A 57,360-nucleotide genomic window follows, 5' to 3' on the forward strand; every position below is an offset into this window, starting at 1 on the left:
TTTGTGGATATTGGCGTGCATCAGGACGGTTTGGTGCATATCTCCGCGCTTTCGGAGAAGTTCATCAAGGACCCGCGTGAAGCGGTCAAAGCCGGTGACGTGGTCAAGGTCAAGGTCATGGAAGTCGATATCCCGCGTAAACGCGTGGGCCTGTCGATGCGCATGAGCGATACCCCGGGCGAGAAGATCGACGGTGCTCGTGGCGCTCGCCCAGGTTCGGCACCGCGCCAGTCGCAGAACAACGCGCCGCGCAAGGAAACTACGACTGCCGCGCCGAGCAACAACGCCATGGCATCGCTGTTCGCCAATGCCAAACAGTTGAAGAAGCGTTGATGGAAATCCCGGCGGGTTTGACCCAGAGCGCGTTCAGCGAGCTGATCGGCTGCCGCCTGCAACGCCTGGATGAAGGCGTTGCCGAGGTGGCCCTGACCCTGGAGCCGCACCTGCGCAACCGTGCAGGCAAGCTCCATGGCGGGGCGATTTTCAGCCTGGTGGACATCACGATGGGCCTGGCCTGTTCCAGCGCCCATGGTTTCGACCAGCAGAGCGCCACCATCGAATGCAAGATCAATTATATTCGCGCCGTCGAAGACGGTGACGTGCTGTGCACCAGCCGGGTAATTCACGCCGGCCGGCGCACGTTGGTGGTCGAAGCCGACGTGTACCAGGGCGAAAGACTTGTCGCAAAAGCGCAGGGCACGTTCGCTGTCCTATAGCTCCCTACCCTCGATTTGAGTTAATTTCGGCGCTGCGATAACAGCGTCGGAATTTTCTCGCTGCGCTGTAGCCCAATTCATGGAGTGAAGTCGGCATTTTCAGAGCGGGTCAAATCGACTCAGAACCAGGCGATCACGCCAGTTTCCACTTCACCCTTGTAGACCGTCCTGCCCACCCCCATATTGGGGCGACTGACGCGTGAAGGAATCCAACTTGAGCGAACTTCTCAACCGCCGCCTGGCCCTGCTCGGCAAGCGCGAACACCTCTCCCTGCTAGAGCAGTGCTTGCACGGCATCGAGCGCGAATGCCTGCGCGTCACCAGCGAGGGTCGCCTGGCGCAAACGCCGCACCCTGAAGCCCTGGGCGCTGCGTTGACCAACGAACAGATCACCACTGACTATTCGGAATCGCTGCTGGAGTTCATCACCCCAGCCCTGCCCAACCCGGCCGAGACCCTGGGCAGCCTGGACAAGATCCATCGCTTTGCCTACTCCAAGCTGGGCAGCGAATACCTGTGGAGCCCCTCGATGCCGTGCCCGTTACCGGCCGAGGAAGATATTCCGATCGCCTACTACGGCACCTCCAATATCGGCCAGCTCAAGTACGTGTACCGCAAGGGCCTGGCCCTGCGCTACGGCAAGACCATGCAGTGCATTGCCGGCATCCATTACAACTTTTCGCTGCCGGAACAGCTGTGGCCGTTGCTCAAGGAAGCCGAAGGCTTTGTCGGTACCGACCGTGACTATCAGTCCACGGCCTATATCGCGCTGATCCGTAATTTCCGTCGCTACAGCTGGCTGTTGATGTACCTCTTTGGTGCCTCGCCAGCCCTGGACGCCGGTTTCCTGCGCGGCCGCTCGCACCAGCTTGAAGTCCTGGATGCCGACACCCTGTACCTGCCCTACGCCACGAGCCTGCGCATGAGCGACCTGGGTTACCAGAGCAACGCCCAGGCTGGCCTGACGCCTTGCTACAACGACCTGGCCAGCTACACCGACAGCCTGCGCGAAGCGGTGGCAACGCCCTACGCGCCGTATGTTGAAGTCGGCACGCACAAGGATGGCGAGTGGGTGCAGCTCAACACCAACATCCTGCAGATCGAAAACGAGTACTACTCCAACATCCGTCCCAAACGCGTGACCTACACCGGCGAGCGGCCGATCCAGGCGCTGATGGCCCGCGGTATCCAGTACATCGAAGTACGCTGCCTGGATATCAACCCGTTCCTGCCGATGGGGATCGACTTGCCGGAGTCGCGATTCCTCGACGCATTCCTGCTGTATTGCGCGCTGAACGACAGCCCGCTGTTCGCCAACAACGAGTGCGGCAACGCCACCTCCAACTTCCTCAGCGTGGTCAAGGAAGGTCGGCGTCCGGGCCTGCAATTGCAACGTGACGGCCAGCCGGTGGACATGAAGGAATGGGCTGCGCAGTTGCTGGAGAAGATTGCACCGTTGGCCGCCTTGCTCGACGAGAGCCAGGGCATGACCGAACACAGTGAAGCGCTGGATGCCCAACTGGCCAAGGTCAAGGACCCGTCCCTGACGCCGTCGGCCCAGGTGTTGGCGGCCATGGCTGAACGCAAGGAAAGCTTTGCGCAGTTCTCTCTGCATCAAAGCGAAGTACATGCCGAATACTTCCGCAAGGAGCCTTTGGCGCCTGAGGAACAAGCGCACTTTGAAGAATTGGCCCGTGCGTCGCTGGCGCAACAGGCGGAGCTTGAGCAGAACGAGGTGGGCGATTTCGATGTGTTTGTCGGGTCGTACCAGGCCAGCATCCTCGCCATCAGCAACTAACCGGAGCTCTACTCAGTTCCAATGTGGGAGGGGGCTTGCCCCCTCCCACATTTGGTCATCACCGGAACAAAGATTTGCTTCAACCTTTCTACTCATAAGCTAATTCGAAAAGGTTATTTATTTTCGAGTTCTTAGATCATTTAGTCTCCTCACACGCCGACTCTCGGCCGCCTGATTGAGGAGCTTCCCCTTGAAACTGCTGACCCCTCTGCGCTTGCTGGCCGCGTTGTCCCTGGCCGGTGCCAGTCTGTTTGCCCAGGCGGCGGACGTGACTATCGCTTACCAGACCACCGTCGACCCGGCCAAAGTCGCCCAGGCTGACGGGGCCTATGAAAAAGCTACCAACGCCAAAATCGACTGGCGCAAATTCGACAATGGCGCCGACATCATCGCCGCCATTGCCTCCGGCGACGTGCAGATCGGCTACCTCGGTTCCAGCCCGCTGACTGCCGCAGTAACCCGCAAAGTCCCAGTAGAAACCTTCCTCGTCGCCACCCAGATCGGCGGGGCCGAAGCCCTGGTGGCGCGCAACGGATCGGGGATCAACAGCCCGCAGGACCTGGTCGGCAAAAAGATCGCCGTGCCCTTCGTCTCCACCGGCCACTACAGCCTGCTGGCCGCGCTGAAACACTGGAACATCGACCCGGCCAAAGTCACCATTCTCAACCTGGCGCCTCCGGCCATCATCGCCGCGTGGAAGCGCGGTGATATCGACGCCACCTACGTGTGGGACCCGGCTCTGGGCGTAGCCAAGGAAAACGGCAAGGTGCTGATCACCTCCGGCGAACTGGCCAAGTTCGGCGCGCCAACATTCGATGCCTGGATCGTGCGCAAGGATTTTGCCGAGAAGCACCCGGACATCGTCACCGCCTTCGCCAAGGTCACCCTGGATGCCTACGCCGCCTACCGTAAAGACCCACAAGCCTGGCTGGCCGACACCGGCAACGTCGACAAGCTGGTGAAACTCACCGGCGCCAAGGCCAGTGACATTCCCTTGCTGCTGCAAGGCAACGTCTACCCGCTGGCCGCTGACCAGGTGACCCTGCTGGGCGCGCCGACCACCAAGGCAGTCACCGACACTGCTGTGTTCCTCAAGGAACAAGGCAAGGTCGATGCCGTACTGCCCGACTACGCCCCTTACGTCAGCGCCAAGTTCATTTCTAACTGATCCAAGGAGTTCATCGCGATGGCCTTGCTACAGCTGGAGCGCATCAGCGCACAGTACCCAGGCGCCCCGGAACCGGTACTGTCCGATATTTCCCTGGACCTTGGGCCCCAGCAATTGCTGGTTGCCCTGGGCCCGTCCGGCAGTGGCAAGACATCGCTGTTGAACCTGATTGCCGGTTTCGTCGAGCCTTCTGCCGGGCGTATCACCCTCGACGGTGTGCCGGTCAAAGGGCCCAGCGCCGAACGCGGTGTGGTGTTCCAGGACGACGCCCTGCTGCCCTGGCAGGACGTGCTGGCCAACGTCGCCTTCGGGCTGGAACTGGCCGGCGTGCCCAAGGCGCAGCGCGAATTACGCGCCCGCGAAATGCTCGCTCTGGTGGACCTGGCCGGTTTCGACAGCCGGCGCATCTGGCAACTCTCCGGCGGCCAGAAGCAACGCGTTGGCCTCGCCCGCGCCCTGGCGGCCGACCCTCGCGTATTACTGATGGACGAACCCTTCGGTGCGCTGGATGCCTTCACCCGCGAACAAATGCAGGAGTTGCTGCTGCAAGTGTGGCGGCGCACGGCCAAGCCGGTGTTCCTGATTACCCATGACATTGAAGAAGCGGTGTTCCTGGCCACGGACCTGATCCTGCTGGCGCCCAACCCCGGCCAGATCGTCGAACGCCTGCAGCTGGATTTCGGCCAACGTTACGCTGCCGGTGAATCAGCCCGCGCAATCAAGTCCGACCCGCGCTTTATCGAAACCCGCGAGCACGTGCTGGGCAAAGTGTTCTCCCAACGGCAGGTGTACGCATGAGCAGCTACGAACTTCCCGCCACCGTCAGCAAGCCGGTGGCACCCGCCGTTATCCCGTTACGCCGCAGCCTGAGCACACGCTGGATCAGCGCACTGACCCTGGTCGCTTTGCTTGCCCTGTGGTGGGGGGTGACCGCCACCGGTTTGATCGAACCTTTGTTCCTGCCGCCCCCGTCCGCCGTGTTGCAAAAAGGCTGGCTGCTGGCGACCACCGGCTACATGGATTCCACCTTGTGGCAGCACCTGGGCGCGAGCCTGAGCCGCATCGGCCTGGGCCTGGGTTTTGCAGTGCTGACCGCCGTGCCGGTGGGGATTGCCATCGGTGCCAACCGCATTGCCCGAGGCATTTTCGATCCGTTGATCGAGTTCTACCGGCCGATTCCGCCGCTGGCCTACCTGCCGCTGATCGTGATCTGGTGCGGCATTGGCGAGCTGTCCAAGGTGCTGCTGATTTACTTGGCGATTTTCGCCCCGATCGCCATCGCCACCGCAACCGGGGTGCGCACCGTCGACCCGGCCAAGCTGCGGGCTGCGCAGTCGTTGGGCGCCACCCGTGCGCAACTGATTCGCCATGTGATCCTACCCAGCGCCCTGCCCGATATCCTCACCGGTGTGCGTATCGGCCTGGGTGTGGGCTGGTCGACCCTGGTCGCCGCCGAGTTGATTGCCGCCACCAGCGGCCTGGGTTTCATGGTGCAGTCGGCGGCGCAGTTTCTGGTCACCGATGTGGTGGTGCTGGGGATCCTGGTGATCGCCCTGATCGCCTTCGCCATGGAAATGGGCCTGCGCGCCCTGCAGCGTAAATTAGTGCCCTGGCATGGCCAGGCACACTGAGTGAAGAATCTACAATGAGCAGCCTGACCGTTACCCCATTAAGTACCGCCCTGGGCGCCCAGATCAGTGGCGTCGACATCACTCAGCCGCTGGCCCCTGAACAGCGCGACGCCATTGAACAGGCGTTGCTCGACTATTCGGTGCTGTTCTTCCGTGATCAGCCAATCACCCCGCAACAACAGGCACGGTTCGCGGCCAATTTTGGCGACCTGCACATCCACCCGATCTACCCCAACGTGCCGGAACAGCCCGAAGTGCTGATCCTCGACACCGCGGTCACCGACGTGCGTGACAACGCCGTTTGGCACACCGACGTGACCTTTCTGCCCACGCCTGCCCTGGGCGCTGTGCTCAGCGCCAAGCTGCTGCCGGCGTTTGGCGGCGATACCTTGTGGGCCAGTGGGATTGCGGCTTATGAAGCACTGTCTGAACCGCTAAAGCGCTTGCTCGATGGCCTCACCGCCACACACGACTTCACCAAGTCGTTCCCGCTGGAGCGCTTTGGCAACACCGCCGAGGACCTGGTGCGCTGGGAGGCAACTCGCAAGAAAAACCCGCCGCTATCGCACCCAGTCGTGCGCACGCATCCGGTAAGTGGGCGCAAATCGCTGTTCGTCAGCGACGGTTTCACCACCCGAATCAATGAACTGGAAGCGGCCGAAAGCGAGGCCATTCTCAAGCTGCTGTTCGCCCACGCCACCCGCCCGGAATTCACCATCCGCTGGCGCTGGCAAGAGAATGACGTGGCGTTCTGGGATAACCGCGTGACCCAGCATTACGCCGTGGATGACTACCGGCCACAGCGGCGGGTGATGCACCGGGCTACGATTCTTGGGGATGTGCCGTTCTAGTCGCCACACCGAAAACCAAATGTGGGAGGGGCGGTGCGACGATTCGACTTGCTCCCGATGGCGGTGGTTCAGTCAGCTCATCCGTAGCTGACCCACTGCTATCGGGAGCAAGTCGAATCGTCGCACCGCCCCTCCCACATTTTTGACCCAGTTGTGTCAGTTATTCAGCGGTGGATGGCTTTTCCCACAGGTTGATCCCGCCTTCCTGCGCAAACCGATCAATCTGCGCCAGTTCCTCAGCACTGAAGCTCAAGTTCTGCAACGCCCCGACGTTCTCGATGATCTGCTCCGGCCGGCTCGCGCCGATCAGCGCGCTGGTCACCCGTGGATCACGCAGGGTCCAGGCCAGCGCCAATTGCGCGAGGCTCTGGCCGCGACGCTGGGCGATTTCATTCAGGCCGCGTACATGGGCAATGTTGGCCTCGGACAGGTGCTGGGCCTGCAACGAACCACCACCCGGACGATTGACCCGTGCATCGGCCGGTATGCCATTGAGGTACTTGTCGGTGAGCAAACCCTGGGCCAGCGGCGTGAAGGCGATCACCCCAGCGCCAAGTTCTTCGGTGGTGTCGAGCAGGTCCTTTTCCACCCAGCGGTTGAGCAGGTTGTAAGCCGGTTGGTGAATCAACAGCGGCACTTTCCACTCTTTGAGCAAGGCTGCGATTTCGCGGGTTTTCACCCCGGAATAGGACGATATACCGATGTACAACGCCTTGCCTTGTTGCACAGCGGTGGCAAGGGCGCTGGCGGTTTCTTCCAGGGGCGTGTCGGGGTCAAAACGGTGGGAGTAGAAAATATCCACGTAGTCGACGCCCAGGCGTTGCAGGCTCTGGTCCAGGCTCGCCAGGATGTATTTGCGCGAGCCACCGCCCTGGCCGTAGGGGCCGGGCCACATGTCCCAACCGGCTTTGCTGGAGATGATCAATTCGTCGCGGTAGTGCTTGAAGTCTTCACGCAGCAACCGGCCGAAGTTGATCTCGGCGCTGCCATAGGGCGGGCCGTAGTTGTTGGCCAGGTCGAAGTGGTTGATACCCAGGTCGAACGCCGTGCGCAGCAAAGCGCGCTGGGTGTCGATCGGGGTGCTGTCGCCAAAGTTGTGCCACAACCCCAGGGACAGTGCCGGCAGCACCAACCCACTGCGGCCTACGCGGCGATAGGGAATAGATTCATAGCGGTTTTCGGCAGCAATGTACGTCATCGAATCCTCTCTGGACTGAGGGTTGAAAGGCCCGGGAATAAGGTTATTCCCAAGCCTTTTAACCCGCTGAATCGCTTAAGTCTGCCTCTTCCTTTTACAGCAAAGACCTACTTGAGAGGAACGGTATCAGCGCACCAAATGCAGGAACTGCAGATGGCGCTCGTACTGGTCGAGGATGTCGTTGATGATCTGCTCCTTGGTATAGCCCACCAGGTCATAGTCCTGGCTGCCCTCACTCAAGTGCACCTCCGCACGATAGTAACGGCGGTTGTTGATCTCTTTGGAACCCATGCCACCGCGGGCAAACGACGGCGTGAAATAGCCGCGCATCTGCACCTGGTAGATGAACGGATGCTCCTCGCCATGGCCGATTTCCAGGCTGACGCTGTCGTTGGACGGGTCCGGCTGAGTGACTACATTCAGGCCCTTCTCGACAAACACCGCCGTCACTTCTTCGATCGCCGGGCGCACCGTCGATTCAAGGAAGCGGTACACCTCATCACGTGACGGGAAATGCACCGCCTGGCTCAAGCGCTGGCGCCAGCCGCCACGGCCTTTGCGTGAAGCCGATATTGGCGCCAGGGAATGCAACTGCGCGATCTGCTTTTGCGACTCCAGGTAAAACGCCTTGTGCAGCCCCCACATCATCAGCAGCAGAATCAGCGAGAACGGCAGCGAGGTCAGGACCACCGCAGATTTCAACGAATCGATACTGCCGGCGAACAGCAGGGCACTGGTCACCAGTGCTGTCATCGCACCCCAGAACACCCGCAGCCACTTCGGCCCGTCTTCATCAGCGTTGCCGCCTTTGGACGACAGGGTGGACAGCACCACCGTGCCTGAGTCCGCCGAGGTCACAAAGAACACAAAGCTGATAAACACCGTGACCGCAATCACCGTCTTGCTCCACGGGTAGGTTTCCAGCAGCAGGTAGAGGCTCATCGACGGGTCATCGATGGCCGACTGGCCCAGCGCGGCCATGCCATGGTTGAGCACTTGGTCGATGGCGCTGTTACCGAAGATCGACATCCACGCCAGGGTAAAGCCCAGCGGAATCAGCAGCACGCCAAACACGAATTCGCGGATGGTACGGCCACGGGAGATACGCGCAATAAACAGACCTACGAACGGCGACCATGCGATCCACCAGGCCCAGTAGAACACTGTCCAGCCGCCCAGCCAGTCGCTTGGCTTGTCGTAGGCGTACACATCGAAACTCTTGGTCGGCAGCGCGCCCAGGTAGTCCCCGATGTTCTGGATCAAGGTGTTGAGCAGGTGCTGGGTAGGCCCGGCGAATAACACAAACAGCAACAGCGCACAGGCCAGCAGCATGTTGATGTCGGACATCACCCGTACGCCCTTGTCGACGCCGGCTACCGCAACAATGATCGCCGCGCCCATCATCAACGTGATCAGGCCCACCTGGATCCACTGGGTGTGAGCAATGCCAAACAGGTAGTCCAGGCCGGAATTGAGGTGCAACACGCCAAAACCCATGTCAGCGCCCAGGCCGAACACCGTCGCGATGATACCGAAGCCATCCACCGCATAACCGATAGGGCCATTGATGCGCTTGCCGATCAGCGGGTACAGCGCCGAACGCAATGCCAGCGGCAGGTTATGCCGGTAGGCGAAATACGCCAGGGCCATGCCCACGAACGCGAACACACCCCAGCCATGCAGGCCCCAGTGCAGGAACAGCACCTGCATGGCCTGGCGCGCTGCATCAGCGTTCATCGCTTCGCCCTGGGGCGGCTGCACCAGGTGCGTCAACGGCTCCGAGACGCAGAAGAAAAACAGCGTGATGCTGATCCCGGCGGCGAACAACATGCCGGCCCAGGACAGGTAACTGAATTCGGGCTCGTCGTGGTCGGCACCGAGTTTTATCTTGCCGTAGCCCGATAGCGCGGTGACCACCACGAAGACCAGATACAGGGTCATCGCCAGCATGTAGTACCAGCCGACCGTATTGGCCGCCCAGTTTTGCGCCGCCAGCAGCCAGGCTCCGGCCTGTTGCGGGATAGCGATAACCGTGATGCCAAACAGCAGGATGAAGGTGGCGGCAAAGTAGAAAACGGGCGCATTCATGCGCACCATGCCGCTGGAAGGGGTGGACGATGCACTCATGAACGATGCACCTCAAGGTTGCGGGATATGGCTGTAAATAACGGACTCAGCAAAGGTAAGCCTCCTGTTGTGAGCGGGCAGCGAACCACCGGGTTTAACTTGAACGAACATTCAAGTTAAACATGAATAGGCGGTCTGGGACTAATCGCAGGGCTGAGTGGTAGATGATTCCTACACTAGCTCAAGGATTGGTATGACGGATGAAGAAGGCAAATCGTTCAGCGACCCCACGTTGAAATACATACGAAATGTGGGAGCTGGCTTGCCTGCTCCCACACGGGTCGGCGGTTGGCTCAGGTATTACTTCTGCGCCCCATCGTCATGCTGCAAGTTCGCCTGAGTGATATTCGCCCCCGCCGGCACGCTGCGGGTCAGCCACACATTGCCGCCAATGGTCGAACCCTGGCCGATGGTGATCCGCCCCAAAATCGTCGCCCCGGCGTAGATCACCACATCATTTTCAACAATGGGGTGCCGCGGATGGCCTTTTTGCAGCTGCCCATCCTCATCGGCTGGGAAGCGCTTGGCGCCCAGTGTCACCGCCTGGTAGATACGCACGCGCTCGCCGATGATCGCCGTTTCGCCAATCACTACGCCAGTCCCGTGATCGATGAAGAAACTCGGGCCAATCTGCGCGCCGGGGTGGATATCAATGCCAGTGGCCGAGTGGGCGATTTCTGCACTGATGCGCGCCAGCAGCGGCAAACCTGCGCGGTACAGGTGGTGGGCCAGGCGATGGTGAATCACCGCCAGGATGCCCGGGTAGCACAGCAGCACTTCATCCACACTGCGTGCAGCCGGGTCGCCGTGGTAGGCGGCCAGTACGTCGGTATCCAACAGGCTGCGCAGAGCCGGCAATGCCAGGGCAAAATCCTGGATCAGCCGAATGGCATGGGCATCCACATCGCTGTCGTCGCCGCCGCCCTGGCGTGCGGCGTAGCGCAACTCCAGGCGCGCCTGGGCGAGCAAGGCGTTGAGCGCCACGTCGAGGGTATGCCCCACGTAGAAGTCTTCGCTTTCTTCACGCAGGTCCACCGGGCCCAGGCGCATGGGAAATAGTGCGCCGCACAAGGCTTCGAGGATTTGCGCCACCGCCTCGCGGGACGGCAATTCACGGCCACCGTGCTCGCCGCTCAAGCGACCGTTGCGCGTTCGCCACTGGTCCCGCGCGCCGCGCAGCTGGCTGACGATGGTCTGCAATTGCCAATGACTGGAACGCTCACTCACGGTATTCACTCCTGACGAAATGGCCATCACTTTACGGTATGCACCCTGGCAGCTCTTAAGAACCAATGGTGTGATCGTAAGAACTATTGTTCATAAGCGATTGACGGTTGCCCGATGAAAAGTGCCTGCCTATAGTCCTCCCCATCATTCAGTCACCGTGCGTAGCCATGATCAAACAACAGCTCGAGCGCTTTAACCGTCTGGAACTACTGGGCGGTGCCACCGCTCTGGAAAAACTTGAACGGCTGTCGGCCTGGCTAGGCAGGGACATTTACGTCAAGCGCGATGACACCACGCCCCTGGCCATGGGTGGCAACAAGCTGCGCAAACTCGAATACCTGGCGGCCGACGCCATTGCCCAGGGCGCCGACACCTTGGTCACCGCCGGCGCGATCCAGTCCAACCACGTCCGCCAGACCGCCGCACTGGCCGCCAAACTCGGCCTGGGCTGCGTTGCTCTGCTGGAAAACCCTACTGGCACCGAAGACGCCAACTACCTGGCCAATGGCAACCGCCTGCTGCTGGAGCTGTTTGACGCCAAAGTGGAACTGGTGGAAAACCTCGACAACGCCGACGCCCAACTCGCCGCCCTCGCCGACCGCCTGCGCAGCAATGGCAAGAAGCCCTACCTGGTGCCTATCGGTGGCTCCAATGCACTCGGCGCTTTGGGTTACGTGCGCGCAGGGCTGGAACTGGCCGCGCAGATTGAAGACAGCGGGATTGAGTTTGCCGCCGTGGTGCTCGCCTCAGGCAGTGCCGGCACGCACAGCGGCCTGGCCCTGGCCTTGAGCGAAGCACTACCGCAGTTGCCGGTGATCGGCATCACCGTGTCGCGCACCGAGCAAGCGCAGTTGCCCAAAGTGCAAAGCCTGGCAGAACGCACTGCCGAGTTGCTCGGAGTGGCTATTCCCGACGCCTTCAAAGTGATCCTGTGGGACGAGTATTTCGGCCCCCGTTATGGCGAACCGAATGCCGGCACACTTTCCGCGATCAAACTTTTGGCCAGCCAGGAAGGTCTGCTGCTGGACCCGGTCTATACCGGCAAGGCCATGGCCGGTTTGCTGGACGGCATCGGGCGCCAGCGGTTTGAAGAGGGGCCGATCATTTTCCTGCATACCGGTGGGGCGCCGGCATTGTTTGCCTATGACTCAGTATTCAATTGATTGAATACGCATATATTCTCAAAAGAAATATGAAATTGTTTTTTTATTATTTTCAAGTCTTAAAAACCCGCTTTATCATCGCGCCGAAGGCGAAGACGCGCTTCGCGCTTTAAGGCAGGATACGACTACTGCGTCACCTGCTTCGCTCACCATAAAAACACAGGGGCTCTTCATGACTATTTCTGTATTGCGTCGCACGCTGCTGGTCAGCACTTTGGGCCTGGCGCTTGGCGCCGGTTGGTTGGGCCAGGCGGTTGCCGGCGAGCAGTTGAACACCATCAAGAAGGCCGGCGAGATCAAGATCGGTCTGGAAGGCACCTACCCACCGTTCAGCTTCGTCGACGAAAGCGGCAAGCTCAGCGGTTTCGAAGTGGAACTGTCCGAAGCACTGGCCAAGGAGCTGGGCGTCAAGGTCAAGCTGCAAGCTACACCGTGGGACGGCATTCTCGCCGCACTGGAATCCAAGCGCCTGGACGCAGTGGTCAACCAGGTGACCATCTCTGAAGAGCGTAAGAAAAAGTACGATTTCTCCAAGCCATACACCGTGTCCGGCATCCAGGCACTGGTGCTGAAAAAGAACGTCGACTCGATCACGAAAGCCGACGACCTGGCCGGTAAAAAGGTCGGCGTGGGCCTGGGCACCAACTACGAACAATGGCTCAAGGACAATCAACCCAAAGCCACTATCAAGACCTACAACGACGACCCAACCAAGTTCCAGGACCTGCGCATCGGCCGTATCGACGCGATCCTGATCGACCGCCTGGCCGCCCTCGAATACGCCAAGAAAGCCCCCGACACTGCCGCTGCCGGCGACGCCTTCTCCCGTCAGGAGTCCGGTATCGCCCTGCGCAAAGGCGAGCCTGAATTGCTCGATGCGGTCAACACGGCCCTCGACAAACTGCGCGCCGACGGCACCTTGAAGAAGCTGTCCGAGAAGTACTTCAACGCTGACGTCACTCAATAATGGAAGCAGGTCTTCAACTCGCGCTGGACTCCGCGCCCTTTCTGCTCAAGGGCGCGTACTACACGGTAATCCTCAGCCTGGGCGGGATGTTTTTCGGCTTGCTGCTGGGCTTCGGCCTGGCCTTGATGCGCCTGTCGCGCTTCAAGTTGCTGAGCTGGACGGCCCGAGTCTACGTGTCGTTCTTTCGCGGTACGCCGTTGCTGGTGCAGCTGTTCCTGATCTACTACGGCTTGCCGCAAGTGGGCATCGAGCTGGATCCGATCCCGGCGGCCATGATCGGCTTTTCGCTGAACATGGCCGCTTATGCGTGTGAAATCCTGCGGGCCGCCATCGCCTCCATCGAGCGTGGCCAGTGGGAAGCCGCCGCCAGTATTGGCATGACCCGCGCGCAAACCCTGCGCCGGGCCATTCTGCCGCAAGCGATGCGCACGGCATTGCCGCCCCTGGGCAACAGCTTCATTTCGCTGGTCAAGGACACTGCGCTGGCCGCCACCATCCAGGTACCCGAGCTGTTCCGTCAGGCCCAACTGGTATCGGCGCGGACCTTCGAAATTTTCACCATGTATCTGTCCGCAGCCCTGATCTACTGGATCCTGGCGAGCATCCTGGCGCATCTGCAAAATCGTCTGGAAGACCGGGTCAACCGGCATGACCTGGAGTCCTGAAGCATGATCGTGGTTGAAAAACTGACCAAACAATTCAACGGTCAAGTGGTGCTTGACGGCATCGACCTTGAGGTCAAGGAAGGCGAAGTGGTCGCCATCATCGGCCCCAGCGGTTCCGGCAAGACCACCTTCCTGCGCTGCCTGAATTTCCTCGAAGAACCCACCAGCGGCCGCATCAAGGTGGGGGATATCCAGATCGACGGCAGCAAGCCGCTCAACCAGCAACAGGGGCTGGTGCGTCGTCTGCGCCAGCACGTGGGCTTTGTGTTCCAGAACTTCAACCTGTTCCCCCACCGCACTGCGCTGGAAAACGTCATCGAAGGCCCGATTGTGGTCAAGAAGATGCCACGGGAAGCGGCCACCGAACTGGGGCGCAAGCTGTTGGCCAGGGTCGGCCTGGCGGGCAAGGAGGCGTCCTACCCAAGGCGGCTGTCCGGCGGCCAGCAACAGCGTGTGGCGATTGCCCGTGCGTTGGCCATGGAGCCGGAGGTGATTCTGTTCGACGAACCCACCTCGGCTCTCGACCCGGAACTGGTGGGCGAAGTGCTGGCGACCATTCGCAGCCTGGCCGAAGAAAACCGCACCATGGTCATCGTGACCCACGAAATGAGCTTTGCGCGGGACGTAGCCAACCGAGTGATCTTTTTCGACAAGGGCGTGATCGTTGAACAGGGTGAAGCCAAAGCGTTGTTCGCCAACCCCAGGGAAGAACGCACCCGGCAGTTTCTGAGCAAATTCCTCGCCCACTGACCCACCCTCTGTAGGAGCGAGCTTGCTCGCGAAAAACGCCCAGGCAACTCGGTCGATCTGAATCACCGCGTTACCGTTTACGTTCTTCGCGAGCAAGCTCACTCCTACAACGGGTTACCATTTCAGCGCATAAAATACCCCCGCCGTCCCCCCCTTAAAATCCCCCTCCCCGTCAGACCCTTCTGAATATCCTCAAACCCGCCGTTTAGCCTTTTGCCTCCATTGACGCTCCCCGGCCAACCCTCTTATCTAGCGCCTTGAGGATTGGATCCCATCCCGGCTACTGACTGAATCGTTCCTTTCGAATCGCCCTGTGCCTATGCGCCGAAGGTTCGGAACGATGACTGCTGGCTGCAACAAGGAGATTACTTATGACACATACCCAAACCCTGGCCATGCTGCCTGCCCCGAAGCTGCCCCAGGCGGTAGGAAACGGCATCAGCGCCCTGGCCTCCACCCATCTGCAGGTCGACATATCCCCCTACTCGGGCATGGAGGAAGGCGACCTGATCGAACTGTTCTGGAACAACTGCTTTGCCGCCTCGCGCAAGGTGACGGCGTGCAAGATCGGCACGTTCACTCATCTGTGGGTACCGGAAAGCTTCGTGCAGGACGGGCCGGCACGCGTCCACTACCAGGTCCTGCAAATCGGCCATGGCCCGATGCGCTCGGCCGTCGCCCTGGTGCGGGTCAAGACCAACTACCCCGGAGGCCAGCCTGCGCCATGCCTCAACCACGAAAGTGATGAAAACCAGAATCTCGCCCCCGTGGGTTTGCCCGAGACGATCCGCCGCCATGGCGTCAATCGCAACCAGGTTCGGCGCGGCATTCCGCTGACCATCGAACCTTACTTGAACATGAGTGCCGGCGATGCCATCACACTGCGCTGGGGTGATGTGCGCCTGGACCTGCCGAAAATCCAGGACAAAAACGTTGGCCTGGCAGTGCAGGTGTGGGTACCGTCCCAGATCATTGTCGAAGCGGGCGACGACTGCCGATTGGAAGTCACGTACTGCATTCTCGATCGCGTGGGCAATAATTCACGCTGGGCACCGGCCCGCACGCTACGTATCGCCGCTTGCACGCCAGTCGTGCCAACCCCACCTGCCTCGCCCGCGCCGGGCTATCAACCGCGTCGCTTCGGCTCACCCTGTGAACCGGGGTGACAGCCCTTCTATGCATATTCCTAAAAGTTAGTTTATTTAAAGAATTAACACGCTTAGGGTATATGCACCGGACCACCGGACATTCCTGATTTTTCTGTTTTTATTTCATTGAATGCGAGGTCGGTATGGTCAGAATTACCCCGGTGCATAACGCCAGGGCATTGCGTGCAGCCAAGGAGCGGCGCTGATGTCTAACTTGGCTCTAACACCCCCCCAGAGTGATCTGGACGTAGCCCCCCTGTTGTTGCCCGCCACGGTGCTGCGCAACGACGCCCAGGCACTGAGTGCGGCTCATGAGCTGGCCCAGGCTGCGCGCCTGCAGGCCGCTACGCGCGACCAGCAGCGCAAACTGCCGTGGGCGCAACTCGAACAATTCACCCGCAGCGGCCTGGGCAGTATTTCCATTCCCCGTGAATACGGCGGCCCACAGGTGTCGTTTGTGACCCTGGCCGAAGTCTTTGCGATCATCAGCGCAGCCGACCCGGCCCTCGGGCAGATCCCGCAGAACCATTTCGGCATCCTGCACGTGTTGCAGGGCACCGCGACCGAGCGCCAGAAAAAGCAGCTGTTCCAGAGCGTGCTCGACGGTTGGCGCATCGGCAACGGCGGCCCGGAACGCGGTACCAAAAACACGCTGGAGCTCAAGGCCCGCCTCACGGCCGAAGGCGATGGGTTCGTGGTCAGCGGCCAGAAGTTCTACTCCACCGGCGCACTATTTGCCCACTGGGTCGCGATAAAGGCATTGAACGATGACGGCAAGCAAGTCATGGCCTTCGTGCGGCGCGGCAGCGAGGGGTTGCGCATCGTCGATGACTGGTCGGGCTTTGGCCAACGCACCACCGCCAGCGGCACCGTGCTGCTCGACCGGGTGGCGGTAGACCCGGAGTTGGTCATCGACAACTGGCGCCTGGGCGAAAGCCCGAATATCCAGGGTGCCGTGTCGCAACTGATCCAGGCAGCCATTGACGCCGGCATCGCCCGTGGTGCCCTCGACGACACTATCGCCTTTGTACGCGAGCGTTCACGCCCCTGGATCGACGCCAAGGTCGAGCGGGCCAGCGATGACCTGTATGTGATCGCCGATATCGGCAAGATGAAGATCGAACTGCACGCTGCCGAAGCACTGTTGCGCAAGGCCGGCCAGGTGCTGGACCAGGTCAGCGCGGCGCCGATCACCGCGCAGTCCGCCGCGCGCGCCTCGATTGCCGTAGCCGAGGCCAAGGTGCTCACCACCGAAGTGGCATTGCAGGTTACCGAAAAGCTCTTCGAACTGGCCGGCAGCCGCGCCACCCTCGCCGAATTCAACCTTGACCGTCACTGGCGCAACGCGCGGGTGCATACCCTGCACGATCCGGTGCGCTGGAAGTATCACGCCATCGGCGCCTATCGACTGAACGGCACCTTACCTGCTCGTCATTCCTGGATTTAACCGACCAGAACACTTTTTCCACGAGCTTCTGGAGAAACTCATGACCCTTTCTCACCACGTCGCGGTTATCACCAGCGATGAGCAAGCCCTTATCGTCGCCAGCGACCTCGCTGAAGATTTGCGCCGCGACAGCGCCCAGCGCGACCGCGAACGCCGCCTGCCGTGGCCCGAGCTGGACGTGTTTTCGCGCTCCGGCCTGTGGGGTATCACGGTGCCCAAGGCATTCGGCGGCGCGGGCGTATCCAATGTCACCCTGGCCAAGGTGATTGCACTGATTTCCCAGGCCGATGGTTCCTTGGGCCAGATCCCGCAAAATCATTTTTATGCCCTTGAAGTGCTGCGCGTAAACGGCAACCCCGAGCAGCAAAAGCGCCTGTACGCCGAGGTGCTGGCCGGTCAGCGCTTTGGTAACGCCTTGGCGGAACTGGGCACCAAGACCGCCCATGACCGCGTGACCAGCCTCACCCGCGACGGCGACGGTTTTCGCATCAACGGGCGCAAGTTCTACGCCACCGGCGCGATCTATGCCCAACGCATTCCCACCTCGGTGGTGGATGAAAACGGCATCCAGCAACTGGCGTTCGTACCCCGTGACAGCGAGGGCCTGACGGTCATCGACGACTGGAGCGGCTTCGGCCAGCGCACCACTGGCAGCGGCTCAGTGGTATTCGATAACGTGTGGGTCGCAGCGCAGGACGTGATCCCATTCCAGAGCGCCTTCGAACGCCCGACCACCGTGGGCCCCTTGGCGCAGATCCTTCACGCCGCCATCGACACCGGCATCGCCCGCGCAGCGTTTGAAGATGCGTTGCATTTTGTGCGCACCAAGACCCGCCCGTGGATCGATTCCGGCAACGACAAGGCCACCGAAGACCCGCTGACTCTAAAGAGCTTCGGCCACCTGAGCATTCGCTTGCACGCCGCCGAGGCGTTGCTGGAGCGCTCCGGCGAATTCCTCGACCGCGCCCAGGCCGACAGCAATGCCCAGACCGTCGCCGCCGCGTCCATCGCCGTGGCCGAAGTGCGCGCCCTGAGCACCGAGATTTCCCTCGCAGCGGGCAGCACCTTGTTCGAACTGGCCGGCAGCCAGGCGACTTTGGCCGAGCATGGCCTGGACCGCCATTGGCGCAACGCCCGGGTGCACACCCTGCATGATCCGGTGCGCTGGAAATATCATGCGGTAGGCAACTATTACCTCAACGATGAAAACCCGCCGCTGCGGGGGACCATCTGATGAGCAAGAAAAAGATCCTGCTCAATGCCTTCAACATGAACTGCATCGGGCATATCAACCACGGTTTGTGGACTCACCCACGGGACAACTCGACCGAGTACAAGAGCCTCGAATACTGGACCGAATTGGCGCAGATTCTTGAGCGCGGGTTGTTCGATGGTTTGTTTATCGCCGATATCGTCGGCGTCTATGACGTGTACCAGAACTCGATTGACGTGCCGCTCAAGGAGTCCATCCAACTACCGGTCAACGACCCGTTGCTGCTGGTCTCGGCCATGGCCGCCGTCACCCGGCACCTTGGCTTCGGCCTTACCGCCAACCTGACCTACGAGCCGCCCTATCTGTTCGCCCGGCGCATGTCCACGCTCGATCACCTGAGCCGTGGCCGCGTCGGCTGGAACATCGTCACCGGCTATCTCGATAGCGCCGCCAAAGCCATGGGCCTCACCGAACAGGTCGAACATGACCGGCGCTACGACCAGGCCGATGAATACCTGGAGGTGTTGTACAAACTCTGGGAAGGCAGCTGGGAAGACGACGCGGTGCTCAACGACCCGCAAACGCGGGTGTATGCGCAACCGGGCAAGGTGCACAAGGTGGAGCACCACGGTGAGTTTTATCAGGTAGAGGGTTATCACCTGTGCGAGCCATCGCCGCAGCGTACGCCAGTGTTGTTCCAGGCCGGCAGTTCCGAGCGCGGGCTGCTGTTCGCCGGGCGCCACGCCGAGTGCGTGTTCATCAGCGGGCAGAACAAGGCCGCGACCAGGCTACAGGTGGACAAGGTGCGCGCCAGCGCAGTGGAGGCTGGGCGCAACCCGGATGACATCAAGGTGTTCATGGGCCTCAACGTGATCGTGGGCGCCACCGAGGAGCTTGCATGGGCCAAGCACGCCGAGTACCTGAGCTATGCCAGTGCGGAAGCCGGTGTGGCGCACTTTTCGGCGTCCACGGCGATTGATTTTTCTGCCTACGAACTGGACGAACCCATCCAGTACGTGAAGAGCAACGCGATCCAGTCGGCCACCAAGAACCTGCAAAACAACGACTGGACCCGGCGCAAATTGCTCGAACAGCACGCCCTGGGTGGGCGCTATATCACCTTGGTGGGCTCGCCTGAGCAGGTTGCTGATGAGTTGGAATCCTGGATCAGTGAAACCGGGCTGGATGGTTTCAACCTGACGCGCATTGTGACGCCGGAGAGCTATGTGGATTTCATTGACCTAGTGATACCGGAACTACAACGACGTGGGTCGTACAAGACCGCCTATGAGCAGGGCACCCTGCGGGAAAAAGTTTTCCACGGCACCGCTCGGCTACCCGAACAACACACCGGCGCCACCTACCGTCACTGATCAAAAAATGTGGGAGGGGGCTTGCTCCCTCCCACATTGGATCTCCATTGTTTGTGCCTATACCTTATGACTGGAAATTGATTATGAAAAAAACACTGCTCACCCACCCAGTCAAAGCACTGGCCCTGGCCTTCGGGTTATTCAGCACAGCGGTCTTCGCCGCCGACCCTCCCCTGAAAATCGGCACCACCGCCGCCTTCGCCATTCCGCTGGAAGCGGCCGTTGAAGAGGCCGGCAAACAGGGCCTGAAAGTCGAACTGGTCGAGTTCAGCGACTGGATCGCCCCCAACGTCAGCCTCGCCGCCGGCGATATCGACGTGAACTACTTCCAGCACATTCCCTTCCTGGAAAACGCCAAGGCCGCCGCCGGGTTTGACCTGGTGTCTTACGCACCGGGCATCATCAACAACGTCGGCCTGTATTCGAAGCAATACAAAAGCTTCAACGACCTGCCCGAAGGCGCCAGCGTGGCCATTGCCAACGACCCGATCAACAGCGGGCGCGGCCTGCAACTGCTGGCCAAGGCCGGGTTGATTACCCTCAAGCCGGGCGTGGGCTACAAGGCCACCGAAGAAGACATCGTCAGCAACCCCAAAAAGCTCAAGATCCTGCAGGTGGAAGCCGTGCAACTGGTACGCGCCTACGACGACGCCGACCTGGTGCAGGGCTACCCGGCGTATATCCGCCTGTCCAAGACCTTCGATGCGCAATCGGCGCTGCTGTTCGATGGCCTCGACCACCCGGAGTACGTGATTCAGTTCGTGATTCAGCCCAAGAGCAAGACCGACCCACGAGTGATCAAGTTCGTCGACATCTACCAGCACTCGCCGGTGGTACGTGCCGCATTGGATAAATCCCTGGGCAAGCTCTACCAAGTCGGCTGGGAAGATAAAAAATGACCGCCGCCAACGCCCAACTGCGCGACCTGGGCCATGCGCCCAGGGACGCCGAGCAGACTGAACTGCACCCGGACCTCAATCGCGCCCACGTGCGTTTTATCAACCTGGGCAAAACCTATGGCGGCACCGTACACGCCCTGCAAGGCATCGACCTGGCGATCCAGCGTGGCGAAGTGTTCGGCATCATCGGCCGCAGCGGCGCCGGCAAGTCGTCGCTGATCCGCACCATCAACCGCCTGGAACAACCCAGCAGCGGGCGCGTGCTGATCGATCAGGTGGACATCGGCGGCTTCGATGAAGACCATCTGGTCGCACTGCGCCGGCGCATCGGCATGATCTTCCAGCACTTCAACCTGATGTCGGCCAAGACTGTGTGGCAGAACGTCGAACTGCCTCTCAAGGTCGCCGGCGTGACCCAGGCACAACGCGTGCGTAAGGTGCATGAACTGCTGGAGCTGGTAGGTCTGCAAGACAAGCACAAGGCGTATCCGGCGCAGCTTTCCGGAGGGCAGAAACAGCGCGTCGGCATCGCCCGCGCGCTGGTGCACGACCCCGAGATTCTGCTGTGCGACGAGGCCACCTCGGCCCTCGATCCGGAGACTACCCAGTCGATCCTCGGCCTGCTGCGTGAGATCAACCAACGCCTGGGCCTGACCATCGTATTGATCACCCATGAGATGGCGGTGATCCGCGAAATCTGCGACCGCGTGGTGGTGCTGGAACACGGGCGCATCGTCGAGCAAGGCCCGGTGTGGCAAGTGTTCGGCAACCCGCAGCATGAGGTCAGCAAGACCCTGCTCGCACCGCTGCAACACGGCCTGCCGCCCGAATTGCAAAACCGCCTGCAACCGACACAAACCTCGGCTGAGGCGGCGCTGGTGCTGCGCTTGCAGTTCACCGGCAGCGATACCGATGAGCCGGACCTGGCCGCACTGTTCAGCGCCCTCGGCGGCCGCGTGCGTTTGCTGCAAGGCGGTGTGGAGCGGATCCAGGGGCACGCTCTGGGGCAATTACTGCTGGCGGTGAATGGGTCGCCGCACAATGCCGAAGAGCTGCGTAACCGCGCCGGCAATTGGGCACAACGGGTAGAGGTGCTGGGCTATGTGGTTTGATCGTTTAGTACAGGGCGCTATCGACACGTTGTTGATGGTCGGTGTGTCGTCGCTGATTGCCTTGCTGGTCGGTATCCCGCTGGCGGTATTGCTGGTTACCAGCGACAAGGGCGGTATCTACCAGGCGCCGGCGCTTAACCGCGTGCTGGGGGCGTTCGTCAATCTGTTCCGCTCCATTCCGTTCCTGATCCTGATGGTGGCGCTGATCCCGTTCACTCGGCTGATCGTCGGAACCACCTACGGTGTATGGGCCGCCGTGGTACCGCTGACCATCGCCGCCACACCGTTCTTTGCGCGCATCGCCGAAGTCAGCCTGCGCGAGGTCGACCACGGCCTGATCGAAGCTGCACAGGCCATGGGTTGCCGGCGCTGGCACATCATCTGGCATGTGCTGTTGCCGGAAGCCCTGCCGGGGATCGTCGGCGGGTTCACCATCACCCTGGTCACCATGATCAACTCATCGGCCATGGCCGGTGCGATCGGTGCCGGTGGCCTGGGCGACATTGCCTACCGCTATGGCTATCAGCGGTTTGATTCGCAGATCATGCTCACGGTGATTGTGTTGTTGGTGGTGCTGGTGGCGCTAATTCAACTGAGTGGGGATCGCTTGGCGCGGGTATTGAACAAGCGCTGAACTCACGGGCATTCGTCCAACTGCGCGACGCTGGCATGGGGTACGAAGCTGACGGTTTTTTCCTTGGCCTGCCAGGGGCGCACGATGTAGCTGCCGTCCGAGTCTGCCATTACCCGCAGTTTTACACTGCGCTGCGGGTTGTCGGCGTCTACCAGCACGCGAAGAACCTTGGCGTCGTCCGACCAGGTCATCAGCGTACACACGCGCCCTCCGGAGGCGGAGCCTTGCAATGGCAACCCACCCAGCTTCGACCCGCTTGCCGGGATCAGCCCGAGGAAGACGATGAGTGCAAAGGCCGCCATTGAGGCGAATGCCACCGGGTTTTTATGATCCCTCATGCACACCACAAGGCAAGCGGCACATCCCTGGACCAGGAACAGCACCACCAGTTCGGCAAACATGAACGGCGCAAAAAGCACCGCACTGTCGGAATACTCGCGAAAGGCCCGGGAGACCGGCACCGTCACCATGAGGATTACCAGCATTTGAACGGCACCTGCACCGACACTGGCCAGCCAGAATTCTCCGGACAGGTCACGCAGTGCAATATGGGTGGGACGGGCGCGAAGGATGATGCCAACGTAGACCACAACCGCCAGCACGACCGCCACTATCCAGCTGATGGTCAGTAGAGGCCCGCTCTGGGCATTCACGGACAGGTAAACAGCGGACATCCAAAAGATACCCATGACGACCAGACTGGCGGCCCAGTGCAGCAACAAACGGCGATGTTGCGCCGTCACCTGCGGCGATGCCGGGCTGAGATTGAGCTGATCACTCAGGCGCACACCCGTGCCGTTCAGCCGCGTGAACAAGATGAACGTGGGCACCAGGATCGACGCGCCCATCATGCCGATCACAAACACCAGCATGGCGAACATCGCTGGCAGCGCAGTGAATGCGGCGGCCGACAGAATGCTCAGGGGTACCTTTTCCACCTGGATGTACTGGTACAAATACAAGCCTGCCACCGACAGGATCCCCACCGTCAGCGGCCAGGCGCGTTCATTGAGCCAGAGCAGGCCGCTGCTGAGTTTCGTGGCGTATTGGTCCACCTTGTTTGCAGTGAATTTCTGACCCTCACGTGAACGTTTTTCTTCTTCCATGAATGTACAACCCTCTTTGAATGAGGGCCGAATCTTACCCAGAATCCTGCGGGGCGGTCTGTCGGATTCTCCCAACACGCACACAATGAACCGCCCTACACCAGATACACGTCTTTCAACTCAAGGGTGAGCCTGAGGTATAGTCCGACCACCTCAACCGCAGCGGTGCGCCACACCATGAAACTCGCCCCCGACGACCTCAACCAGATCACCTCCACCACCCTCGGCCATTACAACAAAGTCGCCGAAGACTTCCGTGAAGGCACCCGTGATCACGATGTGAGCCAGAACATCGACGCGCTGTTGCGACATATCCAGGGCTCGGCGCCGTTTACCGTGCTGGATTTCGGCTGCGGGCCGGGGCGGGATTTGCAGACTTTTACGCGCATGGGGCATATCGCCGTGGGGCTGGATGGCTCCGAGCGGTTTGCGCAGATGGCGCGGGACGACAGCGGCTGTGAGGTATTGCAACAGGATTTTCTCAAGCTGGACCTGCCACCCGAGCGCTTCGATGGCGTGTTTGCCAATGCGGTGCTGTTTCATATTCCCAAGCAGGAATTGCCGCGGGTTCTCAAGCAGCTGCATGGCACATTGAAGCCTGGGGGCGTGCTGTTCAGCTCCAACCCACGGGGTGAGAACCAGGAGGGTTGGAATGGGCCGCGGTATGGCTCTTATCACGACCTGGAGGCGTGGCGGGGCTTGCTGACCGAGGCCGGATTTGAAGAGCTGGAGCACTACTACCGGCCGGCCGGGTTGCCGCGGGAACAGCAGCCTTGGTTGGCGAGTGTGTGGCGTAAAATTTAGTGCCGCATCGCCTGTACCGACCTCATCGCAGGCAAGCCAGCTCCCACATTCGGAATGCATTTCACTGTGGGAGCCGGGCTTGCCCGCGATGGCGCCGTAACGGGCAGCGTTATTTCACCTGATACACCACCGGCTTCTCCCCCTCCACGAGCGCCGTCACACTGCGCCCGGCATACCCATCTTTCTGCGCGTCCGAAAAATTCGCCACCAACCGCGTCCCATCGGCGAAGGTGGTTTGCTGCAACAGTTTGTCCGCTGTCAGCCAGCGAAACTCAGTCATTGCCTGAGTCCCCAACCGTTGATGCAGCGGCCGAAAGAACCGGTCCTGGCGCTGAATCACCGGCAGCCTGTCCTTGAGTGTCGTCGCGCTCAGGTGATACAGCGGCGGTACGTTGTAGAGCAGTTGGGCCAGTTCATTTTCAGCCCGTACATTGCTCAGCTTGAGGTTGTCGAACAGCCAGTGATGAGTGGTGATCACCGAGCCATGGAACACCGCCTGATACAACGGCAGCCGCATCGTCGGGTCGAAATACACCGTGCGCAGCGACGCTTTCAACGGCACAGGCTTGAAGAACACCGCCGGCTGTTCCGCCGGGTACCAGTTGCCGACGTAATAGGGCGACTGCCGGTCGCGGGTCATGTCCCGGTCACCCCAGCCGATCACCGGAGTTTGCATACCATGGGCAAACATAATGCCCTGAGCGGTGACGGCGTTGCCGTCTTCGGAACCTGCGGGCAGTTTTAGCGAAGTGTTGATCCAGCGCGAGGCGTCGATATTGCCCTGGGCATTCTGCACCTGACTCATGGAGGCGCCGTCGCGGTAGCTGTCAAAGATCATGCTGGTGGCGTACGCATCGAGGAACCAGGCATTGAATCCGGCTGCGGCCTGCACCGCCTTTACCCGTGCTTCCAGCAACGGTCGCACACAGCGCGGGTCCGTGTAGTGGCCGGATTGTTGGAAACCGGCTTTCGGCTGGCCGTTCTTCAATATGATTGCGCAGTCACGGTACGCCTTGCCGCCCAGGTGGGCAGTGGCCCAGTCCGGATTTTCGCTGGCCGACAGCGCCGTTTCATACGAATCGTAAGGCGCCATCAGGTACCCGGCATCCACGCCTGCGCGAATCGCTTCGGGATGCCAGAGCCCGCCTTCCCAGCCATCACCCAGGGTCAACAGCAGACGCGAGAGCCCCGCGTCACGCAAGGCTTGGATAGTCGAATGCCCCCAGGTTTCGGGGCGATCACTCAAGGCTGAGGCGAAATCCACGGCCAGCTCGCTACGCAACTCGCCGTAGCGAGTGGCAAGGCGACTCATGTCGGGCTCTTCCACTTGCCAGGCTTGCCGGGCCTTCTGGTTGATGGCCGCATTGAGGCCGCGCAGCAACACGGTTTGCTCATAACGATTCAATGCGGTTGTCTGTGCGAGCACCTTCGCAGACTCTTTGTCCAGCAGCCTGCCAAGCTCATGGGTGCGCAGCCGTTTGATCAACGTTGGCCAATCACGGACATCATCCAGCGTCAGCAAGCCGTTGCCCCAGAGGTAAACGTGACTGGCGCCGAGCAATTTCACCGCCTCGGGGGTTTGCCGCAGCTTGTCCGCCAGCGGCTCGTAACGGCCCTGCTCCACCAACCATTGGCGATAATGCTTGGCCCCGGCCAATGGGTCTGCATCGCCCAGGTACAGGCGCAGCGTCATCGGTGCGTCGGGGGCAAGGGTGGTGAATTCATGGGCCGCTGACAGCGCCAGGCCCTGGCCGTCCGCTTGCCATTCAAGGCGATTGTTGTAAGGGTTGGTCAGCAGCCAGTTAAGCGTGAAGCGCCCGTGATCCAGGCCCCACAAGGGCAAGCTCAGGTCCTGGGTGGTATTGACTTCGCCGTGCTCAAGCAGGAACGCCTTCCACACGGGGTTATCAAAGGGCACATAATGCCCTTCAGCCAACGGCCAGATCAGCGCCTGGCCCATGGCCGTGGCCGGCTGGTGCAGCAGGGCCAATTCACCCGGCTCGCGAGCACTGATAGACAGGGACAGTTCGCGCTGCTCAAGCCGGGCCGTCAGGCGGTAGGCGCCGCTATCCCATTGCCAGGAGACCTGTGCGGCATCAGCTTGCAACGCACTGACAGCGTGCGCGGCGACACCGCTGGAGGCTTGTACCGGGGCCTCCCCCGCTGGCGTGACACGCAGCGCCAGGGTTGCAGGGTCGAGGTCAACGCGCCACAGGGCGTTTTCCAGCACGGTGGAGGCAAAGACTGAGGGCGCAAGAACAAGCGCACAGAGCACAAAGATGAGGCGCAGGCACTGCATGGGAATCGACCTGGACGGAGAAGTTAGGTCGAGAGGGTAAAACATGCAGACAGTGGCCGGGGCAACAAGTGGATCTTTCGGAAGCTTCCCACAGCCTCAAGCGAGATGAAGATCCAAATGTGGGAGGGGGCTTGCTCCCGATGGCGATGGGCCAGATACAGATGCACTGACTGAACCATCGCCATCGGGAGCAAGCCCCCTCCCACATTTTTAACCGCGCTGTTCCTGATGCTCTTGTTTGGGTTCGCGGATTTTGTACCAGGCCACATACAGCGCCGGCAAAAACAGCAGCGTCAGCAACGTGGCGATGATAATCCCGCCAATCATCGCGTAGGCCATCGGCCCCCAGAACACTTCCCGGGCAATCGGGATCATGCCCAGGCTCGCCGCTGCCGCCGTAAGCAGAATCGGCCGACGCCGGTGTTCGGTCGCTTCCACCACCGCATCCCACGGCGTATAGCCCGCCACTTCATACTCATGAATCTGTGTGACCAGGATCACCGAGTTGCGGATGATGATACCGATCAGCGCCAGGATCCCCAGGATCGCCACAAACCCCATCGGCGTACCGGTGGGGATCAACGCCAGCACCACGCCGATCAGCCCCAGCGGTGCAACGCTGGCCACCAGGAACATTTTCTGCACGCTGTGCAACTGGATCATCAGGAACGTGGCCATCAGGAACAGCATCAACGGCACCACACTCGCAATCGGGCCCTGGGCCTTGCCGCTTTCTTCCACGGTGCCGCCGGTGGCGACTTTGTAGCCCACCGGGAGGCCGTCACTGAATTTCTGGATGGTCGGCGCCAGTTGCTTGACCAGGTCGGTCGGCTGCATCTCATCGCGCACCGCGGCCTTGATGGTAATCGTCGGCTTGCGGTCACGACGCCACACCAGCGGCTGCTCCAACTCGTAACGCACCGTGGCAAACGCGAGCAACGGGATCGAGGTACCGTTGGGCGTAACGATCTGCAGGTTCTGCAAGGTTTCCGGCGTGCCGCGCTCGGCATCTTCGGCGCGACCGACCACGTTGATCAGGTAGATATCGTCGTGCACCTGGGTCACCGCCGCGCCGCTGACCACGCTGTTCATCAACTGCGCCACGTCTTCCGACGACAGCCCCAGTTGCCGCGCCTTGTCCTGGGCGATGTCGACGCGTAGCACTTTGCCCGGCTCGTTCCAGTCGTAGATGATCTCGCCCAAGTGGGTGTTCTGGTCCAGCAAGGTCGCCAGTTCGATGGCGTGCTTGCGCACCTGGTCGGTGTCTTTACCGGAGACGCGGTACTGAATCGGCCGCCCGACCGGCGGGCCCATTTCCAGCGGCTGCACATAGCTGCCGATACCGACAAAATCATCGCGCAGGCGTTTCTGCAATCGCGCAATCAAGGCGCTGCGCTCTTCCAGGCCCTTGCTGACGATCACCAACTGCGCGTAGTACGGGTTCTCCAGTTGTTGGTCCAGCGGCAGGTAAAAACGGATCGCGCCCTGGCCGATGTAGGTGCTCCAGCGAGAAATGTCAGGGTCGTCCTTGATGATCGCTTCGAGGCGGTCAACCGCCTTGCGCGTCTCGTTGATCGAGGCGTTTTGCGGCAGGTTCAGATCAACCAGGATTTCCGGGCGATCCGATGACGGGAAAAACTGGTTCTGCACAAACTGCATGGAAAACACCGAGGCCGCAAACAGCGCCACAGTGATACCGATGGCCCACCAGCGGTTGCGCATGGCCCAGAGCATACCGCCATTGAACGCGCGGCCGATGCGCCCAGGCTCGGCGTTATGCGGCTTCACATTGGCGCTGAGAATATGCACGCCGATCACCGGCGCAAACAGTACCGCCACCACCCACGACACCAACATCGCCACGGCAATCACCGCGAACAGAGTAAAGGTGTACTCGCCCGCCGAACTGGCATTGAGGCCAATCGGCACGAAACCGGCCACGGTCACCAGCGTACCGGTGAGCATCGGGAACGCTGTTGAGGTGTAGGCGTAGGTGGCGGCCTGCTCCTTGGTTTCGCCTTTTTCCAGGCGCGTGATCATCATCTCCACGGTGATCATCGCATCGTCCACCAACAAGCCGAGTGCAATGATCAACGCACCCAACGATACCCGCTGCATGGTGATGCCGCTGTATTCCATAAACACGAACACCAGCGCCAGCACCAACGGAATCGAGCACGCCACCACCAGCCCAGCGCGCATACCGAGGCTGATAAAGCTCACCACCAGCACGATAATCACGGCTTCGAACAACGCGCTGGTAAAGCCGCCGACGGCCTCTTCCACCACTTCGGCCTGGTCAGACACCTTGTGCACACCGACGCCCACCGGCAGGTCGGCAGTCAGCTCATCCATGCGCCCGTGCAGCGCCTTGCCGAACGACTGGATATTGCCGCCCTTTTGCATGGCGATCGCCAAGCCAATCGCCGGCTTGCCATTGAAACGGAACATCGGCCTTGCCGGGTCGACGTAACCGCGACTGATGTCAGCGATATCCGCCAGCCGATAGAAGCGGTCATTGAGGCGCAGGTTGACGTTGGCCAGGTCTTTCTCCGAAGCGAACTGCCCTGAGGTGCGCACCGAAATCCGCTCCGGCCCGGCCTCGATCACCCCGGCGGGCGTTACCGCATTCTGCGATTGCAGGCTTTGCACGACCTGACGTTGATCAATGCCCAATGCCGCCAGTTTGCGCGTGGAGAAGTTCAAGTAGATCACTTCGTCCTGCTGGCCGATCATCTCGACCTTGCCCAGCCCCGGCACCGAGCGGATTTCGGCGCGCACCTGCTCCACGTAGTCGCGCAACTGGCGCATCGACAAGCCGTCGCCAGTAAAGGCGTACACCGAGCCGAACACATCACCGAATTCATCGTTGAACGACGGCCCCTGCAAGCCCTGGGGGAAGGTGCCGCGAATATCATCGATCTTCTTGCGAACCTGGTACCAGATCTCCGGAATGGCCTTGGCGCTGGTGGTGTCCTTGAGGAACACGAACACCGTGGACTCACCCGGTCGCGTATAACTTTTCACGTAGTCTAGGGAGTCGAGCTCTTCGAGTTTTTTCTCGATGCGATCGGTGACCTGCTTGAGGGTTTCCTCCTGGGTAGCGCCCGGCCAGCGGGTCTGGATCACCATGGTCTTGATGGTGAATGAGGGGTCTTCCTCGCGGCCCAGGTTCATATACGAGAACACGCCCATCAGCAGCGCGACGAACATCAGGTACCAGACGAAGGACTGATGCTTGAGTGCCCAGTCGGATAAGTTGAAGCTCCCTTTCATCGCGGGCTGTCCTCGTCGATTTTGACTTTTTGCCCGGGTTTCAGGCTGTTCACGCCGGCGGTGACGATGCGTTCACCGGCTTTGATGCCGCCATTGACCAAGGCGCTGTCAGCATCCCGGCTGACCACACTGACGTCGCGTGGCTGCACGGTCTGGCTCTGGGTATCAAGCAGCCAGATGCGCGTCTTGCCGTCGACGTCCTGCAAGGCGCTCAAGGGCAATTCGATACGCGGCGTAATGGCGCTGCTCAAGGTCACGCTGATGGCGGTGCCCAGGCGGAACGCGGCGGGAGTGTCGGTCAGGCTCAGACGTGCGCGGCGGGTGCGCGTGGCACTTTGGGCCTGGGGTTCGATCTCACGCACGATGGCGGTGGTATGCACGCTGGGGTCCAGTTGCCCGGCGACCAGAAACACCACATCCGTCGGCAGGCGCTCGGCCAGGCCGGCAGGCAGGTCGATCACCGCCTCCTTGATGTCCGGGCGAGCCAGGGTCACCACCTGCTGCCCCGCGCTGACTACCTGGCCAGCCTCGGCATCCCAGGCGGTGACGATACCGGCGTGGTCAGTGTGCAGTTCGGCGTAATTGAGCTGGTCCTTGGCTTGATTGACCGAGGCGCGGGCCTGATCAAGGGTGGCCTGGGTGGTTTTCAGGTCAGTCTGCGCCACATCCAACTGAGCCTGGGCGCCGACGCCCCGGTTGAACAGCTCCTGCTGGCGACGGGCATTGGCCTGGGCATTGATGAACTGTGCCTGCACGCGGGCGAGGTCGCCCTGGGCGGCACGCAGTTGGTTCTGCTGGTCGGTGGGGTCGAGCACGGCAAGCAAGGCCCCCTTCTCCACCTCGGCGCCCACGTCGACGGCGCGACGGGCGATGCGGCCCGACACACGGAAACCCAGGTTGCTTTCGTAGCGGGCCTGGATAGTGCCGGCGAAGCGGCCGAGGTTTTCCTGATCTTCAGCCTTCACTTGCATGGACAACACCGGGCGCACAGGCTCAGGCGGCGCCTCTTCCTTGGAGCAAGCCATCAGCAACAGGCTGGCGGCGACGATGACCGTCAGTTGCTTCATGGCTGGGCTCCTTGCTGGGCGATCTCGACCACCATGCCGGGGTGCAGCAATTGCCCACCGGCCACTACGACTTTTTCGCCGCCTTTAAGGCCCTCGCCAATAATCACCTTGCCGGTGAGGTAACGGGCCACCTTGACCTTGTGCAGCTGCGCCTTGCCGTCGGCATCCACCAGCCATACGGCAGGCTCGCTGAGGTCTTTGGTCAAGGCCGCCCAGGGTAATTCGATGCTGGTCTTGGCCGGGCCGTTGGCGGTGGCGCTCACCACCGAACCCAGCTCCATGCCTTTAGGCAGGTTTTGCAGGGCGATCTTCACTTGTATGGTGCCGGTATTGGCCGCCACTGCCGGGGTCACTTCACGCACCTTGCCCACGGCTTTGATGCTCGGGTTGTCCAGCAGGCTGACGGTAATCGGCGCATCCGGCGGCGGCTCCACCAGCAGGGATTCATACACGTTGAACACCGCGTCACGTTCGCCATCACGGGCCAGGCTGAAGATCGGTACGGTGGCTTGTACCACTTGGCCGACTTCGGCCTGGCGCGCCGTGATGATCCCCGGTGCATCGGCGACCAGCGCCGTGTAGCCAAGTTGCTCACGGGCGTTGGCCAATTGCGCCTGCGCGGCGGCCAGGGCACTTTGGCTGCTGCGCAACGCGGCCTGGGCGGCGTCGTATTCGCTGCGACTGGTGTAGCCCTTGGGCAAGAGTTTTTCCTGGCGCACGAAGGCGGCGGCGGTCTGCTTGACCCGCGCCTGTTCGGCCACAACCTGGGCCTGGGCGGAATCGACGTTGGTTTGCAGGTCCTTGGGGTCGAGCTTGGCCAGTACTTGCTTGGCCGTAACCCGGTCGCCCACATCGACCATACGCTGGATAATCTTGCCACCCACGCGGAAGGACAAATCGGTCTGCACCCGCGCCTGGATGTCGCCCGTCAGCGTGACCGCCGCGGCAAAATCCGCCGGCTGCACGGTTTGCACAAATACCCGTGAATGCTGCTTGGGCTCGGCTTTGTCTTGGCCACAGCCGCTCAGCAGCGCCAGGAGGCCAAGGCTGAGAATAAATGTCGAAGTGCGACCGCCCATGCAGGCTCCTTTTGCGTGACGCAAGGTACAAGTGTGTATGCGACTGTGAGCTTAGATCAGGGTTCCTTATCTGCATGGAGGATCCCATACTCCAATGGTTCCCCAGCCGATTAAATGCATATGCTGAAAACCCTCGCGGTGGCCAATTACCGCTCGATCAACAAATTGGTAGTGCCGCTGGACCGCTTGAACCTGATCACCGGGCCCAATGGCAGCGGCAAGTCCAACCTGTACCGGGCCCTGCGCCTGCTGGCAGAAACCGCCCAGGGCGGAGTGATCAATGCCCTGGCCCGTGAAGGCGGGCTGGATTCGACCTTCTGGGCCGGGCCGGAAACCATCAGCCGGCGTATGCGCACTGGTGAAGTACCGATCGAATCCAATGTGCGCCAAGGCGTCAAACGCCTGCGCTTGGGGTTTGCCGCCGAAGATTTCAGCTACGCAATCTCTCTGGGATTGCCGGAAAAAACCTCGTCGTTCTTCAGCCTCGACCCCGAAGTGAAGAAGGAATGCATCTGGGCCGGCCACATCTACCGCCCGGCCAGCCTGTTGGTGCAGCGCTCAGGTGCCATGGTGCGTGCCCGCGAAGGCCGTGCCTGGGATGTACTGGCGCAGCACACACCCAACTACCACAGCCTGTTCGATCAGGTCGGCAGCCTGCGCGGCTCGCCGGAAGTGCTGCTGTTGCGTGAAAGCATTCGTGGCTGGCGCTTTTATGATCACTTTCGCAGCGACGTGGACGCGCCAGTGCGCCAGCCCCAGTTGGGTACGCGTACGCCGGTGTTGCACCACGATGGCCGCGATTTGGCGGCCGCGTTGCAGACTATCCGCGAGATCGGCGACCCCGAGGCGCTGCAACGTGCCGTAAGCGATGCATTCCCGGGGGCGCGCCTGAACATTGAACCGTTGCAAGGCGGACGCTTTGCCATTGAGTTCTATCAGGAAGGCTTGCTGCGGCCGTTGTCGGCGGCGGAACTGTCAGACGGCACCCTGCGCTACCTGCTGCTGATCGCAGCGCTGCTGACGCCACGCCCACCGACCATGATGGTACTGAACGAACCTGAGACCAGCTTGCATCCGGACCTGCTGCCCGCCTTGGCGCGCCTGATTATCGAAGCGTCGAAGCAGTGCCAGGTGTGGGTGGTGTCCCATGCCAGCCGCTTGATCGCGGCGTTGCAGCAGGATGAGGGGTGCAATTCGATTGTGCTGGAGAAGGTGTTGGGGGAAACGCGGATCGTGGGGCAAGGGATTCTGGATGGGCCGGCCTGGCATTGGCCGGAGTAGGTGGTGACTGTACCGGCCTCATCGGGAGCAAACCCCCTCCCACATTTTGACCTGTATTCACACATCGGAATGTGTGAACCCGATCCAGTGTGGGAGGGGGCTTGCTCCCGATGAGGCCGGTGCAGCCAACACAAAAAGTCAGGTTTCAGCCCTGCCACTTCCCGCCTTCAACAATCACACTTTCAGGCTTGGTGTCATCGCTCAGTTCTTTGCGCACATATTGGTCATAGAGCTTGAGCAGGAACTTCTCCTCGCCCAGCTTTGCCAGCTCGGCATTCACCCAGTCGCGCAGTTCGGTATTGCCCTTCTTCACCGCCGGAGCAATCGGTGCTTCATCACCCAGCTTTTCTTCCAGCACACGGTAGCCCGGGTTCTGCTTGGCCCAGCTGAACAGCACCAGGTTGTCTTGCGCATAGGCATCACCACGCCCTGCCGACAGCGCTTGCAGCGACTCGGAATTTTTTTCGAACTTGAGCAGCTTCCAGTCCGGGTGGTTTTTGGTCAGCCAGATGTCGGCGGTGGTGCCGGTGGTCACGATAATGGTGCGAGTCGCCAGGTCATCCAGGCTTTTCACCGCACTGTCGTTGGGCACCAGGGCCTGGACCGCGGCTTTCAGGTTGGGGTTGGTGAAGTCCACCGCTTCCTTGCGTTCAGGCGTCACGGTCATGTTGGCGAGGATCAAGTCGACCTTGTCGCTTTGCAAAAATGGAATGCGGCTGGCGGGCTCAACGGCGACAAACTCCACCTTGTTTTCGTCGCCCAACAGGTCCTTGGCGAATTGACGGCCAATGTCAGTATCGAAGCCGACGTAGCGGCCAGCCTCGTCGACAAAGCCAAACGGTGGCTTGTTCGTGAAGACGCCAACGATCAGCTTGTCCCGAGCTTTTATTTTGTCGATGTAGCTGACAGCCGCGGGTTTTACCGGCTCTTCGGCCTTTTTATCGCAGCCGGCCAGCAAGGCGACGGCAAACAGTGGCAGCAGTAACTTTTTCATATCAGCTCCAGTTCCTTGATCTTTTTGGGCAGTGTTGAAACGAAGGAGAACTTCTCCAGGAACTGCTGCGCGCGTGCGGTCTGCGGGTTCGTAAAGAATGCCTCGGGGGTGTTGTGTTCGAGGATGCGACCGGCCTCCATGAACACCACGCGGTCGGCGACGGCGCGGGCGAAGGCCATTTCGTGTGTGACGATCAGCAGGGTCATGCCATCGCGGGCCAGGCCCTGGATCACTTCCAGCACTTCCTTGACCATCTCCGGGTCAAGAGCCGCCGTGACCTCATCAAAGAGCATGACCTGGGGGTTCATGCACAATGAACGCACGATGGCGATGCGTTGCTGCTGGCCGCCGGAGAGCTGGCGCGGGAACGCGTCGCGCTTGTCGGCCAGGCCCACGCGCTCCAGCAGTTTTTGCGCCTGCTCACGGGCCTCGCGGGGGACACGCTTTTGCACTTTCAGCGGGCCGAGCAGGATGTTGTCGAGCACGCTCATGTGCGGGAACAGGTGGTAGCTCTGGAACACCATGCCGATGTCCTGGCGCACCTGGCGCCAGTCGGTGTTTTTATCCAGCAGCTCAACGCCTGCAAACCGCAGGCTGCCGCTGTGCGCGACTTCCAGCCCATTGAGGCAGCGCAGCAAGGTGCTTTTGCCACAGCCGCTGGGGCCGAGGATCACCACCACTTCGCCGCTTTGCACGCTCAAGTCGATGCCCTTGAGCACCTGCGCCTGGCCAAAGAATTTGTTGAAACCCTGGAACTCGATCAATGCGCTCATGCGTGGGCCCAGCGCCGTTCCAGCACCTTGGAGGCGGCCGACAACGGGTAGCAGATAAAGAAGAAAAACAGGAACAGCGCGCCGTAGATCAATACCGACTCGTAGGTACGCTCGATGATTTGCTGGCCGACCTTGATCACATCCACCACGCCAATCAGCACCGCAAGGGAACTGGTCTTGATGATGCGCGTGTAGACGTTGATGGTCGGCGGCGTCATGCGTTTAAGGGCCTGGGGCAGCAGCACGTAGCCGTACAACTGCGGGTCGGACAGGCCAATCGACAAGCCCGCTTCACGCTGGCCACGCGGCAGCGAATGCAATGCACCGCGCACCACCTCGCCGACTTCGCTGGCGCCCCATAGCGACAACACCAGCACCGCGCACCAGAAGCTCGGCAGGCTCACACCAAAGAAAATCGGCAGGCCGAAAAACAGCAGGTACAACCACACCAGCACCGGAATCGCCCGGAACAGCTCCAGGTAGATGCGCAGCACACCGTTGATCACGTTGTTATTCAAGGTGCGCAGCACGCCATACAGCATGCCGCCGACCGTACTGAAAGCGATGCTCAAAAACGAAATCGACAGGGTTTGCACAGCGCCTTTGCCCAGTTGTGGCAACGACACCCACAGCAACTCAAGACCCGAACTGGCCATGCTGGAGCCTCCTTTCCAAACGGCTGAGCAGCAACGACAACGGCAAAAACAGCAGCACGCAAATCAGCGTCAGCACGGTGAGCATCTCGTAGGTCTTGTAGTAGAGGGCGATGTAGCTCTTGGTGGTGTAGAGAATCTCCGGCACCGCCACCGCGGAAACCACCGTGGTTTCCTTGAGCAGAAAGATGAAATTGGCGAACAGCGCCGGCAGGCTGAGGATGCCGGCCTGGGGCAGAATCACATGGCGCAACAGCTGCCAGTCGGACAGGCCAATGGACTTGCCCGATTCGATCTGCGCCAGCGGCACCGCTTCCACACCGGCGCGCAACACTTCAGTGAGGTAGGCGCCGCCGAGAAAGGTCATGGTGATGATTGCCGCCCAGAACCCGGAGATATTCAAACCCAGGGCCGGCAGTGCGAAGTAGACGAAAAACAGTTGGATCAACAGCGGCGTGTTCCGCGCCAGCTCCACATACAGCGCTACCAGCCGTGACAGGTACGGCGTGCGAAACACCAACAAGGCTGCATTGATCAGCGCCACCAGCAAGGAGGTGCCGATGGCGATCAGGCCCACTTGCAGGGTTACGCCCACCGCTTGCAGGAACGCCGGCAAGGTGCTGAGGATAAAAGCGAAATCGAAGGTCATGTGCAGTCCATATCGCCGCATGGGTAATGCTGCGAGCGCAATCCGTTCCGGCGTGGATAACGTCGGGTAGCGCGAACTTTAAAGGTATAAAAAGCAAAATTTAAATACCGAAATAGCATATTGATATCACCCAAAAAACTAACCTTCGCCAGGACGATCAATGTGGGAGGGGCAAGCCCCCTTCCACAAAAAAAACGCCGACGCTGTAGTAGCCGTCGGCGTTGAAACCTTGAAGGGGGTTTTGAGTTACATCAGAACGCCGGCACGACTGCGCCGTTGTACTTCTTCTCGATGAAAGCTTTGACTTCCGGGCTGGTCAGGGCCTTGGACAGTTTCTGGATAGCGTCGCTGTCCTTGTTGTCCGGGCGCGCTACCAGGAAGTTCACGTAAGGGGATTTGGCATCTTCGATGATCAACGCGTCCTTGGCCGGGTTCAGGCCGGCTTCCAGGGCGTAGTTGGTGTTGATCACATCCAGATCAACCTGATCCAGCACGCGTGGCAGCAGGGCCGATTCCAGCTCTTTGAATTTCAGGTTCTTCGGGTTGCTGGCGATGTCCTTTGGGGTAGCCAGTGCATTTTTCGGGTCTTTGAGGGTAATCAGACCGTTCTTTTGCAGCAGCAACAGGGCACGACCGCTATTGGAGCCTTCGTTCGGGATTGCAACAGTTGCGCCGTCTTTAAGCTCGGAAATATTTTTGATCTTGTTTGAGTAACCGCCGATAGGCTCAACGTGCACACCAACTACAGTGACCAGGTTAGTGCCCTTGCCTTTGTTGAAGTTTTCCAGGTACGGCAGGGTCTGGAAGTAGTTGGCGTCCAAGCGCTTCTCAGCGACTTGCACGTTTGGCTGCACGTAATCGGTGAAGACTTTGATCTGCAGGTCCACGCCTTCCTTGGCCAGGGTCGGCTTGATCAACTCAAGGATCTCAGCGTGCGGAATCGGCGTGGCCGCTACCACCAGCTTTTCGTTGGCCTGGGCGAAGCCGGCAGTCAGGGCAGCCGCCAGGGCGGTAAACAACAGAACCTTTTTCATGCAGTGTCCTTTTCTAACGACCATTTTTTATGTGAGGTGCCAGCGAAATGCTATCGCGGCGTAGGAAGGACAATACCTAGATTTTTTATTCCCGAACAATATCTTTTATTCACGTTGATATTCCATTTTGTTCATACAGGAAGGTACGCAGCGATTCGCGCTCGGTCGCACTGGCGCTGGCAAAAATTCGTCGCACTTGCTCCAGCGGCGAACCTGCCACCGGCAGGTTCAAATGCTCGGGCAAGATTTCATCGCCACTGCTCACCAGCAAGGCAAAGTGAATGACGTTTTCCAGTTCGCGGGTATTGCCCGGCCAGGTGTGACGCTCCAGTACCTGTTGAGCGGCGTCGCTGATAAGCGGCACCGGCAGGTCCAGGCGCTGGCTGTAGATGCCGAGGAAATACTCGGCCAGAGACAAAATATCCCCCACCCGCTCGCGCAACGCCGGCAGGTCCAGCCGGCCTTCGCTCAAGTAATGAAACAGGCGCTCGTGAAACTTGCCAACGGCCACAGCCTGGGCCAGGTCGATGCTGGTAGCGGCCACCAGACGTACGTCTACCGGGCTGGGTTGATGGGCACCGACGCGGGTGACCTCATGATTTTCCAGGGCCGCGAGCAATTTCACCTGGATCGGCAACGGCAAGTCACCAATCTCATCCAGGTACAAGGTGCCGCCGTTGGCAGAGCCAAACCAGCCAGCCCGACTGCTCGCTGCGCCGCTGTGGCTGCCGGCGGCATAGCCAAACAACTCGGCATCCGCATAGGTAGGACTGATGGCGCCACAGTTGACCGAGACAAACAGGCCAGTACGGTCACTGCCACGGTGGATGTGTCGCGCCAGCAGTTCTTTACCACTGCCGGTTTCACCGCGGATCAATACGGGTAAGGCGCGCGGCGCAAGGCTTTCCAATTCTTCACGCAGTTGGCGTGAGCGTGGGTCGACGAACACCAACGCCTTGGCGCGGATGCTCAGTGGGCTCTTTTCGGCATCGGGAAAGGTCAGCAAAGGCTGGCCGTAGGTTTCATGCAAACTCATGGCAGGCTCCCGCCCCAATCCACTCAGGGACGGGGCGTTGAAAAAATATCAGGCACTACGCCGAGCATGGTGCTCGAGGCGGCTCTGCAGGCGATAGAGATAGGCGAAACCCTGCTCCCAGCGGCGGTGGCCGGACTTCACATTGATATGCCCGGCGCCGGACAAAATGCCGGCTTCGGCCCCCCACTGACGCGCCAACTCAAGAGCCCGGGGCGCGCTGACGGCGCTATCGTTGTCGGAGCTGACCACCTGGCTGGGAAACGGCAGCAGGTCGGTGGGAATTGGTGCGAAGTTACGCAGGGCCGGGGCACAGGCTGCGCGCTCGACATCGGCTGGGGCTACCAGCAAGGCGCCGCGAACCTGACGCAAGAAATGCACGGGGGCAGTGGCCGCCCAATGAGCCACGGTGATGCATCCCAGGCTATGGGCAATCAGGATTACCGGTGTGCTGTCGGCGGCAATCGCCTCAGCCAGTGCAGCTACCCAATCCTCTCGACGCGGCGTCAGCCAATCGGCCTGCTCCACGCGAGCGCTGTTGGGCAGGCTGTGCTGCCAATGGGTTTGCCAATGATCTTCTGGCGATCCTTGCCAGCCCGGCACGATCAGATAACGAATCGACTCGCTGTGCATGGGTGTGCCCTCCTGCAGCTTTTAACGTTGCTGACCAGTATAGGGGCGCCCCAACAATCAAATAAGGAATAAAAAGGAATTTATTAATAACCAAAAGCTCATCACATCATTTATTCGAATCCGACTCCCTTCAACATTCCTGGAAACCCAACCATTGTGCCCCCCGACGCCATGGCATCGGGGGGCCGGTAATGTTGAGTTGGATAACCCAATGCTCAACGACCGCTACCGCTATACCGACTCAACGAGAATGATGCATAGAGTGCTCCGAGCCGATATCGACCCCAAACTTACGATTCATGGGCATATAGAAATCGCGTACTTCCATGTACTTTTTTCCGAAATATTCGGGCAAAAGAAGACGCGCATTCAAAAGTTCAGTCATGTCATCAACAAACGGGAAAAAACCATATTCCTCTTGCGCCACTACATCACCAAACATTCTCGGTCCGGTAACCTCGAAGATTTTCGTCTCGTACTCTTTATAGGCTTGCCGTTCTATGTCTGTCGAACCTTCTCTTAAAAACGGACGATTATTGTTAAACCACGACTCGTTGGCTTTGAACCGCTGATATGACTCCTCCAGAATCTTGTCAAATAATGGATTGTCTGCATGGCTTGCGAAATTACTTGTATTGAAACCATTGAAATCCGCTCCCTCATAAGTAATGGGCGAGTTCATCAATAGATCACTTGGTGTGGCTTTCAGCGTGACATCCCCCACGTTGAAGGTCAGCGTGTCATCCGTATCCAGGTATATTCCACCGTGCTTCTTTATCAGTGCAACGCGCATCACATCCGATGAAGCCGCTAAATTTTGCCCTTGACCTGATCTAAAATACTGATACATCTCTCCATATTTACTTGCCGTTAGCTCTCGAAAAGCTTCATCTTCTTTCAGATCATGCACCTCCAGCCCACCCACTTTGTGATCCAGAGCAGATTTTATTTTCTGAAACGCACTCCCGCTGTTTGCATCCACGTGAACGACAGACTTGTAACCCGGGCTTTTCCTGGCGTTCTCAATAATGTTTTGGATTAAATGCTCCGGCATTTCATTGCCAGCCCAAAAATAATGAATGACTTTGGGCACTTCTGTCGTACCGGACGGCAGCGACGGCAACCGTGGTAACTTAAGCGTTTTATTTATAATTGATGGAGGTACGTTCTTATTCCCTTCGATCGCTTCGGTTTTAGTACCACCTAACCATCTTCCTCGGCCATTACGCCAATAGAATATATCATTCACTTGACCATCTTCGTTGAGCCCACGCCAGAGGCGTGCCTCAACGTCATAAGTGACTTTAGTACCGTACTGCCCGACAAAAACCATGTAGTCCTGAGAAAACATTCGCTGCACGTCGTCCATGGGGACCGTGAACTCATCGAGGATAACGGGAGGCGTAGTAGGCCCCATTGGGTAGCCGATATGCCCATTGACTCGTCGTGGGGGATTGAAGAATGGACGCTCCTGTTCAGCCACTTGAGTGGGCGCCTGGGCTGCGGCGTCAACCCCTGCTGTAACGCCCCCGTTGGCCATTCTCTCTGTCATCGCTTTCGCCAGCGGCGCCCCCGCATGGGTGACCAAGGGCGGTATCGCGTTCAGTACTCCAAATACAATCCGGTCAGAACCAGTGGCCTTTCCTTTGACGGCATCATCAATACCGATACCTGTTTGAGCGGCTCCGGCTGCCATGAAAAAAACATCCAAGCCTATCGCTACTTCCGGCATGACCAATGCCAGAGGCGTCATGAACATGGCAACCTTTGTGGCCTCTTCCACACCTTGCAAGACTTTGTTCTTGGTGTAGTCACCATCGCTGACGATCGCGTTTTCTGCATCCGAATAAGACCGCGCCTTTTGCCGGACCTTGACCGCTTCAAAAGGATCGCTGCGCAAAGGCTCAACCGAGATAAAGCGATCGGGCACCCAGCCGTTGATCCTTGCAAGGAAGCCGTTGCCAGATACTTGCGCATTGGACCAATGTGCCATCCCGTCCAAGGATTGACGCACACCGTCTGCCAACAGCTTTTGGGCTTGGTCCTTGAGGGAAAAATGCGTCAGCAGTGATTCAAGTTTCACAGGATCAGTGGCTTGCTTGGCCAGCCAGATATTCATTTGCTGTGGGTTATCGAAACGATGTATCGGCGAGGAGTTACCAGGGATGTAAAGCAAGGTCAGCTGGGTTTTGCGATCGGTCACACACATCAAGTCGGTTGACTGCAGGCCATTGATGCTCAGCAACCCGATATCCAGGTTCGGATCCTTGACGGCAGGTGCTGAAAAGTCCTGAACCGTCAGCTCGGACCAGTGCTTTTGCGCAACAGGCCCCAACGCCCTCTGGGCGAGTGCCGCCTCGACTGGGCCAAGCGAGCCTTCCAAGCGCTGTAGGTTGATCGCTTTAACAAAGGATATTTTACTCAATGAAGCATAGGAACTACTGTGCTTGTCCCAAAACCCGTCAAGGGTGTTCTTGTAAAGTTTGGTTCGGTCTGTATCCCAGACCAAAGCTTTGAAGTCTTCAACAGGAATGGACACTTGAGTGTCTGCACTATACAGCGCAGAACCTGGGGAACTCGGCTCTCGGTAAATAGCTTGTCGACTGTGTGCTTCCTGCACCCAACCGTCAACTTTATTGTAAATATAAACTGCCGGCGAAAAATACTTGGCAATCTTTACAAACCAGCCCTCATTATCCTCAATCGTTACATCTTGTCTATTTTTCAACGCCGCTTGTGTCAGCGTTATTTTTTCCACAACATCTTTATCATCTTTACCATTATCTTTAAATGTAACCAGATACGTTTTATCAGGATCAACGTCGACGCCCCAATGTTGTTTTATTTTCGCCGAGAGTATCGTCGAAATTTCTTTCTCGGGAGAAATGTAGTCAAAAGAGTGTGTGCTGATATAAGCATCTATTTCAGGGTTTGGTTTCAACACCGGCGCCCCGGCCTTTGGCGCTTTACTCTCTCGATAATCAGCGCGACTTAATGATTTTTTGGGAAGCGGATGCTGCACACCCGGCCTATCAGGCCGCGAATAAATCCTTGCAGGGGGGGTTTCTTCGAGCTGAGGGGGAGTTAATTGTGGGCTAACAAATGCACTTACCGAATGAATAGGAAAGCGTACGTTCATGCAACTTCTCCATTAGTTAAATTTCTCCATGCGCCGACTAGAGTAATCATACTGTTGTGAATTGCACGCCCAGAAATATTCAAATACGTGAAAATTCTTTTCCTCTATAAACACTGTAACCACAGAATAAAAAAAGGCCGCACCCTGCCAAGGAAACGGCCTAAAAAACGTGTCGCGGCGGATGAAACTAACGTGCGGTAATCACCGACAATTTGGTAATCCCCGCACGTTCAATCGACGCCATGGCGCGTGCCACTTCGCCGTAGTTCACTCCATCGTCAGCCTGCAATTGCACCCGCACATCGGGGTCCTTGGCCTTGGCCGCCTGCAGGTTGAATTCCAGCAGGTCCGGCTGGATTTCGTCCTTGTTGATAAACAGTTTGCCCGCGCCGTCGATGCTCACCACCAGCGGGTCTTTCTGCTCGACAGGCGCCACGGCCTGGGTCTTGGGCAGGTTGATCGGGATCGAGTTGGTCAACAGCGGAGCGGTGACGATAAACACCACCAGCAGCACCAGCATCACATCCACCAGCGGCGTGACGTTGATCTCGCTCAGCACCTCATCACTGTCTTGCGTGGAGAAGGCCATGTCAGGACGCCTCCTTCACTTTTTGCGGGCTGGCGGCGCTGGCTTTGGTCAGTGTCGGGTGCAACAGCACGCGGAATGAGTTCTTCTGCGCCAGGCTGTAGAAGTCGTGGGCAAAGTCATCCAGGTCTGCCGCTGTCAGCTTCAGGCGGCGCAGGAAATAGTTGTAGACAAGCACCGCAGGCACCGCGACGGCGATCCCCACACCGGTCGCGACCAACGCCGCACCAATCGGCCCCGCCACGGTTTCCAGGCTGGCGGACCCGGCGGCGCTGATCCCCTTCAGCGCTTCCATGATGCCCCACACGGTGCCAAACAGGCCGATGAACGGCGAGGTGCTGCCGATACTGGCGACCACAGCCAGGCCGGTCTCCAGGGAGCGGCGCTCGCGCACGATTTGCTGGCGCAGGGCGCGTTCGAGGCGGTCCTGATGATTGATCGCCTGGCTTAGATCCGCAGCGTGAGGGGTATCGCCCACCTGGATTGCGGCATAGCCGGCCTGGGCCACACGCGCGGCGGCGCCGGGCTGGGTTTCGGCGAGTTCGGCGGCTGAATCGAGGCTCGATGCCGCCCAGAACTGTTTGTGAAACTTGCGATCCTGGGCCTTGAGGCGACCGAACTGCACGCCCTTGAGCAAGGCCAGGCCCCAGGTGGCGACCGAAAAGATCACCAGCAGCCAGATCACCGCGCTTTCGATGGATTCAAGTGGAGACGCTAATGCCATGATGTTTTCCCTCTTGTGCAGGTCGCGGCGTGTGCACACCGCGGCCGAATAATTAATGAATCTTGAAGTCGATCGGTACGCTGACCCAGCCGTCCTGGGCCACATCCCCCTGCTTGGCCGGTACGAAGCTCCAGCGCTTTACGGCGGCCAGTGCGGCGTCATCGAGCTGCTGGCGCCCGCTGCTTTTCTGCACCTGAATCTCGCCAGGTTTACCGCTGGCCAGCACATGCACCCTTAACAACACCGTGCCTTCCCAACCGCGACGCTGAGCCAGTGACGGATACTCCGGTGCCGGGTTTTTCAGGTACGCGGCGTTGGCCGAAGCCGGCGTCACCGGCGCGGGCGCGGGCGGAGCAGGTGGGGCTGGCGTCGGTGGCGCAGGCGGCTGCTCGACGGGTTTGGGGGCCGGCTTGGGCTCAGGTTTCGGCGCGGGCTTGGGCTTGGGTTTCACAATAGGTTTGGGCGGCGCCGGCTTGGCCGCCAACTCATCCACCACCGGCGGCGGTGGCTCGACTACAGGGGGCGGCGGTGGTGGCGGTACAGGTGGTGGCGTTTCAACCACCGGCGGCGCCGGCTGGGAAAATTCGATGGTCATCGGCGGAATTTCCGGCGGCACAATCGGCAGCACCGGCGTGGGTTTCTGGCTCACCCAATAGATCACTGCGCCGTGCAGCGCCAACACCAGCAACCCGAGCAAAATCCCTTCGCGGCGGCTGGAAAAACGCTTCGGGGTCTTCTGCAGGCGCAATTGCCCCAACGGCGCGCGATGCGGCCGGCCAAGGTCGACCAACTCACCACTCGGTGCCTGGCGCCATTGCGCCTCGGGTGCACTGGCGGCGGTCTGGACATTGCCCATTGATTCACTCCCTACGGTTTTGAAAAACCGACGGGCCAGCGTGCAGCCCCGTCGAGGGCTGAATCATCGGGGCCAGACACTTATCTCTTAAAGTAATCTTTAAAGTTATATATAGAACAAAAATGCATAAATGAAACAGCCGCTGACGTCAAAGCCACGTGGCTCGGGGCCTGGCGCCAAACTCTTGTTTTTCAATGCTTTAAAGGCATACAAAATATTCAGCAAAGGTATGGCTCAGTGCGGATTTCCACTGCACAACGCCAGCAATTCTCCCAGCAAACTCTGGCCCGCTGCGCCCAAACCACTGCGGCCATACAGGGCCAATCGCACACCATGGACAGGCGGCAGGCCACTCTCTGGGCCGAGTATGCGATGGCCCGGTTGCAACACCCGCTCCGGCAACAGGCTGATGCCCAAGCCTGCCGCCACCGCTGAACACACGCTGGCCAGGCTGGCACTGGAGTAGCCGATGCGCCAACGCCAGCCGGCCCGCTCAAGATGGTGAAGCATGTCGTTGCGGTACAAGCCGCCCACCGGGAAAGCCACCAGCGGCAGCGGGTCGCGACCCAGCGCCGGAGTGCTCAGGCTGTCGACCCAATACAAGGGCTCCGGCCACGACGCCACACAGTCGTCGCTGTCGCCCATCTGCTTGACCAGCAGCACATCGAACTCTCCACTCCGGTACTGGCGCTGCAATTCAGGGCCCAGACCGCTGGTGACTTCCAGCCGCACCCGTGGATAGGCCACGACAAACGCTGAAAGCAGCGGCATCAGGCGCTCGGCGGCAAAGTCCTCCGGCACGCCAAGGCGCAACACACCGTCGCTCTGCTGGTTGATCAGCACGTCGGCGGCTTCTTCGTGCAGTGCGAGAATGCGGCGCGCATACGCGAGCAGACGCTCACCCTCGGCGGTAGCCACCACGCGGCGCTGGTCGCGGTCCAGTAACTGACAAGCCACTGCGTCTTCCAGCCGGCGGATCTGCTGGCTGACAGTGGACTGGGTCAAATGCAGGCGCTCGGCGGCGCGGGTGAAATTGCCGCAGTCCACCACGGCGACAAAACTGCGCAACAACACGGGATCGAACAACGTCATCACCATTGCGTTTGCCACTGATTGGCATGTTTATATTTAATTTCAGCATACCCCGGTGGCTGACCATACTTCACCTTTCATCGCGCCCGGGGGGGCTTGTATGACCAACGATCAACCACACCTGCAACGCGCTATCGCCTTGGCCCGCGCCAACGTTGCCCAAGGCGGCCGACCCTTCGGCGCGGTGCTGACGCGCAACGGTGAAGTGCTGGTGGAAGCCGTGAATGAGATCCACCTGACCCAGGACCCCACCGCCCACGCCGAGCTGCTGGCGATCCGCGCAGCGAGCCGGCTGCTGGGTGCACGCCTGGACGGCTGCGTGATCTACGCCAGCGGCCAGCCTTGCCCGATGTGCCTGAGCGCCATGTACCTGTGCGGTGTAGAACGGGTGGTGTTTGCCGCCAGCAACGAAATGGCCGAGCCGTTCGGCCTGTCGACCGCAGCCATTAGCCAACAGGTCGGCTTGCCCATCGGTGCGCAACGCCTGCCCATCCAGCACCTGTCCGACAGCGCAATGACTGCGCTGTATCACCAGTGGAAAGCTCTGCATGACCCTGAATAAATCCCTTGCCGGCTGGGGCCTGCTGGCGGTGCTCGGCCTGAACCTGCGCCCCATCCTCAGCTCCATCAGCCCGTTGCTCGGCGAGATTCGCCAGGCCACCGGGCTGAGCTTCCAGAGCAGCGCCTTGCTCACCAGCCTGCCGGTGATCTGCATGGGGTTGGTGGCATTGGTGGGCGTACGGGTGGAAGCCCGCTTGGGCGAGCGTCGCGGCATCGCCCTGGGCTTGTTAATGATTCTACTGGCGTGCCTGGCGCGCTGGTTGATGGGCCAGGCTTCGGCGCTGTTGGTTACCGCACTGCTCGGCGGCGCGGGCGTGGCGCTGATCCAGGCGCTGGTGCCGGCGATGATCAAGCGCGAATTTCATCACCGCGTGCCGGTGGCGATGGGCGTGTATTCGGCCTCGCTGATGGCCGGTGGTGGGCTGGCGGCGCTGCTTAGCCCTGTGATGGCCATGCATTTCCAGCAATGGCAGGCGGGCCTGGGGGTGTGGTTGTTGCCGGCGCTGGGGGCATTGCTGCTATGGGCCTGGCTGCCACTGGGTGCCGCGCGAAACCCACAACAGGCACCTGCGTTCAAAGGGTTGCGCAACCGGCGCGCCTGGCTGCTGGCGCTGTATTTCGGCCTGGTCAATTGTGGCTACATGAGCATGGTCGCGTGGCTGCCCGCCTACTATCAGCAACTGGGCTGGGGCGTGTTGCCCAGCGGTTCGTTGCTGGCGTTCATGACCATCTTCCAGGTGATCGCCGCACTGTTGATGCCGGTGCTGGCGCAACGTGGGATTGATCGGCGCCCGTTGCTGAGCATCAGCCTGCTGGCGCAAACGGTCGGCTACCTCGGCCTGCTGATGGCGCCACAGCAATTCCCACACCTGTGGGTAGCGCTGATCGGCTTCGGCCTGGGCGCATGTTTCGCCCTGAGCCTGCTGCTGACCCTCGACCACCACCGCGACCCACGCCAAGCCGGGCAGCTGGCGGCATTCGTGCAAGGCGTAGGCTTTCTGATCAATGCACTTTCGCCGTGGCTGACCGGCGCGCTGCGCGAACTCACCGGCAACTTCGTCAGCGCCTGGATGGTGCTGACGGTGACCGTGGTGGCGATGCTGCTGGTGACGCGGGTGTTCAGCCCGGCCACCTATCGCACTGACCTAGAAGTCGTAGCGCCCAGTCACGCCTAGGGTGCGCGGCGTGCCCAACAGGCCCTCGTAACCGCCGTTACCGCCGGTCCACAGGGTGGTGTAGTAGGTTTTGTCGAAGGCGTTTTTCAGCCACAGCGACACGTCCCACTGCCCCTGCTCATAGTCACCGCGCAGGCCGGTGGACAGGTTGACCACCGCATAGGCCGGGATCTGTCCATAGTCGGAGTCTTCCACCGTGCCTACCGCCTTGGAACGGAACGCATAGCTGGCGGTGACATAGGGTTCGAAACCGTTGGCCAGGTTCCACTTGTACTCGCCGTTGGCGTTGGCGATCCATTTGGACGCGCCCACCACTTGATGGCCGGTGAGGTCGCAGGACGCCGGAGCACCAGGGCGCAAGCTGGTTTCGGGTGGGCACGGCGCATCTTTGTACGACAGGTAGCTCACGTCGTTGAACGAGCCGTTGATATTCAGGGTCAGGCCCTTGATCGGCACCAGAGTGCTTTCCACTTCCACGCCCCGCGAACGCACGGAACCGGCGTTGGTCAGGTACTGCACACGGTTGTCCTGGTCGTAGGCGTTGGTCTGGTAGCCGTCGACCTGGGTCCAGAACAGGTTGGCGTTGAGTTGCAGGCGGCGGTCCCACAACGTGCTCTTGAAACCCAACTCGGCGTTGTTGGCGCGCTCGGTGCCGATCAGTAACGAGTCGGCCCCGGCCGTGGGCGCAGACCCTACCGCCAGGTTGACCCCACCAGACTTCTCGCCATGGGACAGCGTCGCGTAGCCCAGCAGGTTGTCATTGAAGTGATAACTGAGGTTGAGCAGCCCCGAAGGGGTGGCGCTGTACTGCGTCAGGTCGCCCGAGTCATACGCCCCGGTGCGCCCCCGCCGTGCAGTGGCCCCCGCACCGCTCACCGCAGCACCGCCCAGCGGCGCATTGCGCGTGACCCAGGCGCTCTTTTCTTCGTAGGTGCCGCGCAGGCCGGCGGTGAAATCCAGGCGCTCGGTGAGGTGCCAGGTGCCTTGGGCGAACAGGGCAAAACTGTCGGTGCGGATATGCCCGTTGCCGACGCTGCTCACATTGCTCAAAGCGCCGTTCGGCGTGCCGTTCCAGATATCGGCCTTGGGGCCGTAATAGGCGAAGGATTTGTTGTCCAGGTCGGAGCCGAAGTAATAGGCACCGAGCACGTAATCGAAGAAGTCGCCGGTAGGCGATGCCAGGCGAAACTCCTGGGACCACTGCTTATCTTCCACCGAAACCCCGGCGTTATACGACGCCGGTACGTTGAGGCCGTCATCATTGCGTGGGGTGAAATTCCACCAGCGATAGGCACTCACCGACGTCAGGGTGAAGTCGTTTGGCAGCGTCCAGTTGGCCTCCAGCGAGGTACCACCCTGGAACACGGTGACATGCTGGTCGTTGTCCAGGTTGACCTTGCGATGGGTGCCATCCACCAGGGTCGCCCCCGCTGCGTTGGCCCGGGATTGATACAGGTTGGTGCCATTGATGGTCGGCCCGGTGCTGTACAACACGCGGGTGCCGGCGCTGGAATCTTCTTCGTTGTAATCACCGATCCAGCGCAGGTTGAACGCCTCGTTGGGCTTGTACAACAGTTGCCCGCGAAAGCCCTGGCGCGAACCGCCGTTAAGCTCATGGCCGTCGTGCTCGTTCTTGATGTCGCCGTCGCTGCGGGTGCGATAGGCCGAGAAACGTCCTGCCAGGTCCTCGGTGAGTGGGCCCGAGATCGTGCCCTTGGTCTGGAAATAACCGTCCTCGCCCAGAGAGGTTTCGATGCTGCGCTCCGGGGTAAAGCTCGGTGCGCGGGTGCTGATGTTGATGACCCCGGCGGTGGTGTTCTTGCCGAACAACGTCCCTTGCGGGCCACGCAGTACTTCAAGCTGCTCGATGTCCATCAGGTCGAACACCGCCATGCCCGGGCGCCCGAGATAGACGTTGTCGATGTACAACCCCACGCTGCCTTCCAGGCCATCGCTGGCCGGGTTGTTGCCCAGGCCGCGAATCGACACGCTGGACTGGCGCGCGTGCATGTAGGCGACGTTGACGCTCGGCACCAGTTGCTGCAAATCCTGGATGCGGTAAACCCGCTGGGTTTCCAGCGCCTGCCCACCGACCACGCTCATGGGCGTCGGCACGGCCTGGGCACTTTCGGTACGCCGCCGGGCGGTCACGGTGACGGTTTCCAGTTGGCCACTGGCGCTTTCGCCCTTGCCGGCAGGCGCGGGTGTTTCAGCGGCCTGGGAAGGCGACCAACTGCTGCTGCCGGCCACCAGCATCGCCAGCGGCAAGGACTTGAACAGACTCATAAGCGGCTCCAGAACCCCGAGATATCCGTCGCCAGATATTCCTAAAGGTTATTTATTTATGTTTTTACGAACATTTACTGCATAAGAGATAGCCTTTATAAGGAGTCGACCTAATGCATAGCCAATGCATTTCCCGGATATTTTTGATGTGAAAAATGCATATCGATCTGCGCCAGCTTCGCCACTTCATCGCCCTCGCCGAGCAACGCAGTTTTGTCGCGGCAGCCTTGGCCGTGAACCTGTCGCAGTCGGCGTTCAGTCGCAGCATCCAGGCCCTTGAACACAGCGCCGGCTGCCAGCTGGTAGACCGTGGCCGCAAGGACCTGGCGCCCACCAAGCAAGGTCAGGTACTGCTCGAACATGCCCGGCGCCTGGTCAGCGGCGCCCAGCAATTGGCCAACGAGATCAGCCAGTTCAACGGCCTGGAAGCCGGCGAGCTGCGCTTCGGCTGCGGCCCGGCCCCGGCAGGTGGGTTGATCCCGCGCGCCATCGGCAGTTTTATCGGGCGCTACCCCAAGGCCCGCGTGCAGTTCCAGGTGGATGACTGGCAAAGCCTGGGCAAACGCCTGCTCAGCGAAGAGTTCGAATTCTTCGTCGCCGACACTCGCCACTTCGAAGCCAACCCCGACTACCACACCCACCGCCTGCGCGCCCGTCGCTGGTATTTCTGCTGCCGCGCCGGCCACCCCCTGGCCGGCCGCGAAAGCATCCGCGCCGATGAACTGATGAGTTATCCGCTGGCGGTCACCATTCGCCCGCCGAACCTGCGCAAGGTCATCGCCGACCTCAGCGGCCGGCCCGATTACCAACCCAATGTGGAGTGCGAAAACGGCTATAGCCTGATGGGCGTGGTGCTGCGCTCGGATGCCATCGGCATCGTCAGCGCCAACAGCGATGTGCTGCATATGGCGCGGGGCGAGCTGGTGTGTTTGAAGATCGATGGCCTGGATGAAAACCTGGAGGAGCGTTACACCCGCTACGGGATTGTCAGCCGTGCGGGGTATCGATTGTCGCCGTTGGCGGAGGCGATGATTGAGCAGATCAAGGAGATTGATGAGAGGGACGAGGATGCTTATGCGTTGGAAAATATTGCGGTCTGAGTCAGTGGTGAACGGAGGCCCGCCACCTCCTATGGGAAGACCAGACCCACATAGCCTTTCTCTCCATATTTCCCAACACGCCGGGGTTCAGTGTCGTTATCCCCAAAACCCATCACGGCAGCTACGCGTTTGCCGAACCGGACACCGCGCTGTGTGACTTGGTCATCGCAGCCAAGAAGACGGCGCAGCTTTTGGACGAAGCGCTAAAAGGTGTGGCTAGAACCGGCATGATTCTGGAGGGTTACGGCGTCGATCATCTGCACGCCAAATTATTCCCGATGCACGGGACCGGGGAAGACGATAAAGAGCTGGCAGAGCTGGCTGCTCACATCAGGTCCTTCGCCGAGTAAGCCCGCTCCCACAGGCTGATCGTGGGGCGTCAGGTAGATGAGTGTCGGCTGGCTAGCCGCCATCGCAGGCACACCCATGCATTCCCTGCATAAAATCCAGACCTCAAATGCACTTGCCAGAGCGCCCCTTGAACGGCGAAAAAAACGCTTCTGTCCTTCGTCCGGTAAACCTCCATGTCTGAACCAAAACCCGTGCGCAACGTGCTCTACATCATGTGCGACCAACTGCGTCGCGACTATCTGTCGTGCTACGGCCATGCCCATCTGCACACGCCGAATATCGACCGCCTGGCCGCTGCCGGTGTGCGTTTCAGTCGGGCCTATACACAAGGCACCATCTGCGGGCCGTCGCGCATGTCGGCCTATACCGGGCGTTACGTCAGCAGCCATCAGGTGGCGTGGAACGCCGTACCGCTGCCGCTGGAAGAACTGACGATTGGCGACTACCTGCGCCCCCACGGCATCCGCACCGCGCTGGTGGGCAAGACCCACGCCACGCCGAACGTGGAGGCGTTACAACGCCTGCATATCGACCCCGACAGCGCCCAGGCCGAGCCGCTCAATGAGGTGGGCTTTGATGCGTACCTGCGCCACGACGGCATCTACCCCGACAGCCCGCTGTTCGACGACAAACGCGAGTCCGCGCCCTACACCCGTTACCTGCGCGAACAGGGCTACGGTGGTCGCAACCCCTGGCATGAATGGGCCAATGCCGCCCAAGGCGAAGACGGTGAGATCCTCAGCGGCTGGCACATGCGCAATGCCGGCAAACCTGCACGGGTGGCCGAGGAACATTCGGAAACCGTCTACACCACCGACCGCGCCATCGACTTCATCAGCGAACAAGCAGAACAGCCATGGTGCCTGCACCTGTCGTATATCAAGCCGCACTGGCCCTACATCGCGCCGGCGCCGTATCACGCGCTGTACGGTGCCGAGCATATCCAGGCGCCCATTCAACCTGGGCAAACCAGCGATCACCCGGTGTACCAGGCATTCCGTCAACACCAGGAGAGCGTGAATTTCTCCCGCGACGCAGTGCGCCTGACGGTGATTCCCACGTACATGGGCCTGATCAAACAGATCGACGATCAACTCGGGCGGCTGTTTGATTTCATGCAAAGCACTGGCCGCTGGGACGACACGCTGATCGTGTTTACCAGCGACCATGGTGACTTCCTCGGCGATCATTACCTCGGTGAAAAAGAGTTTTTGCTGGAGCCTGCGGTGGGTGTTCCCTTGATCGTGCGCGACCCGCGAGCCAGTGCCGATATCAGCCGTGGCACCGTGGACGCACGCCTGGTAGAAACCATCGACGCCCTGCCCACCTTCCTCGACGCTCTGGGCCTGCCCGCCGCCGACCATCGCCTCGAAGGCCGCTCGCTGATCCCACTGCTGCACGGCGAGCAACCCACCTGGCGCCACTACGCCATTGCCGAATACGACTACGCCTTCCAGGCCCCGGCCCGGGAACGCCTGGCGCAGCCCATCGACCGTTGCCGCATGACCATGGTGCGCAGCGAACGCTGGAAGTACCTGGCCTATGACGGCTTTCGCCCGCAGCTGTTCGACCTGGAAAACGACCCGCAGGAAATCCACGACCTGGGCAGCGATCCCGCCTATGCCCAGGTGCGCGAGACTCACTTGGGTTATCTGTTCGAATGGCTGCGTGGGTTGAAGCGGCGTACCACCATCAGCCACACCGAGATCGAAGTGCGCGGGCAATGGTTTCGCTATGGTGAGCCGGAGGCGGAAAAAGTGGTGCAAATTGGGGTCTGGTAAACGCCACAAATCCAATGTGGGAGGGGGCTTGCTCCCGATAGCGGAGTGTCAGTCACAGCATTTTTGACTGGCCCACTGCTATCGGGAGCAAGCCCCCTCCCACATTTTGATCTCCAACTGGTTTAGAGACCTTTGGTGGTCTGGCTGCGCTGCCCCTGCACACCCACCGGCACATCACCCTTGAGCGTGACCCGGCGCACGATGCGCTCTTGGGTGCCATAGTCGTCCACCGCGTAATGCTGGGTGGCACGGTTATCCCAGATCGCCACGTCACCGGTATTCCAGCGCCAGCGCACGGTGTTTTCCAGGCGGGTGACGTGGCCTTGCAGCAGGTTGAACAGTTGCGCCGACTCCGCCTGGGAATAGCCTTTCAGGCGCTTGACGAAGTGCCCCAGCAGCAGGGTTTTCTCACCGCTGACCGGGTGCACACGCACCACCGGGTGTTCGGTTTCGTACACCGTGGAAGTGAAGACCTTGCGGTATTCCTCGAGCTTCTCCACCGCCACATCCGGCTTGCGTGCGGCGTAGTCGTATTCGTTGCTGTGCACCGCCCATAGATGGTCAGCCAATGCGCGCAGCTCGACGCTGAGGTCGTTGTAGGCGGCAGCTGTGTTGGCCCAGACGGTGTCGCCGCCGGACGCTGGCGCCAGCACCGAACGCAGGATCGAGGCCTTTGGGTAGGCATCGACGAAAGTCACGTCGGTGTGCCAGGAGTTGGCGCGCTGTCCACGGGTGCCATCCAACTCCATCAGAAAGCGCGTACCGTCGCGCACCGGCACCGTAGGGTGTGCAATCGGCTCACCAAGAAGGTGGGCGAAGGCTTCCTGGCTCTGGTCATCAAGATGGGTTTGCTCGCGGAAGAAGATCACTTTGTACTGCACCAGTGCCTGCTGGATGGCCTCGACGGTGGCGGCATTCAGGTCACCAGACAGTTTGATGCCACGGATCTCGGCGCCGATACGACCGGCCACCGGGTGGATGTCGAGCGCGTGGGCGATGGGTTGAACAGCTAATGCGGCGTTGCTCATTGTGATGACCCTCATGTGCCTGCTGATGGTGGAGATGCTTTCCAGCAACGCTCTATCCATATGCATTTTAGATCTAGCAAATGAATCAATGCTTCGTTGACGGAATAAGAGCTTGCATTTAAAACCTCAGCTTGCTCGGTCGCAAATGCCTTCGACCTATTTTTAAAATGCCGGGAAAGCATATGGATCTTCGCCAACTGCGCTACTTCATCGCCCTCAACGAACACCGCAGTTTCGTGCGTGCGGCGGACGCCATGGGCATCACCCAACCAGCGTTCAGCCGCAGCATCCAAGGGCTGGAACAGGAGTTTGGTTGCGTGCTGGTAGACCGCGGCCACAAGGACCTGCGCCCTACGCCGGAAGGCCAGGTGGTGTTGCAGCACGCCCTGAGCCTGGTGCACGGCGCAGCGCTGCTGAGCAGTGAAGTGACGCGCATGACCAAGCTCGACGCCGGCGACCTGCGCTTCGGCTGCGGCCCCGCGCCAGCGGTGAAGTTGGTGCCGGATGCGGTGGCGCGATTTATCAACGCCCACCCGAAAATCCGCACCAGCTTCCAGGTGGACAACTGGGAAACCCTCAGCCGCAGCCTGAGCCGTGAAGAGATCGAATTCTTTATCGCCGACATCCGTCAGTTCGAGGCCGATCCGAATTTCCAGACCCGCGCACTGACACCCAAGCGCGGCGTCTTTTTCTGCCGCCCCGGGCACCCGTTGCTGGCCAAGGACAGCCTGTCGACCAACGATATGTTCGACTATCCGCTGGCCGCGCCGCTGATCTCCCAGGGTATTCGCAAACTGCTGGCGAACCTGAGTGGGCGCATGGATTTTTCCCCGAGCATCCAGACCGAGCACTTCCCGGCGCTGGTGAAGATTGTGCTGCAATCCAACGCCATCGGCGTCGGCACCGAGGAAGCGTTCGCCGAGGATGTGGCCAGCGGTTCGCTGGTGCTGCTGCATTGGCGCAACCTGCCGCAGCACATGGATACCCTGAGCGCACGCTGCGGGATCGTCAGCCGCACGGGGTCGCGGTTGTCGCCAGCGGCGAAGGCGATGATCGAGATGTTGGTGGAGGTGGATAGTCAGCAGGTAAGTGTGGCGGTTTGAAGGGCCTCATCGCGGGCAAGCCAGCTCCCACATTGAGCGGTGAACACATTCAAGTGTGGGAGCTGGCTTGCCTGCGATAGCGATAGCCCAGGCACCGACAAGCTCAGAGCCCCGCCGCCACCAAACCCGGCGCCACCCAATCGCTCACCTGAAACGACTTGCGAATCAGCTTCTCCTTCGAGGCCAAATCCACCGCATCCTGCAATTTGCCCAGGAACACCGGGTCCAGGGTCGAGGGGAAAATCTCACTGAGTTTCTGGTCTTTCAAATCATTGGTCAGGATCACCGGCGGGTAACTGGCCAACCCCGACACCAGCGCGATGTAAGCCTGCTTATTGTTGTCATCGGTCAACCACTGCACTGCTTGCTGCTGGGCCTTGAGCAGCTTGGCCACAGCATCTGGGTGTTCGTCGACAAACTTGGCGCTGCCCACCAGCACGGCCTGGATGCTGCCGGCATCGCCCAGGTCCTTCGTAGTCAGCGGTATTTCTGCCAAGCCTTTGGCCTGCAACGCCGTGAGAGTGGAACCGCCCCAGGTTGCGTCAATCTGCTTGGCGGCCAGCGCAGCGCTGGCGGCATTGAAGTCCAGGTTGATGACCTTCAGGTCCTTTTCACTCAAGCCCTGGCTGGCCAATGCACTGTCGAACGACAACTGGCTGGCCGTGCCGCGGAACACCGCCACGCGCTTGCCCTTGAGGTCTTGCAGCGTCTTGATGTCAGAGCCCGGCACCACGCCTAGGTAGTGCTTCACACCACGCGCGGTGGCGCTGAGCAGGCGAGTATCCAGGCCATTGGAGCGGCCGATGATCGCCGCCAGGTCACCCAGATAGGCAAGGTCCACCTGGCCATTGGCGAAGGCTTCATTGATCACAGGGCCTGCGCCCTTGAAGTAATTCCACTGGATCTTGATGCCTTGGTCAGCAAAGGCTTTTTCATAGATTTGCTGTTCACGCAAAACGTCGGTGATGCCGCCGCCACTGTGCTGGCTGCCGGCACTGAGGTCGGGCACGGCGATGCGAATTTCCTTGAGGTCCGCGGCATGTACCAGCCCGGCCAGGGCGGTACCGGCCAACAGACTGATCAGACGTTTGAAGGGCAGTTTCATAAGCGCAGCTCCTGGTGGGCGACGGTCGCCTGGGGAGCAAAAAATACACACAGCACGAACAAAACTTTAAATACTATAAGTTCACAATTTAATAGCTTTTTGGACTATGCGACCGAATACACAGGCTCCAGAGCGGTATGCATGAACAGCATCGAAAATATTCTTCGAATGCATTGGATGCGTGGAGAGCTGAGGCTTTAAATGATTTCTCTTATCTCGCAATCATCTTGATTACGTTTTTATAAGATCGAAATCACATAATGCATTTGGCAACACGGAGGCCTTCCATGGCCCGGATTTCACTTTTGAGCCTACCTCTGGCGGCCCCGTCCAACGGCAGAGTGCCGCGTTGGCCGCAGCTGGGCCAGCGCCTGTTGCCGTGGCTGCTGCCGTTCACGTTGTTTGCCCTATGGTGGTTGGCCAGTCGCAATCACTGGATGAGCGAACAGATTCTGCCCGCCCCCACCCTGGTGTGGAGCAGCGCAGTGGAGTTGGCCGGTGGCGAGTTATGGAGCCATCTTGCGATCAGCTTGCAGCGCCTGTTCTGGGGCCTGCTGGCCGGTATCGGCGTGGGCGCGATACTCGGCGCAATCCTGGGTTTCAGCGCCCGCGCCGAGCGTTTGGTATTCCCCACGTTCAGCGCGCTGTCGCAGGTACCGACCTTGGCGTGGATTCCGCTGTTCATGGTGTTTTTCGGCATTGGCGAAACCTTGAAACTGGTGGTGCTGGTCAAGGCCATTGTGGTGCCCGTAACTCTGCACACCCTGGTGGGCGTGCGCGACGCCCAACCCAACCTGCGCGAAGCCGCCCGCGTGTTGCGCCTGCCCACCCACTTGCTGATCCGCCGCCTGATCCTGCCCGCTGCGCTACCGACGTTCATGGCCGGGGTACGCCTGGCCCTGGCGGCGGGCTGGACGTCGTTGCTGGCCGTGGAGTTGCTGGCCTCCAGCGAAGGCATCGGCTACCTGATGGTGTGGGCGCGCCAGTTGTTCATGCTCGATATTGTCTTTGTGTGCATCGTGGTCATCGGTGTGCTGGGCGTAGTGATGGACCGCGGCATCGGTTGGCTGGATCGCAAGTGGGTGTACTGGCCCCATCCGGCTACAGCGCAGATCCGCCGCGGGCCACGCTATGAAGGCTGGCAACGCTTGCAACCGTGGCTGTTGCCGCTGCTATTGCTGGCGTTGTGGCAAGTGGCAACGCAACAGGGTTGGGTCGACCCGAACATTCTGGTCAGCCCCCAAGCGGTGCTGCAAACCACCGTGGCGGGTGTGCTGGATGGCAGCCTGACCACGGCGCTGGGCAAAAGCCTCGGCCGGGCCGTGGGTGGCTTGCTGCTCGGCGGCAGCCTGGGCTTTGCCGTGGGCTTGTGGCTGGGGCTGTCGCGGCGCAGTGAGCGGGTACTCGGCCCGACCCTGGCCGCGCTGCGCCAGATCGCGATTTTCGCCTGGGTGCCGCTGCTCACTGCCTGGTTCGGCCTGGGTGAGCTGGCCAAGTGGGTGTTTATCGCCCTCGCCGCGTTCTTCCCGTTATTCATCGCCACTCAGCGCAGCGTGCTCAACCTGTCGCCGCAACTGCGCGAAGCCGCGCAAGTGCTGCGCCTGAGCCTGTGGCAACGTCTGCGTCGCCTGGTACTGCCGGGGGCCGCGGCGGGGATTTTCGCCGGCCTGCGCCTGAGCCTGATCTACGCCTGGATGGGCACCAT

At 60.3% G+C, this 57,360-nt stretch carries 49 protein-coding genes and 1 pseudogene (2 of these 50 cut by a window edge); 27 read left to right on the forward strand and 23 right to left on the reverse strand.

Annotation, left to right across the window (positions count from 1 at the left end; translation table 11 throughout):
• From TK42_RS08355 to tauD, 7 genes are all read left to right on the forward strand, one after another.
• Positions 1 to 333, forward strand: the end of a protein-coding gene (locus TK42_RS08355) for a Tex family protein (protein WP_054896653.1). The gene continues 1,992 nt to the left of window position 1, outside the view; only the last 333 of its 2,325 coding nucleotides appear in the window; its start codon lies beyond the left edge, outside the window; it ends in the stop codon at positions 331 to 333.
• Positions 333 to 716, forward strand: a complete 384-nt coding sequence (locus tag TK42_RS08360; RefSeq protein ID WP_050549370.1) for a PaaI family thioesterase — start codon at positions 333 to 335, stop codon at positions 714 to 716. The genes TK42_RS08355 and TK42_RS08360 overlap by 1 nt, the downstream gene beginning before the upstream one ends.
• Positions 717 to 930: 214 nt before the next feature.
• On the forward strand, positions 931 to 2,514 hold the full coding sequence (gene gshA, locus TK42_RS08365) for a glutamate--cysteine ligase (protein WP_032878410.1): 1,584 nt from the start codon (positions 931 to 933) through the stop codon (positions 2,512 to 2,514).
• Positions 2,515 to 2,704: 190 nt separating this feature from the next.
• The gene (gene tauA, locus TK42_RS08370; protein WP_103733987.1) at positions 2,705 to 3,682 is read left to right on the forward strand and encodes a taurine ABC transporter substrate-binding protein; all 978 of its coding nucleotides are present in this window, start codon (positions 2,705 to 2,707) and stop codon (positions 3,680 to 3,682) included.
• Positions 3,683 to 3,700: 18 nt separating this feature from the next.
• Entirely contained in the window at positions 3,701 to 4,480 is a 780-nt protein-coding gene (tauB, locus tag TK42_RS08375) for a taurine ABC transporter ATP-binding subunit (protein WP_078820032.1), read from the forward strand.
• Positions 4,477 to 5,313: a taurine ABC transporter permease TauC gene (gene tauC / locus TK42_RS08380; RefSeq protein ID WP_103733988.1), complete on the forward strand. Its 837-nt coding sequence runs from the start codon at positions 4,477 to 4,479 to the stop codon at positions 5,311 to 5,313. Before tauB ends, tauC begins: the two co-directional genes overlap by 4 nt.
• Before the next feature lie 14 nt (positions 5,314 to 5,327).
• On the forward strand, positions 5,328 to 6,164 hold the full coding sequence (tauD, locus tag TK42_RS08385) for a taurine dioxygenase (RefSeq protein WP_103733989.1): 837 nt from the start codon (positions 5,328 to 5,330) through the stop codon (positions 6,162 to 6,164).
• A gap of 160 nt (positions 6,165 to 6,324) precedes the next feature.
• Here tauD and mgrA read toward each other — a convergent pair whose 3' ends face one another.
• From mgrA to epsC, 3 genes are all read right to left on the reverse strand, one after another.
• Positions 6,325 to 7,362, reverse strand: coding sequence for an L-glyceraldehyde 3-phosphate reductase (gene mgrA / locus TK42_RS08390; RefSeq protein WP_103733990.1), 1,038 nt, complete (start codon positions 7,360 to 7,362; stop codon positions 6,325 to 6,327).
• 126 nt (positions 7,363 to 7,488) lie between these two features.
• Positions 7,489 to 9,450: a choline transporter BetT gene (gene betT / locus TK42_RS08395; RefSeq protein WP_164366000.1), complete on the reverse strand. Its 1,962-nt coding sequence runs from the start codon at positions 9,448 to 9,450 to the stop codon at positions 7,489 to 7,491.
• 339 nt (positions 9,451 to 9,789) lie between these two features.
• Entirely contained in the window at positions 9,790 to 10,716 is a 927-nt protein-coding gene (gene epsC, locus TK42_RS08400) for a serine O-acetyltransferase EpsC (protein WP_103733991.1), read from the reverse strand.
• 167 nt (positions 10,717 to 10,883) lie between these two features.
• Between epsC and TK42_RS08405 the strand changes: the two genes are divergently transcribed.
• The 11 genes from TK42_RS08405 (at position 10,884) to TK42_RS08455 (ending at position 22,087) form a co-directional block, all read left to right on the forward strand.
• Positions 10,884 to 11,879, forward strand: a complete 996-nt coding sequence (locus TK42_RS08405) for a D-cysteine desulfhydrase (protein WP_032878418.1) — start codon at positions 10,884 to 10,886, stop codon at positions 11,877 to 11,879.
• A gap of 172 nt (positions 11,880 to 12,051) precedes the next feature.
• A complete protein-coding gene (gene tcyJ, locus TK42_RS08410; RefSeq protein WP_103733992.1) occupies positions 12,052 to 12,846 on the forward strand; it encodes a cystine ABC transporter substrate-binding protein in 795 nt (264 codons plus the stop codon).
• The gene (gene tcyL / locus TK42_RS08415; RefSeq protein ID WP_032878420.1) at positions 12,846 to 13,511 is read left to right on the forward strand and encodes a cystine ABC transporter permease; all 666 of its coding nucleotides are present in this window, start codon (positions 12,846 to 12,848) and stop codon (positions 13,509 to 13,511) included. Before tcyJ ends, tcyL begins: the two co-directional genes overlap by 1 nt.
• A 3-nt stretch (positions 13,512 to 13,514) precedes the next feature.
• Positions 13,515 to 14,261: an L-cystine ABC transporter ATP-binding protein TcyN gene (gene tcyN / locus TK42_RS08420; RefSeq protein ID WP_005783788.1), complete on the forward strand. Its 747-nt coding sequence runs from the start codon at positions 13,515 to 13,517 to the stop codon at positions 14,259 to 14,261.
• Between the two features lie 371 nt (positions 14,262 to 14,632).
• Positions 14,633 to 15,427 (forward strand): hypothetical protein, encoded by a 795-nt coding sequence (locus TK42_RS08425; protein ID WP_103733993.1) that lies wholly within the window; start codon positions 14,633 to 14,635, stop codon positions 15,425 to 15,427.
• A gap of 187 nt (positions 15,428 to 15,614) precedes the next feature.
• Entirely contained in the window at positions 15,615 to 16,856 is a 1,242-nt protein-coding gene (locus tag TK42_RS08430; protein WP_032878422.1) for an SfnB family sulfur acquisition oxidoreductase, read from the forward strand.
• A 40-nt stretch (positions 16,857 to 16,896) separates the two neighbouring features.
• Complete coding sequence (locus TK42_RS08435) at positions 16,897 to 18,090, forward strand: SfnB family sulfur acquisition oxidoreductase (RefSeq protein ID WP_005783783.1); 1,194 nt, start codon at positions 16,897 to 16,899, stop codon at positions 18,088 to 18,090.
• Positions 18,090 to 19,442, forward strand: a complete 1,353-nt coding sequence (locus TK42_RS08440; protein WP_103733994.1) for an LLM class flavin-dependent oxidoreductase — start codon at positions 18,090 to 18,092, stop codon at positions 19,440 to 19,442. The genes TK42_RS08435 and TK42_RS08440 overlap by 1 nt, the downstream gene beginning before the upstream one ends.
• Positions 19,443 to 19,525: 83 nt before the next feature.
• A complete protein-coding gene (locus tag TK42_RS08445) occupies positions 19,526 to 20,341 on the forward strand; it encodes a MetQ/NlpA family ABC transporter substrate-binding protein (protein WP_103733995.1) in 816 nt (271 codons plus the stop codon).
• Positions 20,338 to 21,453: a methionine ABC transporter ATP-binding protein gene (locus TK42_RS08450; protein ID WP_103733996.1), complete on the forward strand. Its 1,116-nt coding sequence runs from the start codon at positions 20,338 to 20,340 to the stop codon at positions 21,451 to 21,453. The genes TK42_RS08445 and TK42_RS08450 overlap by 4 nt, the downstream gene beginning before the upstream one ends.
• Positions 21,443 to 22,087 (forward strand): methionine ABC transporter permease, encoded by a 645-nt coding sequence (locus tag TK42_RS08455; RefSeq protein ID WP_103733997.1) that lies wholly within the window; start codon positions 21,443 to 21,445, stop codon positions 22,085 to 22,087. Before TK42_RS08450 ends, TK42_RS08455 begins: the two co-directional genes overlap by 11 nt.
• A gap of 2 nt (positions 22,088 to 22,089) precedes the next feature.
• Here the strand turns inward: TK42_RS08455 and TK42_RS08460 are convergent, their stop codons facing one another.
• Positions 22,090 to 23,193: a hypothetical protein gene (locus TK42_RS08460; protein WP_103733998.1), complete on the reverse strand. Its 1,104-nt coding sequence runs from the start codon at positions 23,191 to 23,193 to the stop codon at positions 22,090 to 22,092.
• Positions 23,194 to 23,370: 177 nt separating this feature from the next.
• Here TK42_RS08460 and TK42_RS08465 point away from each other — a divergent pair, with 177 nt between their 5' ends.
• Positions 23,371 to 23,997: a bifunctional 2-polyprenyl-6-hydroxyphenol methylase/3-demethylubiquinol 3-O-methyltransferase UbiG gene (locus TK42_RS08465; RefSeq protein WP_032878428.1), complete on the forward strand. Its 627-nt coding sequence runs from the start codon at positions 23,371 to 23,373 to the stop codon at positions 23,995 to 23,997.
• Between the two features lie 109 nt (positions 23,998 to 24,106).
• Here TK42_RS08465 and TK42_RS08470 read toward each other — a convergent pair whose 3' ends face one another.
• From TK42_RS08470 to TK42_RS08485, 4 genes are all read right to left on the reverse strand, one after another.
• Positions 24,107 to 26,296, reverse strand: coding sequence for a glycoside hydrolase (locus TK42_RS08470; RefSeq protein WP_103733999.1), 2,190 nt, complete (start codon positions 26,294 to 26,296; stop codon positions 24,107 to 24,109).
• A gap of 210 nt (positions 26,297 to 26,506) precedes the next feature.
• A complete protein-coding gene (locus TK42_RS08475; protein ID WP_032878431.1) occupies positions 26,507 to 29,572 on the reverse strand; it encodes an efflux RND transporter permease subunit in 3,066 nt (1,021 codons plus the stop codon).
• A complete protein-coding gene (locus TK42_RS08480) occupies positions 29,569 to 30,639 on the reverse strand; it encodes an efflux RND transporter periplasmic adaptor subunit (protein WP_103734000.1) in 1,071 nt (356 codons plus the stop codon). The genes TK42_RS08475 and TK42_RS08480 overlap by 4 nt, the downstream gene beginning before the upstream one ends.
• Positions 30,636 to 31,718 (reverse strand): efflux RND transporter periplasmic adaptor subunit, encoded by a 1,083-nt coding sequence (locus TK42_RS08485; protein WP_103734001.1) that lies wholly within the window; start codon positions 31,716 to 31,718, stop codon positions 30,636 to 30,638. The genes TK42_RS08480 and TK42_RS08485 overlap by 4 nt, the downstream gene beginning before the upstream one ends.
• Before the next feature lie 120 nt (positions 31,719 to 31,838).
• Here TK42_RS08485 and TK42_RS08490 point away from each other — a divergent pair, with 120 nt between their 5' ends.
• Positions 31,839 to 32,999 (forward strand): AAA family ATPase, encoded by a 1,161-nt coding sequence (locus TK42_RS08490; protein ID WP_032881152.1) that lies wholly within the window; start codon positions 31,839 to 31,841, stop codon positions 32,997 to 32,999.
• 145 nt (positions 33,000 to 33,144) lie between these two features.
• On the opposite strand, the gene TK42_RS08495 is transcribed toward TK42_RS08490, so the two are convergent.
• The 12 genes from TK42_RS08495 to TK42_RS08550 all read right to left on the reverse strand — a co-directional run bounded on the left by TK42_RS08495 (position 33,145) and on the right by TK42_RS08550 (position 45,171).
• Positions 33,145 to 33,993 carry a transporter substrate-binding domain-containing protein gene (locus TK42_RS08495; RefSeq protein WP_103734002.1) on the reverse strand — a complete coding sequence of 283 codons (849 nt, stop codon included), beginning with the start codon at positions 33,991 to 33,993 and terminating at the stop codon, positions 33,145 to 33,147.
• Positions 33,990 to 34,766 (reverse strand): amino acid ABC transporter ATP-binding protein, encoded by a 777-nt coding sequence (locus TK42_RS08500; protein ID WP_103734003.1) that lies wholly within the window; start codon positions 34,764 to 34,766, stop codon positions 33,990 to 33,992. The genes TK42_RS08495 and TK42_RS08500 overlap by 4 nt, the downstream gene beginning before the upstream one ends.
• Positions 34,763 to 35,422, reverse strand: a complete 660-nt coding sequence (locus TK42_RS08505) for an amino acid ABC transporter permease (protein ID WP_103734004.1) — start codon at positions 35,420 to 35,422, stop codon at positions 34,763 to 34,765. The genes TK42_RS08500 and TK42_RS08505 overlap by 4 nt, the downstream gene beginning before the upstream one ends.
• Positions 35,403 to 36,068: an amino acid ABC transporter permease gene (locus TK42_RS08510; RefSeq protein WP_103734005.1), complete on the reverse strand. Its 666-nt coding sequence runs from the start codon at positions 36,066 to 36,068 to the stop codon at positions 35,403 to 35,405. Before TK42_RS08510 ends, TK42_RS08505 begins: the two co-directional genes overlap by 20 nt.
• A 251-nt stretch (positions 36,069 to 36,319) precedes the next feature.
• Positions 36,320 to 37,102, reverse strand: a complete 783-nt coding sequence (locus TK42_RS08515) for a MetQ/NlpA family ABC transporter substrate-binding protein (RefSeq protein WP_103734006.1) — start codon at positions 37,100 to 37,102, stop codon at positions 36,320 to 36,322.
• 109 nt (positions 37,103 to 37,211) lie between these two features.
• Entirely contained in the window at positions 37,212 to 38,138 is a 927-nt protein-coding gene (locus TK42_RS08520) for a sigma 54-interacting transcriptional regulator (protein ID WP_032878439.1), read from the reverse strand.
• Positions 38,139 to 38,186: 48 nt separating this feature from the next.
• A complete protein-coding gene (locus TK42_RS08525; protein ID WP_032878440.1) occupies positions 38,187 to 38,768 on the reverse strand; it encodes an alpha/beta hydrolase in 582 nt (193 codons plus the stop codon).
• 241 nt (positions 38,769 to 39,009) lie between these two features.
• Positions 39,010 to 41,907, reverse strand: coding sequence for a glycosyltransferase family 32 protein (locus TK42_RS08530; protein ID WP_146097869.1), 2,898 nt, complete (start codon positions 41,905 to 41,907; stop codon positions 39,010 to 39,012).
• 187 nt (positions 41,908 to 42,094) lie between these two features.
• On the reverse strand, positions 42,095 to 42,496 hold the full coding sequence (locus tag TK42_RS08535; protein WP_034125467.1) for a biopolymer transporter ExbD: 402 nt from the start codon (positions 42,494 to 42,496) through the stop codon (positions 42,095 to 42,097).
• Position 42,497: 1 nt separating this feature from the next.
• Positions 42,498 to 43,220, reverse strand: a complete 723-nt coding sequence (locus TK42_RS08540) for a MotA/TolQ/ExbB proton channel family protein (protein ID WP_103734064.1) — start codon at positions 43,218 to 43,220, stop codon at positions 42,498 to 42,500.
• Positions 43,221 to 43,269: 49 nt separating this feature from the next.
• Positions 43,270 to 44,073: an energy transducer TonB gene (locus tag TK42_RS08545; RefSeq protein WP_103734007.1), complete on the reverse strand. Its 804-nt coding sequence runs from the start codon at positions 44,071 to 44,073 to the stop codon at positions 43,270 to 43,272.
• A 234-nt stretch (positions 44,074 to 44,307) separates the two neighbouring features.
• Entirely contained in the window at positions 44,308 to 45,171 is an 864-nt protein-coding gene (locus TK42_RS08550) for a LysR family transcriptional regulator (RefSeq protein ID WP_103734008.1), read from the reverse strand.
• 94 nt (positions 45,172 to 45,265) lie between these two features.
• Here TK42_RS08550 and TK42_RS08555 point away from each other — a divergent pair, with 94 nt between their 5' ends.
• Together TK42_RS08555 and TK42_RS08560 are read left to right on the forward strand one after the other, a co-directional pair.
• Complete coding sequence (locus TK42_RS08555) at positions 45,266 to 45,727, forward strand: nucleoside deaminase (RefSeq protein WP_103734009.1); 462 nt, start codon at positions 45,266 to 45,268, stop codon at positions 45,725 to 45,727.
• A complete protein-coding gene (locus TK42_RS08560; protein ID WP_103734010.1) occupies positions 45,714 to 46,901 on the forward strand; it encodes a CynX/NimT family MFS transporter in 1,188 nt (395 codons plus the stop codon). The genes TK42_RS08555 and TK42_RS08560 overlap by 14 nt, the downstream gene beginning before the upstream one ends.
• On the opposite strand, the gene TK42_RS08565 is transcribed toward TK42_RS08560, so the two are convergent.
• Complete coding sequence (locus TK42_RS08565) at positions 46,872 to 49,187, reverse strand: TonB-dependent receptor (protein ID WP_103734011.1); 2,316 nt, start codon at positions 49,185 to 49,187, stop codon at positions 46,872 to 46,874. The genes TK42_RS08560 and TK42_RS08565 overlap by 30 nt on opposite strands.
• 155 nt (positions 49,188 to 49,342) lie before the next feature.
• Between TK42_RS08565 and TK42_RS08570 the strand changes: the two genes are divergently transcribed.
• The 3 genes and pseudogenes from TK42_RS08570 to TK42_RS08580 all read left to right on the forward strand — a co-directional run bounded on the left by TK42_RS08570 (position 49,343) and on the right by TK42_RS08580 (position 52,419).
• A complete protein-coding gene (locus TK42_RS08570; protein ID WP_032878447.1) occupies positions 49,343 to 50,287 on the forward strand; it encodes a LysR family transcriptional regulator in 945 nt (314 codons plus the stop codon).
• 11 nt (positions 50,288 to 50,298) lie between these two features.
• Positions 50,299 to 50,637, forward strand: a pseudogene (locus tag TK42_RS08575) (HIT family protein); the annotation flags it as partial.
• Positions 50,638 to 50,811: 174 nt separating this feature from the next.
• Positions 50,812 to 52,419, forward strand: a complete 1,608-nt coding sequence (locus tag TK42_RS08580) for an alkaline phosphatase family protein (protein ID WP_103734012.1) — start codon at positions 50,812 to 50,814, stop codon at positions 52,417 to 52,419.
• A gap of 122 nt (positions 52,420 to 52,541) precedes the next feature.
• Here TK42_RS08580 and TK42_RS08585 read toward each other — a convergent pair whose 3' ends face one another.
• On the reverse strand, positions 52,542 to 53,447 hold the full coding sequence (locus TK42_RS08585; protein WP_103734013.1) for a TauD/TfdA family dioxygenase: 906 nt from the start codon (positions 53,445 to 53,447) through the stop codon (positions 52,542 to 52,544).
• A 182-nt stretch (positions 53,448 to 53,629) separates the two neighbouring features.
• Here TK42_RS08585 and TK42_RS08590 point away from each other — a divergent pair, with 182 nt between their 5' ends.
• Positions 53,630 to 54,550: a LysR family transcriptional regulator gene (locus TK42_RS08590; protein ID WP_103734014.1), complete on the forward strand. Its 921-nt coding sequence runs from the start codon at positions 53,630 to 53,632 to the stop codon at positions 54,548 to 54,550.
• A gap of 103 nt (positions 54,551 to 54,653) precedes the next feature.
• Here the strand turns inward: TK42_RS08590 and TK42_RS08595 are convergent, their stop codons facing one another.
• Positions 54,654 to 55,655, reverse strand: coding sequence for an ABC transporter substrate-binding protein (locus TK42_RS08595; RefSeq protein ID WP_103734015.1), 1,002 nt, complete (start codon positions 55,653 to 55,655; stop codon positions 54,654 to 54,656).
• Positions 55,656 to 55,942: 287 nt separating this feature from the next.
• On the opposite strand from TK42_RS08595, the gene TK42_RS08600 reads away from it, so the two are divergent.
• Positions 55,943 to 57,360, forward strand: partial view of an ABC transporter permease gene (locus TK42_RS08600; RefSeq protein WP_103734016.1) — the 5' portion only. Its footprint extends 181 nt past the window's final position; only the first 1,418 of its 1,599 coding nucleotides appear in the window; its start codon is at positions 55,943 to 55,945; its stop codon lies beyond the right edge, outside the window.

This window comes from Pseudomonas sp. GZJR-8, from assembly GCF_002916705.1.
Classification (GTDB): Bacteria; Pseudomonadota; Gammaproteobacteria; order Pseudomonadales; family Pseudomonadaceae; genus Aquipseudomonas; species Aquipseudomonas synxantha_A.

What these genes read in the sequence shown, in the direction of transcription:
- TK42_RS08460 (WP_103733998.1), bottom strand. Translation starts at nt 23,193, where the DNA reads ATGGAAGAAGAAAAACGTTCACGTGAGGGTCAGAAATTCACTGCAAAC.
- TK42_RS08485 (WP_103734001.1), bottom strand. Translation starts at nt 31,718, where the DNA reads ATGGGCGGTCGCACTTCGACATTTATTCTCAGCCTTGGCCTCCTGGCG.
- TK42_RS08505 (WP_103734004.1), bottom strand. Translation starts at nt 35,422, where the DNA reads ATGGCCAGTTCGGGTCTTGAGTTGCTGTGGGTGTCGTTGCCACAACTG.
- TK42_RS08470 (WP_103733999.1), bottom strand. Translation starts at nt 26,296, where the DNA reads ATGCAGTGCCTGCGCCTCATCTTTGTGCTCTGTGCGCTTGTTCTTGCG.
- tauB (WP_078820032.1), top strand. Translation starts at nt 3,701, where the DNA reads ATGGCCTTGCTACAGCTGGAGCGCATCAGCGCACAGTACCCAGGCGCC.
- tcyL (WP_032878420.1), top strand. Translation starts at nt 12,846, where the DNA reads ATGGAAGCAGGTCTTCAACTCGCGCTGGACTCCGCGCCCTTTCTGCTC.
- TK42_RS08595 (WP_103734015.1), bottom strand. Translation starts at nt 55,655, where the DNA reads ATGAAACTGCCCTTCAAACGTCTGATCAGTCTGTTGGCCGGTACCGCC.
- tauC (WP_103733988.1), top strand. Translation starts at nt 4,477, where the DNA reads ATGAGCAGCTACGAACTTCCCGCCACCGTCAGCAAGCCGGTGGCACCC.
- TK42_RS08495 (WP_103734002.1), bottom strand. Translation starts at nt 33,993, where the DNA reads ATGAAAAAGTTACTGCTGCCACTGTTTGCCGTCGCCTTGCTGGCCGGC.
- TK42_RS08425 (WP_103733993.1), top strand. Translation starts at nt 14,633, where the DNA reads ATGACACATACCCAAACCCTGGCCATGCTGCCTGCCCCGAAGCTGCCC.
- TK42_RS08360 (WP_050549370.1), top strand. Translation starts at nt 333, where the DNA reads ATGGAAATCCCGGCGGGTTTGACCCAGAGCGCGTTCAGCGAGCTGATC.
- TK42_RS08580 (WP_103734012.1), top strand. Translation starts at nt 50,812, where the DNA reads ATGTCTGAACCAAAACCCGTGCGCAACGTGCTCTACATCATGTGCGAC.
- TK42_RS08435 (WP_005783783.1), top strand. Translation starts at nt 16,897, where the DNA reads ATGACCCTTTCTCACCACGTCGCGGTTATCACCAGCGATGAGCAAGCC.
- mgrA (WP_103733990.1), bottom strand. Translation starts at nt 7,362, where the DNA reads ATGACGTACATTGCTGCCGAAAACCGCTATGAATCTATTCCCTATCGC.
- TK42_RS08490 (WP_032881152.1), top strand. Translation starts at nt 31,839, where the DNA reads ATGCTGAAAACCCTCGCGGTGGCCAATTACCGCTCGATCAACAAATTG.
- TK42_RS08475 (WP_032878431.1), bottom strand. Translation starts at nt 29,572, where the DNA reads ATGAAAGGGAGCTTCAACTTATCCGACTGGGCACTCAAGCATCAGTCC.
- TK42_RS08465 (WP_032878428.1), top strand. Translation starts at nt 23,371, where the DNA reads ATGAAACTCGCCCCCGACGACCTCAACCAGATCACCTCCACCACCCTC.
- TK42_RS08430 (WP_032878422.1), top strand. Translation starts at nt 15,615, where the DNA reads ATGTCTAACTTGGCTCTAACACCCCCCCAGAGTGATCTGGACGTAGCC.
- TK42_RS08445 (WP_103733995.1), top strand. Translation starts at nt 19,526, where the DNA reads ATGAAAAAAACACTGCTCACCCACCCAGTCAAAGCACTGGCCCTGGCC.
- TK42_RS08585 (WP_103734013.1), bottom strand. Translation starts at nt 53,447, where the DNA reads ATGAGCAACGCCGCATTAGCTGTTCAACCCATCGCCCACGCGCTCGAC.
- TK42_RS08520 (WP_032878439.1), bottom strand. Translation starts at nt 38,138, where the DNA reads ATGAGTTTGCATGAAACCTACGGCCAGCCTTTGCTGACCTTTCCCGAT.
- betT (WP_164366000.1), bottom strand. Translation starts at nt 9,450, where the DNA reads ATGAATGCGCCCGTTTTCTACTTTGCCGCCACCTTCATCCTGCTGTTT.
- TK42_RS08510 (WP_103734005.1), bottom strand. Translation starts at nt 36,068, where the DNA reads ATGACCTTCGATTTCGCTTTTATCCTCAGCACCTTGCCGGCGTTCCTG.
- TK42_RS08440 (WP_103733994.1), top strand. Translation starts at nt 18,090, where the DNA reads ATGAGCAAGAAAAAGATCCTGCTCAATGCCTTCAACATGAACTGCATC.
- tcyN (WP_005783788.1), top strand. Translation starts at nt 13,515, where the DNA reads ATGATCGTGGTTGAAAAACTGACCAAACAATTCAACGGTCAAGTGGTG.
- TK42_RS08515 (WP_103734006.1), bottom strand. Translation starts at nt 37,102, where the DNA reads ATGAAAAAGGTTCTGTTGTTTACCGCCCTGGCGGCTGCCCTGACTGCC.
- TK42_RS08450 (WP_103733996.1), top strand. Translation starts at nt 20,338, where the DNA reads ATGACCGCCGCCAACGCCCAACTGCGCGACCTGGGCCATGCGCCCAGG.
- TK42_RS08535 (WP_034125467.1), bottom strand. Translation starts at nt 42,496, where the DNA reads ATGGCCTTCTCCACGCAAGACAGTGATGAGGTGCTGAGCGAGATCAAC.
- TK42_RS08570 (WP_032878447.1), top strand. Translation starts at nt 49,343, where the DNA reads ATGCATATCGATCTGCGCCAGCTTCGCCACTTCATCGCCCTCGCCGAG.
- tcyJ (WP_103733992.1), top strand. Translation starts at nt 12,052, where the DNA reads ATGACTATTTCTGTATTGCGTCGCACGCTGCTGGTCAGCACTTTGGGC.
- TK42_RS08550 (WP_103734008.1), bottom strand. Translation starts at nt 45,171, where the DNA reads ATGGTGATGACGTTGTTCGATCCCGTGTTGTTGCGCAGTTTTGTCGCC.
- TK42_RS08455 (WP_103733997.1), top strand. Translation starts at nt 21,443, where the DNA reads ATGTGGTTTGATCGTTTAGTACAGGGCGCTATCGACACGTTGTTGATG.
- TK42_RS08480 (WP_103734000.1), bottom strand. Translation starts at nt 30,639, where the DNA reads ATGAAGCAACTGACGGTCATCGTCGCCGCCAGCCTGTTGCTGATGGCT.
- TK42_RS08545 (WP_103734007.1), bottom strand. Translation starts at nt 44,073, where the DNA reads ATGGGCAATGTCCAGACCGCCGCCAGTGCACCCGAGGCGCAATGGCGC.
- TK42_RS08530 (WP_146097869.1), bottom strand. Translation starts at nt 41,907, where the DNA reads ATGAACGTACGCTTTCCTATTCATTCGGTAAGTGCATTTGTTAGCCCA.
- TK42_RS08405 (WP_032878418.1), top strand. Translation starts at nt 10,884, where the DNA reads ATGATCAAACAACAGCTCGAGCGCTTTAACCGTCTGGAACTACTGGGC.
- tauD (WP_103733989.1), top strand. Translation starts at nt 5,328, where the DNA reads ATGAGCAGCCTGACCGTTACCCCATTAAGTACCGCCCTGGGCGCCCAG.
- TK42_RS08525 (WP_032878440.1), bottom strand. Translation starts at nt 38,768, where the DNA reads ATGCACAGCGAGTCGATTCGTTATCTGATCGTGCCGGGCTGGCAAGGA.
- TK42_RS08500 (WP_103734003.1), bottom strand. Translation starts at nt 34,766, where the DNA reads ATGAGCGCATTGATCGAGTTCCAGGGTTTCAACAAATTCTTTGGCCAG.
- TK42_RS08565 (WP_103734011.1), bottom strand. Translation starts at nt 49,187, where the DNA reads ATGAGTCTGTTCAAGTCCTTGCCGCTGGCGATGCTGGTGGCCGGCAGC.
- TK42_RS08590 (WP_103734014.1), top strand. Translation starts at nt 53,630, where the DNA reads ATGGATCTTCGCCAACTGCGCTACTTCATCGCCCTCAACGAACACCGC.
- TK42_RS08555 (WP_103734009.1), top strand. Translation starts at nt 45,266, where the DNA reads ATGACCAACGATCAACCACACCTGCAACGCGCTATCGCCTTGGCCCGC.
- TK42_RS08560 (WP_103734010.1), top strand. Translation starts at nt 45,714, where the DNA reads ATGACCCTGAATAAATCCCTTGCCGGCTGGGGCCTGCTGGCGGTGCTC.